A 57,671-nucleotide genomic window follows, 5' to 3' on the forward strand; every position below is an offset into this window, starting at 1 on the left:
TTGACGCTGGCCGCCGGAAAACATGTGCGGGTAGCGATCGTAATGCTCGGTTTTAAGGCCGACTTTCGCCATCATCGCCAGCGCTTTTTCACGACGCTGCTCTTTGCTGAGCGAGGTGTTGATCAGCAGCGGCTCTTCCAGAATCTGCCCCACTTTCTTACGCGGGTTCAGCGAACCATACGGGTTCTGGAACACAATCTGGATTTTCTGCCGACGCAGTTTTTGCGCCTGCGGATCGTGCCTGAGCAGATCCTGCCCCTGATAATACAGTTCTCCGCCGGTCGGCGTTTCAATCATCGTCAGCAGGCGGCCCAGCGTGGATTTCCCGCAGCCGGACTCGCCCACGACCGCCAGCGTTTTACCGCGCTCAAGGGTGAACGATACGCCATCCAGCGCTTTTACCAGGCGCTCGGGCGCAAACAGCCCCTTCTTCACCGGGTAGTGTTTTTTCAAATCGATGGCCTGCAACAGCGGCTGTTGCAAGGTAGCCTCGTGCGTACTCATAGTGTGGGCCTCCCGGCATCATCGAGTGGATAGTGGCATTTGGACTGGCGGCCATCGCCGAGCAGATTCAGATCCGGCTCTTCGCTACGGCACTTATCCGTGGCATACGGGCAGCGCGGGTTCAACAGACAACCGTTCGGGCGGTCATATTTTCCCGGCACCACGCCCGGCAGCGACGCCAGGCGCGCTTTATCCTGCGCGAATTCCGGCAGTGCGCGCAGCAACGCCTGCGTATACGGATGACGCGGCGCGCGGAAGATATCGTGCGCCGCCCCTGTCTCTACCACCTGTCCGGCATACATTACGATGATTTTATGCGCGGCTTCCGCCACCAGCGCCAGATCGTGAGTAATCAGCACCAGCGCCATATTTTCTTTCTGCTGCAATTCCAGCAACAGTTCGATGATTTGCGCCTGGATGGTCACGTCCAGCGCAGTGGTCGGTTCATCGGCAATCAGCAGTTTCGGACGACAGGCAATCGCCATGGCAATCATCACGCGCTGGCTCATCCCACCGGACAACTGGTGCGGATAGACATCCAGACGCGACGCCGGATCGGGAATCCCCACCTGAGTCAGCAGGTCAATCGCCCGCTGCCGACGGGTTTTCCTGTTGCCGCCCTGATGCACCTTAATCGCTTCCATAATCTGGAAACCTACGGTGTAGCACGGGTTCAGGCTGGTCATCGGGTCCTGGAAGATCATCGCCACTTCCGCGCCCACCAGGTTGCGGCGCTCTTTCTCAGAGATGCGCTGCAAGTCCTGGCCGTTGAATTCCAGTTTTTCCGCCATCACGCGGCCCGGGAAGTCAATCAGCCCCATAATCGCCAGCGAGCTAACCGATTTACCGGAGCCGGACTCACCGACAATACCAACGACTTCGCCCTGATTTACGCTGTAGCTTACGCGGTCTACCGCGCGAAACGGCGTACCTTCGTCACCGAAGTGCACCGATAATTTATCTACGTTTAATAACGCCATCTCGAACCTCTTACTGCTTCAGTTTGGGATCGAGCGCGTCACGCAGACCGTCACCCATCAGGTTAAATGCCAGCACCGTCAGCAGGATCGCCAGACCCGGGAAGGTCACGACCCACCAGGCACTTTGTGCGAACTGCAACACGTCGGAGAGCATGGTGCCCCACTCCGGTGTCGGCGGCTGCGCACCCATGCCGAGGAAGCCCAGGGCGGCCATATCGAGAATAGCGTTAGAGAAACCGAGCGACGCCTGAACGATCAGCGGCGCAAGGCAGTTCGGGAAGATATTGACGAACATCTGGCGCATCGCGCCTGCGCCCGCCACGCGGGAAGCGGTAACGTAATCGCGGTTCACCTCCACCAGCACGGCGGCGCGGGTCAGACGCACGTAGTGCGGGAGCGCCACAAAGGTCAGCGCCAGCGCGGCGTTACCGATAGAGGGGCCAAAGATCGCCACCAGCACCAGCGCCAGCAGCAGGCTTGGCAGCGCCAGCATGATATCGACGACGCGCATGATGATGTTATCAACAATGCCGCCGAAGTAACCCGCAACCAGGCCGAGCACAATCCCCATCACCAGCGACAGCACCACCACCAGGCAGCCCACCAGCAGCGACAGACGTGCGCCATACATCAGGCGCGACAGCACATCGCGACCGACATCATCCGTTCCCAGCAGGTGCGCGATACTGCCGCCTTCCTGCCACGCAGGCGGCGCCAGCAGCACATCGCGGAACTGATCTGCCGGGTTATACGGCGCAATGACGTTCGCGAACACCGCAATCAGGATCATGATGACGACATACGCCAGACCGACAACCGCACCCTTATTGCGTTTAAAATAGTGCCAGAACTCCTGCAACGGGGTCATCGGCACCGGTGCAGAGATAACTTTATTTTCAGTAACCTGTGACATGATGGCCCCTTACTTCTTATGACGAATACGCGGGTTCACCACGCCGTACAGCAGGTCGACCAGCAGGTTGACGAGAATAATCATCGTCGCTACCAGTAACACCCCGCCCTGTACAACCGGATAATCGCGTCGTTGCAGCGCATCAATCAGCCAACGGCCAAGGCCAGGCCACGAGAAGATGGTTTCGGTCAGGATCGCCCCTGCCAGCAGCGTCCCTACCTGCAAACCGATCACGGTCACGACCGGCAGCATCGCGTTACGCAGCGCGTGTACGATGATGACGCGCATCCTTGTGAGACCTTTGGCGCGCGCGGTACGGATATAATCTTCACCCAGCACTTCCAGCATGGAGGAGCGGGTCATACGCACGATAACCGCCAGCGGTATCGTACCGAGCACCATCGCAGGCAGGATCATGTGCGCGACAGCATCAATAAAGTTGCCCTCTTCGCCCCAGATAGCCGTGTCAATCAGCATAAAGCCGGTTAACGGATTGGAGTCATCAAGGAACACCATATCGCTGACGCGCCCGGAAACCGGCGTCAGGTTCCATTGCACCGATACCAGCATGATCAGCATCATGCCCCACCAGAAGATAGGCATAGAGTAACCGGTCAGCGCCAGGCCAACAGCGGTATGATCGAAAATGGAACCGCGCTTCACGGCGGCCAGCACGCCGACCGGAATCCCTACTGCGGTGGCGAAAATCATGGCGCAGACGCCAAGTTCCAGCGTCGCTTTAAAGCGAGGCACGAACTCGTCCCACACCGGCAAACGGCTTTTCAGCGAGATGCCCAAATCGCCATGCATCACCCCCCAGATGTAATGGAGGTACTGCTGCCACATCGGTTTATCCAGACCGAGTTCAGCCAGCAGTTGAGCATGACGCTCAGGAGAGATACCACGCTCACCTGCCATGATCATGACCGGATCGCCCGGGATCATATGGACGAAGGCAAAGGTGAGAAGGGTGATACCGATAAACGTGGGGATGACGAGTCCCAAACGTCGGAGGATGAACTGCAACATAACCCGGATTCTCTCTAATGACGCGCCGCCTGGTGACAGTGCGTCTGTATTGCTCACAAATCTTATCCCACGGCATACACCGCCGTGGGGTAAAGCATTACGCCGGGTGGCGCTGCGCTTACCCGGCCTACGATCGTAGGTTCGTGCAAACGCAGCGCCGCCAGGCATGGGGTGCTCAGGCACCCCTGGCTTTTAATTATTCGACAGAGACGTTTTCAAAGTGGTGTTTGCCCAGAGGATCAACCACATAGCCTTTGACTTCTTTACGCACAGGTTCGTACACGGTGGAGTGAGCGATGATCAGCGCAGGCGCCTGGTCATGCATCACCACCTGAGCCTGTTTGTAGAGTTCAACACGCTTGTTGTGGTCGTCAGTAGCGCGCGCCGGTTGAATCAAGTCTTCAAACGGCTTGTAGCACCAGCGAGAGTAGTTGGAACCGTCTTTCGCCGCAGCGCAGCTAAACAGGGTCGCGAAGAAGTTATCCGGGTCCCCGTTATCACCGGTCCAGCCCATCATCACCGCCTGGTGTTCGCCTGACTTCGCACGCTTGAGGTATTCACCCCACTCGTAGGTGACAATCTTGGCCTGTACGCCAATCTTCGCCCAGTCAGCCTGAATCATCTCAGCCATACGGCGAGCGTTCGGGTTGTACGGACGCTGTACCGGCATCGCCCACAGTTCAACGGTGAAGCCTTTATCCTGGCCCGCTTCTTTCAGCAGCGCTTTGGCTTTTTCTGGATCGTAGTTGTAGTCTTTAACGTCGTCGTTATAGCCCCACATGGTCGGCGGAATCAGGTTCTTGGCTTCAACGCCCGCGCCCTGATAAACCGCTTTAATGATCGCCTCTTTGTTCACCGCGTAGGTCAGCGCCTGACGGACTTTCACGTCATCAAACGGTTTCTTCTCGGTGTTGAAAGAGAGGTAGCCGACGTTCAGACCCGCCTGCTCCATCAGGTTGATGTTTTTGTCCTGCTTCATGCGCGCGATGTCCGCCGGGTTCGGGTACGGCATCACCTGGCACTCATTTTTCTGTAGCTTGGCGTAACGCACGGACGCGTCAGGCGTAATGGAGAACACCAGACGGTCGATCTGCGGCTTGGTGCCCCAGAAACCATCAAACGCTTTATACAGAATGCGGGAGTCTTTCTGGTACTGCAACAGCTGGAACGGCCCCGTACCGATTGGGTTCAGATCCACTTTCTCCGGCGTACCGGCTTTCAGCATGTTGTCAGCATATTCTTTAGAGAGGATGGAGGCGAAGTCCATCGCCAGGTCAGCGAGGAACGGCGCTTCTGGACGGGTCAGCACGAACTGAACGGTGCTATCGTCCACTTTCTTCACTTCGCTTATCAGGTCTGGCAGACCCATCCCTTCGAAGTATTCATAGCTGCCGCCAGACACTTTGTGGTACGGGTTTTCAGCATTTTTCTGACGATCGAACGAGAACACCACGTCATCGGCGTTGAAATCGCGCGTCGGTTTAAAGTCTTTGCTGTCCTGCCACTTCACGCCCTGACGCAGGTGGAAGGTGTAGGTTTTGCCGTCTTCGCTGACATCCCACTTTTCAGCGAGGCCTGGAATAACTTCGGTTGTACCGATTTTAAATTCCACCAGACGGTTATAGATAGGTACTGAGCTGGCGTCATAGGTGGTGCCGGAGGTAAACAGCTGCGGGTTGAAGCCTTCTGGAGAACCTTCTGAACAATAAACCAGAGTTTTAGCCTGTACACTTGCTGCGACGGTCATGGCCACCAGGCTCAGACCAAGCTTCAGCATCCCTGACTTCTTCAAGGAAATACTCATTCTTCTGCTCCAAATGTGATGTTGTTGTTTTACCCTTTGCAGTGGGTTTGCACCGCCTGGCCTTTTTTGTTTTTTACCCGGCCGGGTCGGCGTTAAGAGGATGGGGATTCCGTTCACATAAGCGCCTGAGTTGCAGTGCGGATTCTCCATGAAATGCCCCTCATGCCCTACAATCTGTCAACAGAATGTGAAAACGTCAATACAGGCAACCATGATTTACAACAACGGTGAGAATTCACAAACAAAGATTAAAAAAACTTCAAACGACTATTTTCAGCAGGGAAATTTGTGCTACTCCGTTAACACCAGAATTAATCGCTTCATATTTCGCAACATTTGGTGATTAACGTTTGTGCAGATTGTGAAAAATTTCTGACGAAATGCTGCATATCTGAGCGATTAATATCACGAACGCTAAAACGCACAGCGGAAAATGCTGGGCTCAGCCATAAGTAACGCAAAAAAAAATTTAAGCAAAGATAAAAAAAGACAATGGAATATGTCACAAAAACGTGAACAAACAGTGAGAAGTGATGCACATTTTTTGCCAATGGTGAAATCGCCGTAGGCCGGATAAGGCGCTTGCGCCGCCATCCGGCGTTGCCGAAAGTGAGCGACCGATCCTGCCTGATGGCGCAGGCCTACAATGCTGAGCCGTAGGCCGGATAAGGCGCCTGCGCCGCCATCCGGCATTGCCGAAAGTGGGCTACCAATCCTGCCTGATGGCGCTGCGCTTATCAGGCCTACAATGCTGAGCCGTAGGCCGGATAAGGCGCCTGCGCCGCCATCCGGCGTTACCGAAAGTGGGCGACCGATCCTGCCTGATGGCGCTTCGCTTATCAGGCCTACAATGCTGAATTCCAGGCAGCAAAAAGCCAGCCCGTAGGCTGGCTTTTCTGAATTGGTCGGTGATAGAGGATTCGAACCTCCGACCCCTTCGTCCCGAACGAAGTGCGCTACCAGGCTGCGCCAATCACCGAATGCGGGGCGCATCTTACTGCTCAGGTGCGCGCCCGTCAATCCCTTAGTTTGAAAATGCCATTCAATCGGCGAGAAAGTCAGCAGACCGCTTACTGCACCGCTGCATTCTGTTCAGCCGGAATATGGCACCAGTCGTTGTTTTTGTTAATTCCGCCATCTGGCGAGGTGTAGCCGAGACATCCCATCACCGTGTCATACAGCTCCACATGACGGCGCGGCGTTTTCATCGCCGCCGCCTGTTGCAGGCGCGCAAGCATCTGCGCATGCTGCGGGTTCTCCAGATACTTATCCGACATCCACACCAGCATTGGCACCCGGAACTGTTCTGGCGGCGCCATCTTGCGCGGCGTGCCGTGCAAATGCTCGCGCTCATTGATCGACTCGCCGTGATCGGCGGCGTAAAACACAATGGCTTTCTTATCGCGCAGCTGATCGAACACGCGGGTAATAAAGTGATCAACATAGCTCACCGAGTTATCGTAAGAGTTGATCATCTCCGCTTTTGTGCAACCATCGTCAACACCGACACACTCCGGCGTCCACTGCGCAAAGCTGCGGGGATAACGCTGCGTATAGTTATAATGCGACCCTTTGGTATGCATTACGATCAGGTGTTTCCCGTCAGGGGTTTGCGCTAACGAACGCTGCATTTCATCCACCAGCAACATATCATCAACCGTCTTACCCCGGTTGCGCGGCTCCGCGCCGATTTGCTCACGGTAGGCAATGTTATCCGCCATCGTATTGCTGTAGAACCACATTTCGCTCTGCATCGCATACAGATCGGCGCTAAACCCTAACTGCTTCAGCACCGCAAAAATGTTTTGCTCTTTCAGCGTACGCTGCGGATTCTCCGACGCGCCACCCTCGCGCACAAACATACAGCGCAGCGAAAGTTTGGTCGCGGTATCACACGACTCACCCCGGAACGCCGCGAGATTTTTTTCCTGCGCCAGCTTCGGCGTCGTATTCCGCTCGTAGCCGAAGATGCCCATATGATCCCAACGCGTGGTTTCGCCGATGATAAACACAACATACGTGTCATCAATGCCTTCTGGCGCAACATAGGTAAACTTCTTCGCCGGGTTCATCAGCGAGTTATTATCCGACGACTCATCCACCTGCGCCCAGGCGTACAGCCCTAAAGCCGACAGCCAATTCGACGGTAAATAAGAGTTCGCCACCACGCCGCCATAGCTCGGCAAATCGATACCCGTTGTTCGTTCAACATTCTTTTGCTGAACGTCGAGCAGGCGAATCGGCGCCCACACCATCACCCCAGCCAGAACCACCGCCGCCACGCTGCGAACGCGCTGGCCCGGCGTGCGTAACTGCCGCAGCAGGGTGTAACGACAGCGGTTACTCCAGATAAAGACCAGCGGCAGAATGCTCACCGCCACCAGCCACAAAATGAAGTGCCAGCCGACGACCTCTTTCGATAAATCGATATCCGTGGTCATCACGGAGGCAATAATGCCGTAGCCGATCACCACGTTCAGGAGGGTCATGTAATAGCTGGCGCTCGCGGAGAACAGCACCACCAGCGTAGCCAGAACCCGCCAGGCGCGGCGACCAAACAGGGAAAGCAGACGGAGTAAGAAGAACGTGGCGAGAACCGTGGCCCCAAGTTCAACCACTGCCGAGAGGCCTTTCCAGACGGTAAATTCCTGCGCATAGCTACCGAACCGGCGGTAAAACACTGCGCAATTCATAAACAGGCCGATATAGAGCGCAAGCAAGAAGCTCAGCTTCTGCTGCGTCATCGATTTAATGTATTTCATGCAAGCAAACCCTGGAAATCGGGATAAAAACCACCCGCAAAAGGCCATTCCAGACCGGGCAGGTGGATAAATGCGGTAACAGCAGATGTCAGACAGTCTACACGCGCGGGTATGTAGACCACAGGGAAGCGTAAAAGTGTCGGAAGAATAAGCAAGCGGCCCGGATATTTACAAAAATATCCGGGCCGGGAAGTGGTTAAATGATGAATAAAATCAGGCGTGAGCCTCTTTAAAGACGCGGCGCTGAGGCTGGCGAATCGTGGTCGAGAGCGCCAGAGAGAGGATCAGCAGAGCGAAAATAACGCAGAAGGTGACGTAGAACCCACCGAACAGCGAGGCGATAATCGACCCACAAATACTGCCAATCCCAAAGCCCAGGTAAATCACGCCGTAGTTTTTCGCCAGGTTATTCAGGCCAAAGAACTCGCTCACCAGCGACGGGAATACCGTGATCGTACCGCCGAAGTTAAAGGCGACGCAGGCAATCGCGGCAAAGAACGTCACATCATTCAGCGGCGCGAACAGTAACGCCGCCATCCCGACCAGCGAGACAACCTGACCGAGGGTAATCACGCGGATACGGGCGATTTTGTCAGACAGAATGCCCAGCACCAGACGGCCTGACAGGTTAGCGATGGAAATCACCGTGACCGCGTTGGCCGCCGAAGCAACATCCATATGCGCCAGCCCCTGAGCAATGTCTTTCGCCACGCCGATGACATACAGACCGCTCATGCAGGCCGTCAGGAACATCACCGCCAGCATCCAGTACTGCGGTTTACGCATGGACTGCGCCAGGGTGAAGTCGTTTTCCACCACCCCGTTTACCGCTTTAACATCCTGATTCGGCGCGTCTTTCATCAGTGTTGAACCAAAGACAATCATCACCAGCACAATCGCGCCCCAGATCATAAATGTCTTTTCCAGACCGACCGTCGCCAGCAGCTGGCTGTCGATGAATTTGAAGCCGAGGCTACCGAGGCCATAAGAACCAATCGAGAAGGCGGAAATCAGCCCTTTACGTTCCGGGAACCATTTTACGCAGTTAGACAGCGTTAACAGGTATCCCGCCCCGTCCGCCAGGCCAACCAGCACCCCGGCGCTCAGCCACAGCATCATAAGGTTGTTGGAATGCGCCGTTAAAAAGAAGCCGATGCCCAGTAAAACACCTGACGCCATCGTGACGCGTTTTACGCCGAAACGTTCCTGTAATTTACCCGCCACGGAAGAGGAGATCGCCAGTCCCAGGCTCAACAAGCCAAATGAAAAGGCCACCTGGCTGACGGGCTCATCCAGTTTCGCAGAGAGCGCGCCATTAAACAGGCTCCAGGTGTAAACAGAACCTAACGCAAATTGTGTGATGATGGTGCCGATAAGCGTCAGCCAACGGGTACGCTGATAATCAGAAGTTTTCATGGCAGTCTTCCTGCATAAACAAAGGAGAAATTCACTGCTGACAACAATAACGAAGTGCTTTTTATGCAGGGGAAAAACGGCATGAAATGCCATCAGAACGGAATGAAATGCCTGGATTGCGGAATGAATGACGAGACAAAGACTGCGCGGCGTGATTTTTTTAAGGTCAGTTAGTACCTACTATCGCTGTACGCCTTGTTATTAAAGAGACTTAATTGTAAAAAATTTGTTTTTATTACGTGCGTATTCTCGTTAAAATCTGGCGCTAACGCCCAGGGTGTACAGATAGTCGCTATTGCTTGCGCTGTTATCTGCCTGAGAGAGCGCCGCATACGCCGCGATATGCGGGTTCAGTAGCATATCCGCCCCCACCGTCACATCCAGCCAGTTGCCATTCTGATCCGCCGCCGTCATTCGACTCAGCCCCGACTGCGCTTTCCAGATGTTCTCGCCGTATTGCTGGTTATAGCTGATTTGCGCCCAGGGACGGATCTCACCAAACTGCGAATTCACCCGCCAGCCCAACGTACTGACGCTGGCATGCCACAGAGGGTCGGTCAGCGCCTGCGCCGTCACGCTGTCGCCAAATTCATTAAACATCGAGGTGGTTGAGCCGTCGTAATGCAGGCTGGCGACCGGCCCGGTCGTCACGCGCCCGGCAAGCGGAAAATTCCAGCCCATGCTCATGCCGCTGGTCGCATCCAGTGGCGTTTGATCGGCCAGACTCAGCACAGGGCCTGGCGCATTCTGGCTGGACCGAATCCGCTCCGCCAGAATATCGTTGTAACTTGGTTGGTGATCGCTGTCCCATGTATAGCGTTCTGTCGTATGACCCGATACGGCATCAGCGATATATTCTTGTTGCCAGGCATATGCTGTGTTAGTGAAAATTGCACAGACGATAACGCTCGCCAGGCAGCACCACACCTGGCGACCACTGCATTTTTTTATAATCATCAACGCGACTCCAGAGAAGAGCCGAATTCGGCGATATTATTGTCATTGTTTGGCGGTTCCAGGGCTTATTAGCCCTGTATTAAATATTGTCTTTTTAGCTGGCGCGTCAAGGCGGGCCGAATGAAATTTTTGCGGTAGTCAAAACAGCGAGGAAGAGTATGCAGCGTTGCGGATGGGTCAGTCAGGACCCACTATACATCGCCTATCACGACAAGGAGTGGGGCATTCCCGAAACCGACGGCAAAAAGCTGTTCGAGATGATCTGCCTTGAAGGCCAGCAGGCGGGGCTTTCCTGGATCACCGTGCTGAAGAAACGGGAAAACTATCGCGCAAACTTCCACCACTTTGATCCCGTTCGCGTCGCGGCGATGCAGGAAGACGACGTTGAGCGTCTGTTGCAGGATGCGGGTATTATTCGCCATCGGGGGAAAATTCAGGCCATCATCGGCAATGCCAGGGCATATCTCGCAATGGCGCAAAATGGCGAACCGTTTGCTGAATTCGTCTGGTCTTTTGTCGAAAACCAGCCGCAGGTAACGCGCGCCGCCAGCCTGAGCGAGATCCCCACCTCAACCCCCGCGTCGGATGCGCTGGCAAAAGCGCTGAAAAAACGCGGCTTCAAGTTCGTCGGCACCACCATTTGCTACTCCTTTATGCAGGCGTGCGGGCTGGTCAACGACCATATCACGGGCTGTTTCTGCCATCCTGGAGGTCAGCATGATTCGCGAATCCCGGACTGACGATATGGCATCAATTTTGACGCTCTGGATGGAAAGCACGATCTATGCCCACCCGTTTATCGAAGCGCGCTACTGGCGCGAAAGCGAACCGATAGTGCGTGACGTGTACCTGCCCGCCGCGCAGACCTGGGTGTGGGAAGAAGCAGGTTCACTGAAGGGCTTTGCCAGCGTGATGGAAGCGCGCTTTTTGGGCGCGCTGTTTGTCACGCCGGACGCGATCCGCCGCGGGATTGGCAAGGCGCTGGTGCAGCATGTTCAGCAGCGCTTTACCGCGCTCAGCCTGGAGGTTTACCAGAAAAATCAGTCGGCGGTGAATTTCTACCATGCGCTGGGTTTTCGTATCGAAGACAGCGCATGGCAGGAAGATACACAGCATCCGACATGGATTATGAGCTGGCAGGCGGATTAAACGCCGTAAGCGTCAGCGAAGGGCCGGTATACTTTTCAATCCACGCCAGCGCGGTGTTGCCCGCACAGCCGTTCCCCAGTCGCGAACTGGGGAGATCTTTGGTCAACACGTTTACCGCGCCATTTTTACAGATGCCGCCAGCCGACACCTCTAAATCCGGCCATGCCCCTTCATGAATGCAGATAACGCCGGGTCTAATGCCCTCCGTCACCACCGCGCCCGCCAGAATTTGTCCTCGGTGATTCCAGACCCGCACCGTGTCGCCGTCGGCAATGCCCCGCGTCTGCGCATCCTGCGGATGCAGAGTAACCGGTTCGCGCCCCGCCACCGCATACTGTTCACGAAGCTGGCTGTAGTTAAGCTGGCTGTGCAGACGATGCGCCGGATGGGCGGACAGCACCTGTAGCTGACCGGGTTCGGCATTGCCGTGCCATTCGTCCGGCTCCAGCCACATTGGGTGTCCTGGGCAGTCCGCATAGCCGTAGTCCGCAATTCGCCGGGAGTAGATCTCTATCTTGCCGCTGTCCGTTTTCAGTGGATGCGCGTCGGGGTCGCGGCGGAAATCCGCAAAGCGGATAAACTGCGCGTTGGCCGCATTCTCCGGCATTTCAATCAGATCGTTGGCTTCCCAGAACTGTGCAAACGGCGGCAGCGTCACCTGCTGGCTGGCGCCGCGTTGCCCGGCGATGTTGTAGAAGGTTTCCAGCCACTCAAGCTCGCTTTTCCCTTCGGTAAAGCGCGCATGACCGCCCGTTTCCCAGCGCTCGCTCAGTTCGGCAAACACGTCAAAATCATTACGGGCCTCATCACGCGGCGGCACAACCTGCTTCATCGGCACCAGATGCTGGTTGCTGTAGTCGCCGGTCATGGTTAAGTCGTTACGTTCATAAGAGGTCGTGGCAGGTAACACGATATCGGCATGTTTCGCCGCAGCGGTCCAGAAACATTCGGAGATCACCACCAGTTCCGGCTTTTGCCAGGCGCGAATCAGACGGTTGGTATCCTGATGATGCGTAAAGTTCGCGCCGCCAGCCCACCAGACGAAGCGGATATCCGGGAAATGGCGGTTCATACCGTTGTGCTGATAGGGCGCGCCGGGATTCTCCAGCGCCTCGACAATGCGCGCCACCGGAATTTTGTCTACCGCATCGGTGCCGCCTGGCAGACTGCCCTGCATTGAAGCCAGTACGGCGGCGCGGCGCGTCGGGTTTCCCCCGTTGGCGAAATGGTACGAGAGGCCAAAACCGCCGCCGGGCGTGCCAATTTGCCCTAACATGGCGGCAAGCGTTACCAGCATCCAGTGTTTTTGCTCGCCGAACTGCTGACGCTGCATCCCCCAGCCAGACATCAACATAGTGGTGTTTTTATGGAAGAGTTCCGCCAGTTCGTGAATTTTAGCGGCGGATACGCCGCAAATATCTGCCGCCCATTCCGCCGTTTTCGCCACGCCGTCGCTCACGCCCAGCAGATAGTCGGCGAATGTCTCGTAACCGGTCGTGCAGCGCGCCAGAAACGCGTCATCATGCCAGCCGTTTTTTACCAGCGTATGCGCAATCCCCAGCATCAGCGCCACGTCAGTCCCCATATGCGGGGCGATCCACTCCATCTTATCGCCAAAGAACGCTGCGCTTTCCGATCGCATTGGATCGATGCAGATCAGCCGTTTCCCGCTGTTGCGCAGCGCGGCAAAGTAAGCAATGCCCTGCTCATCCGACGCATTCCAGGCAATTTTTAGCGTATTCAACGGGTTGGCGCTCCATAGCACCACCACGTCACTGTGTTCCAGCACAACCGGCCAGCTGGTCTGCTGCTGGTAGACTTCGTTTCCGCCCACCACATACGGCATGATGGCCTGCGCCGCCCCCGTAGAGTAATCCCCCAGATGCCCAGTATACCCGCCCGCCAGCGCCATATAACGCTGCAACAGGGTGGAAGCTTTATGCAGCACGCCATTCGAGCGCCAGCCATAAGAACCGGCAAAAATCGAGGACGGCCCATATGTTTCACGAATACGTTTGTGCTGGGTATGGATCAGATCCAACGCCTCATCCCAACTCACCCGCACAAATTCATCCTGACCGCGCACGCCCTGTGGCTTCTCTGGCGAGGCGAGAAATCCTTTACGCACCATCGGGAAACGCACCCGGGTAGGGCTGTGAACCTGGTCGCGCACGACGGTTTGCAGGGAATTGAGATGCGAAGTGGGCAGCGCCCCGCGAGACGCGAGAATCGTCTCGCCGTCAGTGTCGACCCGGACAGGTCCCCAGTGGGCGGCGGTTAATACCGAATAGTGCGATGGTGCGTTGATCAAAATGCGCTCCTGAATGCGATGCAGGTGTGACGGCTTATTTATTATGCCGCTCAATGTTACTTACAAATTTAAGAGTCTTCCCTGGAATTTTCTTCATGTTCGCACGTCATAATCAACCGCCACCGTCGCTGTGGCGAAAAAATAAAAAAGTCATTAAGGAACTAAGATGAAAAAACGTGTTTTGGTCATTGCTGCTATCGTGAGCGGCGCCCTGGCAGTATCTGGCTGCACAACAAACCCTTACACCGGCGAGCGCGAAGCGGGTAAATCCGGTATTGGCGCGGGCATTGGTTCTCTGGTCGGCGCAGGCGTCGGCGCACTCTCCTCTTCCAAGAAAGATCGCGGCAAAGGCGCGCTGATTGGCGCAGCGGCAGGCGCGGCGCTGGGCGGCGGCGTTGGCTATTACATGGACGTACAGGAAGCGAAACTGCGTGACAAAATGCAGGGAACGGGCGTGAGCGTGACGCGAAGTGGCGATAACATCATCCTGAATATGCCGAATAACGTCACCTTCGACAGCAGCAGCGCAACCCTGAAACCGGCGGGCGCCAACACGCTGACCGGCGTGGCGATGGTGCTGAAAGAGTACAACAAAACCGCCGTTAACGTAGTGGGCTACACCGACAGTACCGGCGGGCAGGATCTGAACATGCGTCTGTCGCAGCAGCGCGCGGACTCCGTGGCCAGCGCGCTGATCACCCAGGGCGTTGCCGCCAACCGCATCCGCACCAGCGGCATGGGCCCGGCGAACCCGATCGCCAGCAACAGCACCGCCGAAGGTAAAGCGCAAAACCGCCGCGTGGAAATCACCTTAAGTCCGTTGCAGTAATCGTTGTGCCGGGTGGCGACAGCGCCACCCGGCACATCGCCGGATGGCGGCTTTGCCTTATCCGGCCTACATTCTTATCCGGCATGAAGCGCTTGCCATCGTTGATTTTCGCGTTAAGGTGTTGTCACCAAATTCAGGGAAATCAGCGATGAGCAAATCAACACGGGCAACCATCAGCGATGTGGCGAAAGCCGCTAAAACCGGAAAAACCAGCATTTCACGCTACCTCAACGGTGAGAAGCATTTGCTGTCCGATGCCCTGCTGGCGCGCATTGAAAAAGCCATTGCCGAACTCGACTATCGCCCAAGCCTGATGGCCAGAGGCCTGAAACGCGGTCGTACCCGCCTGATTGGCCTGATCATCGCCGATATTACCAACCCCTATTCCGTTAACGTGTTGAGCGGCATTGAAGCCGCCTGCCGCGAGAAAGGGTTCACTCCCCTGGTCTGTAACACCAACAATGAGGTGGATCAGGAACTGCACTATCTGGATCTGCTGCGCAGCTACCAGGTGGAAGGCATCGTGGTGAACGCCGTCGGGATGCGCGAGGAGGGGCTGAACCGCCTGCAACAGTCGGCGCTGCCGATGGTTCTGATTGACCGTAAAATCCCTGATTTCGCCTGCGATGTCGTGGGTCTGGATAACACCCAGGCGGCAACAACCGCCACCGAACATCTCATTGAGCAAGGGTTCGAGGCGATCCTGTTTCTCAGCGAACCGCTCGGTATGGTCAATACCCGCCGCGAGCGCCTGAACGCATTTCGTGCGACGCTGGCGCGTTATCCTGGCGTGGTGGCGGAAAACGCCGAGGTGCCGCTGGCGGAAAATACGCAACTGGATAACACCCTGCGCCATTTTCATCAACAGCACCGGGGGATGCGCAAAGCCGTGATCTCCGCTAACGGCGCGCTCACATTGCAGGTCGCCCGTTCGCTCAAACGCATTGGTCTTAACTGGGGCAGCGACATCGGCCTGCTCGGTTTTGACGAACTGGAATGGGCAGAGCTGGCAGGCGTCGGCATCACCACGCTGAAACAGCCGACCTGGCAAATTGGTTTTGCCGCTGTCGAGCAGGTTGTACGCCGCATTGAAGGGGGCAGCGACGCGATTCACGAGCAGGTTTTCTCCGGCGAGCTGATCGTTCGCGGCTCCACCGCCCGCTAATTTTCCTTCGTGATGGTGATCATAATTTCGACACACTGCACTTTTCTTTGGAACCGGTTCCATCTAGCGTAATAGCAAGAGCGATAGATTTGGAGTTCCCATGCAAAGAAAAATTATGGTGGTCACCGCCGCCTATGGCTACGACCAGGTGCGTGCCGCAGGCGGGCAAACCGCGATGCTGCCCATCATTGCCGGAGCGGGGGCGGATGGCGTCGAGATTCGCCGTGAAATGTTCACTGACGCCGAGCTTAACGCGCTCCCGCTGCTGGCGGCCGCCATTGACATTTTCGGCCTGCTGGCCTGCTACTCCGCGCCGGAACCGTTGTTCCTGGAGGATGGCAGCCTCAACCCCCACCTTCCCGACCTGTTACAGGAAGCCTGCACGCTGCAAGCGCTGTGGCTGAAAGTGTCGCTGGGTCATTTTGAACGCCAGGATCAGCTCGACACCCTGCGTGACTGGCTGGAGAGCAGCGGCATGGCGCTGGTGGTGGAAAATGATCAAACCGCCTGCGGGAAATTGCGCCCGATGCAACGCTTCAATGCCGCCTGTCAGGTACAGAACCTGCCCATCAGACTGACGTTTGATATGGGGAACTGGCTGTGGGTAGGCGACTCGCCGGAAGACGCCGCACGCTACCTGGCGCCCGCCGTCGGCTATATCCACGTTAAAGCCGCCACGCCCCATCACGACAGTTTCCGCGCCGTTGCGCCGGATGACGCCGATCCCCGCTGGCTGGCGCTGCTGAACGCGCTGCCTGTTGATGTACCGCGCGGTATTGAGTTCCCACTGGAAGGGCAAGATTTGACGGCGGTGACTCGTCGCTACGTCGATTTGTTACGTGAGGAGTAACGCATGAAAAATTCTCTGGATGTCATCACGATTGGTGAAGCAATGGCGATGTTCGTCGCCACGCAAACGGGCGATCTCGCAGACGTAGACGCGTTTATCAAACGCGTCGCCGGGGCCGAACTTAACGTAGCGACCGGCCTGGCGCGCCTGGGGTTAAACGTCGGCTGGGTAAGCCGCGTCGGTGATGACAGTTTTGGCCGTTTTGTCCTTAAGTCGCTTGAAAAAGAAGGGATTGATGCGCAGGGCGTCACGCTGGACGGACGTTACGCCACCGGCTTTCAGCTTAAATCTAAAGTCGAAAATGGAACCGATCCCATTGTGGAATATTTCCGTAAAGGTTCCGCTGCAAGCCACCTTTCCGTGGACGATTACCACGATGCGTACTTCTCCGGCGCGCGTCATCTGCACTTAAGCGGCGTTGCGGCGGCGCTTTCCGCCAGCTCTTATGAACTGCTGGCGCATACCGCCCGCACCATGAAAGCGCAGGGCAAAACGATTTCATTCGATCCGAATCTGCGCCCGGTGCTGTGGAAAAGCGAAGCCGAAATGGTGGAAAAACTTAACCGCCTCGCCTTCCAGGCCGACTGGGTGCTGCCCGGTCTGAAAGAGGGAATGATATTAACCGGACAGCAAACGCCTGAGGGCATTGCCGATTTTTATCTGCGCCACGGCGTGAAAGCGGTGGTGCTGAAAACCGGCGCGGATGGCGCCTGGTACAAAACCGCTGAGGGCGAGCAAGGCTGCGTCGCACCGGTGAAAGTGGACAACGTGGTCGATACGGTTGGTGCGGGCGATGGCTTTGCCGTGGGCGTGATCAGCGCCCTGCTGGAAGGCCGCACGCTGCATCAGGCAGTGACGCGAGGCAATAAAATTGGCGCGCTGGCGATTCAGGTTCAGGGCGACAGCGAAGGATTACCCACACGTGAAGCGTTAGGCGAATAAACTTCACGCAATGATAACAGCCCCCTGTACCCTACATACAGCGGCGGCATAGTGACAGAGGCAGGCCTATGACAAGCTCAACAAATGCAGCAAAACGCTGGTGGTACATCATGCCTATCGTGTTCATCACGTACAGCCTGGCGTACCTGGATCGCGCAAACTTCAGCTTCGCTTCCGCAGCGGGGATTAACGAAGACCTCGGCATCACGAAAGGGATCTCCTCCCTGCTGGGCGCCCTGTTCTTCCTCGGCTATTTCTTCTTCCAGATCCCAGGCGCGGTGTACGCCGAGCGTCGCAGCGTACGTAAACTAATTTTTATCTGCCTGATTTTATGGGGGGCATGCGCATCGCTGACCGGGATGGTGAGTAATATCCCAATGCTTGCCGCCATCCGCTTTATTCTCGGCGTCGTGGAAGCGGCCGTTATGCCCGCCATGCTGATTTACATCAGCAACTGGTTCACAAAGTCAGAGCGTTCGCGCGCCAATACGTTCCTGATTCTCGGCAACCCGGTGACGGTGCTGTGGATGTCCGTGGTTTCAGGCTACCTGATTCAGGCGCTCGGCTGGCGTGAAATGTTCATTATTGAAGGCTTCCCCGCCATCATCTGGGCGTTCTTCTGGTGGGTGCTGGTGAAAGACAAACCGTCACAGGCCGGTTGGCTGACGGAGTCAGAAAAAGCCGCGCTTCAGGCGCAACTGGAAAAAGAGCAGCAGGGCATCAAAGCGGTACGCAATTACAGCGAGGCATTCCGCTCACGCAACGTCATCCTGCTGTGCATGCAGTATTTCACCTGGAGTATCGGGGTGTACGGGTTTGTTCTGTGGCTGCCGTCCATCATCCGCAGCGGCAGCGCGAATATGGGCATGGTGGAAGTCGGCTGGCTCTCTTCAGTGCCGTACCTGGCGGCGACAATCGCGATGATCGTTGTCTCCTGGGCATCCGATAAACTGCAAAACCGTAAACTGTTCGTCTGGCCGCTGCTGTTGATTGCCGCCTTTGCCTTTATCGGCTCATGGGCCGTTGGCGCGAACAACTTCTGGCTCTCTTATACCCTGCTGGTTATCGCCGGTGCGGCGATGTATGCCCCTTATGGCCCGTTCTTCGCCATTATTCCTGAAATGCTGCCGCGTAACGTCGCGGGCGGCGCAATGGCGCTGATCAACAGTATGGGCGCGCTGGGCTCTTTCTTTGGTTCATGGTTCGTCGGCTATCTCAACGGCGCAACCGGCAGCCCGGCCGCCTCGTACATTTTTATGGGGGTGGCGCTTTTCGCCTCAGTATGGCTAACTTTAATTGTTAAGCCTGCTAACAATCAGCAATTACCGATTGGCGCACGCCACGCTTAAACCTTAACTCACGGAGATCCGCATGAAGCCGTCCATTATTCTCTACAAAGCGTTACCTGACGATTTACTGCATCGCCTGGAAGAGCATTTCACCGTCACGCAGGTGCCAAATCTTCGCCCGGAAACGGTAGAACAACACGCCCAGGCTTTCGCCAGCGCGGAAGGTTTGTTGGGCTCCAGCGAAACCGTCAATAGCGCACTGCTGGAGAAGATGCCAAAACTACGCGCAGCATCGACCGTCTCCGTGGGTTATGACAATTTTGATGTGGCTGCCCTCAACGCGCGCAGCGTATTGCTGATGCACACGCCGACCGTGCTGACGGAAACCGTTGCGGATACGGTAATGGCGCTGGTGCTGAGCACCGCCCGCCGCGTGGTGGAAGTGGCCGAACGCGTCAAAGTGGGGGAATGGACAAAAAGCATCGGGCCAGACTGGTTTGGCACTGATGTACACCACAAAACGCTGGGGATTGTCGGGATGGGGCGCATTGGTCTTGCGCTGGCGCAACGCGCTCACTTCGGCTTTAACATGCCGATTCTCTACAACGCCCGCCGCCATCATCCTGAGGCGGAAGAACGCTTCAACGCCCGGTACTGCGATCTGGACACCCTGTTACAGGCGGCGGATTTTGTCTGCCTGATCCTGCCGCTGACGGAAGAGACGCATCACCTGTTTGGCGCGGCGCAGTTTGCCAAAATGAAGTCCTCCGCCATTTTCATTAACGCAGGGCGCGGCCCGGTCGTGGATGAAAACGCGCTGATTGCCGCCCTGCAAAGCGGTGAAATTCATGCGGCGGGTCTGGATGTGTTTGAACAAGAACCGCTGCCGGTCGATTCGCCGCTGCTGTCGCTGCCGAACGTTGTGGCGCTGCCGCACATCGGCTCCGCCACCCATGAGACGCGCTACAACATGGCCGCCTGCGCGGTGGATAACTTAATTGATGCGTTACAAGGCAAGGTGGAGAAGAACTGCGTGAACCCGCAGGTCGCAGGATAATAAATGGCCGGGCGGCGGCGTTGCCCTGCCCGGCCTACAACGTTGCTTAACCGTATGCCCGATCGACGCCAGCGCCATCGGGCATAAACAGCGTTACTGGATCGCGTTTACCGCAGTGGTCCAGGCCTGATTAAATGCCTGGTGCTGAGACGCCAGCGGCCCAATCAGCGTGTTGTACTGGCTGGCCTGCTGTGACGTCGGGAACTGAATGCCGTTCGCGACAAAGCTCACCTGCGTATCCTGCTGCGCCACAAAGTCGCCGACCTGCACCAGTTGCTGCGTGAAAATTTGCGCAGCCGGAATCAGCGGCTGTAACGCCTCCGAAGGCGCCGTCACCACTTTACTGTAAACCTGATCAAAGACCGGTTTCAGGTCGTCGGACTGTTTCAGCGCGCTGTGCGCGGCATCTGCCTGCAATTTCGCATTCTGCAACTGCTGGCCCAGCACGCCCAGAGAACCATTTGCCTGACGCAGCGGCTCGCGCTGAGTGACATAGTCCTGAGGAACGCGGATCGCATTGACGCTATCCACAACCGGACGCAGACCGGAATCCATCGCCTGATTCACCTGCTGCGAATAGCCATACAGGATCGCATAATCAGACACGAACGGACCAAATTGTTTTTTCTGATCGGCGGTCAACGTCGGCAGACGCTCCCCGCTACGCATCGCAGTATTCTGCAGGAAATCAATAAACGCTTTACGCTGATCACCTTCTTTATCAAAACACCCGCTCAGGCTAACTACCATTAATAACGCCATAACAGGCGCAAACCAGCGAGAGCAGGACTTACCTGTCGCCATTTTAATACTCCTTTCACCCAAAAATGCGCACAACGATGCCGCGTGCCTGACGCTGACAAGGATAGTCCAGGACAGCCTTGCAAGATACCCTTTCTGCGTAATCTTGCCGTGGAATATTATACGAAGAAACGGCCAGCTTTTTTACGTGATAAAATTTTTGTTATCTTTACAATTGCGCGCCGTCGATCCGATATGTCGGCCTTTTTCAGATCCTTAGCCAACGCGCGATCCTGACCGGAATGCGCTGAAACGAATCCACTTCTTTGCCGCTTCCAACCGGCTTCACGTTTCCCGACTATTCTTAATGAGCTTCGATGAAATTCACGATCCCGCTGTGTGATTTATAGGAGTTCTCAATGGAATACAAAGATCCTATGTTTGAACTGCTGAGCAGTCTGGAACAAATTGTTTTTAAAGATGTATCGCAGACGATTATCCTGACAAACAAGCCCAACCCTTTTACAGAGTTTGAACAGTTACGAAGAGGAACCGGGCTAAAAACAGATGATTTTGCCCGGGCGATGGGCGTAACCGTTGCCATGGTGCAGGAATGGGAATCCAGACGGGTAAAACCGTCGAGTACCGAGTTAAATCTGATGCGCCTGATCCAGGCCAACCCAGGTTTAAGTAAGCAGTTGATGAAATAGATTATTGCCTGATTTTTTCGTTTAACGGTCCTGTTAAGGGGCCGTTTCCCGACAGACTTACCCGAAAGAAGTAAAATAAAAGTTGCATCCACAAGCGTTACATGAGTTAATGCGTCCAACGGTTTGACGTACAGACCATTAAAGCAGTTTAGTAAGGCAGTCCCCTTCAAGAGTTATCCGTTGATACCCCTCGTAGTGCGCATTTCCTTAACGCTTAAAAAATCTGTAAAGCACGCCATATCGCCGAAAGGCACACTTATTTTTTAAAAGGTAATACACTATGTCCGGTAAAATGACTGGTATCGTAAAATGGTTCAACGCTGATAAAGGCTTCGGCTTCATCACTCCTGACGATGGCTCCAAAGACGTGTTCGTACACTTCTCTGCTATCCAGAACGACGGTTACAAATCCCTGGATGAAGGTCAGAAAGTTTCCTTCACCATCGAAAGCGGCGCTAAAGGCCCGGCAGCTGGTAACGTAACCAGCCTGTAATCTTAGCCTTATAAGCTCAGAATTGAAGATCCCTGCCTATCGGCGGGGATTTTTTTTACCTTTTTCCCCATAAAAAAACCTGCCAGATGGCAGGTTTTATTTTATTGCGACAAACTTACTGCAACAGGGAAATATCCGCTACCTGCAGGAACAGCTCACGCAGTTTCGCCAGCATAGAGAGGCGGTTGATGCGCAGATCTTTGTCATCAACCATCACCATCACTTTTTCGAAGAACGTATCGACCGGTTCACGCAGCTCAGCCAGTTCGACTAGCGCTTCCTGGTAACGACCTTCAGCAAACACGGGTTCAAGTTTGTCACGCAGAACCACAACTTGCAGAGCCAAAGCAATTTCCTCTGGTTCCTTCAACGTTGCCGCATTGACACGATCGTTCAGCACTTCGTCGGACTTCGCCAGAATGTTGGACACACGTTTGTTCGCCGCCGCCAGCGCGGAGGCTTCTTCCAGCGTGCGGAAGTGCGACACGGCCTTCATACGGGCATCGAAATCCGCCGGACGGGTCGGACGACGCGCCAGAACCGCCTGAATGGTGTCCACGGTGTAACCTTCGTCCTGATACCAGGCGCGGAAACGACCGAGCATAAAGTCGATAACGTCATCAACCACATTCGCGTTGGTCAGCTTGTCGCCGTACAGACGCGCCGCTTCTTCGGTCAGCGTTTGCAGATCCAGATTCAGGTTCTTCTCAACGATGATACGCAGCACGCCCAGCGCGGCACGACGCAGCGCGAACGGGTCTTTATCGCCTTTCGGATGCTGACCGATACCGAAGATACCCGCCAGCGTGTCCATCTTGTCGGCAATCGCCAGCGCGCAGGCAACCGGGTTAGACGGCAGGTCGTCACCGGCAAAGCGCGGCTGATACTGCTCGTTCAGCGCGACAGCCACATCTTCCGCTTCGCCGTCATGGCGCGCGTAGTGCATCCCCATGACGCCCTGCGTGTCGGTGAACTCAAAGACCATGTTGGTCATCAGGTCACATTTCGACAGCAGGCCCGCACGGGTGGCGTGGTTAACATCCGCGCCAATTTGTTCAGCAATCCAGCCCGCCAGCGCCTGAATACGGTCGGTCTTGTCGCGCAGCGTACCCAGCTGTTGCTGGAACAGCACGGTTTGCAGACGCGGCAGGTTATCTTCCAGACGTTTTTTACGGTCGGTATTGAAGAAGAACTCGGCATCTGCCAGACGCGGACGCACCACCTTCTCGTTACCGGAGATAATTTGCTGCGGATCTTTAGATTCGATGTTCGCCACGAAGATAAAGTTCGGCAGCAGTTTGCCGTCTGCGGCGTAAACCGGGAAGTATTTCTGGTCGCCCTTCATGGTGTAAACCAGCGCTTCAGACGGCACCGCGAGGAATTTCTCTTCGAATTTCGCCGTCAGCACCACCGGCCATTCCACCAGCGAAGTGACCTCTTCCAGCAGGCTCTCGCTCAGGTCAGCGTTACCGCCAATCTGACGCGCCGCTTCTTCTGCATCGGCTTTGATTTTCGCTTTACGCGCTTCGTAATCAGCAACAACTTTACCGCGCTCCAGCAGGATTTGCGGATACTGGTCAGCAGTGTCGATGGTGATTTCCGGCTCGCCCATAAAACGATGGCCGCGAATGACGCGATCGGACTGGATACCCAGAATCGTTGCCGGAATGAGCTTGTCGCCCAGCAGCAGCGTTACGGTGTGTACCGGACGCACGAAGTGAACGTCAGACGCGCCCCAGCGCATCAGTTTCGGAATCGGCAGTTTCGCCAGAGAGGTGGCAATCATGTTCGGCAGCAGCGCTTCTGCGCTTTCGCCTTTCACATGCGCGCGATACAGCAGCCATTCGCCTTTGTCAGTGGTCAGACGTTCAGCCTGGTCCACGGTGATGCCGCAACCACGCGCCCAGCCTTCCGCCGCTTTGCTCGGTTTGCCTTCCGCGTCAAACGCCTGGGCAATCGCCGGGCCGCGTTTTTCAACTTCGCGATCGGGTTGAGAAGCAGCAAGATTCGCCACTTTCAGCGCCAGACGGCGCGGTGCGGCGAACCACTCTACGTTGCCGTGTGCGAGGCCAGCGTTATCCAGCTCCGCAGTAACGTTCGCAGCAAAGGACTCCGCCAGGCTGCGCAGGGCTTTTGGTGGCAGCTCTTCAGTGCCGATTTCCACCAGAAAAGTTTTCTCAGACATGGCCGCCTCTTATTTGTCTTTGTTGCACATCGGGAAGCCAAGGGCTTCACGGGAAGCGTAGTAAGCTTCTGCCACTGCTTTGGTCAGGGTGCGAATGCGCAGGATGTAGCGCTGACGCTCGGTAACGGAGATGGCTTTACGCGCATCCAGCAGGTTAAAGCTATGGGCGGCTTTCAGAATACGCTCGTAAGCAGGCAGCGGCAGCGGGTTTTCCAGCGCCAGCAGTTGCTGTGCTTCTTTCTCATACTGTTCGAAACAGGTGAACAGGAAATCCACATCGGCGTATTCGAAGTTGTAGGTGGATTGCTCCACTTCGTTCTGATGGAACACGTCGCCATAGGTGGTTTTACCCAGCGGGCCGTCGCTCCAGACCAGGTCGTAAACGCTGTCTACGCCCTGAATGTACATAGCCAGACGTTCCAGGCCGTAGGTGATCTCACCGGTAACCGGCTTACACTCCAGACCGCCAACCTGCTGGAAGTAGGTGAACTGAGTCACTTCCATGCCGTTCAGCCACACTTCCCAACCCAGACCCCAGGCGCCCAGCGTCGGGTTTTCCCAGTTATCTTCCACGAAACGGATATCGTGGATAGTCGGGTCCATCCCCAGCTCTTTCAGAGAACCGAGATACAGCTCCTGGATGTTATCCGGCGATGGCTTAATCACCACCTGGAACTGATAGTAGTGCTGTAAACGGTTCGGGTTTTCGCCATAGCGACCATCGGTCGGACGACGAGAAGGCTGCACATAGGCAGCCGCCATCGGCTCTGGCCCCAGCGCGCGCAGACAGGTCATTGGGTGAGAAGTCCCCGCGCCGACTTCCATGTCCAATGGTTGAACAATGGTGCAGCCCTGGCGAGCCCAGTAATCCTGTAAGGTCAGGATCAAGCCCTGGAAGGTCCTGGTATCAAACTTTTGCATATTATTTCGTGCTGGATACGTGTGGATTTAAAGGAAGGGATCAGTATACCCGCTGACCGCAAGATATACAGTACGAAACGGGAAAAAGGGGGAACTTAGCGCATGGAAAGATGTAAAAACTGCCCTTCTGCGTCAAAAGAGCAAACAAAACTCTCTTTGCGGAAAGTATTGCCGCGCATCTCATAGCTACCCTGGTATTGCTCAAAACCGGTCACATCAATTTTCTGCGTGCCGGTGTTATAACGCCGCGCCGCCTGCGCTTTGCACAATGCTTCCATATCCAGTGAGCGTTCCGGGTTCACGTTGACCTTCTGCGCCTTCTGAACCGACTGCGCTGTCGTCGCGCATCCCACCAGCAGGAGGGTTAACAGCGCCGGAAAAACAGACTTCATCATCATTTTTATTACCGCCTTATTTGCCGGTCGCTCTTATTATTATTAAGGTTAGGGTTTAGCCCAAAAGACAGGCGCATTTTGCGAATCTCGCTGAGCCATCACAAGCTTTAGCGTAAAAACTCAGAATATTCCAGTGAGATACCGCGCCAATAAACAAGTCAGACCCTATTTAAAACGGAAGCAGAGGAACTGATGCAACCCAAAATATACTGGATTGATAATTTGCGAGGGATCGCCTGTTTAATGGTCGTGATGATCCACGCCACCACCTGGTACGTCACCAATGCGCAAAGCATCAATCCGTTTAGCTGGGATTTTGCCAATGTCCTGAACTCCGCCTCACGCGTCAGCGTACCGCTGTTTTTTATGATCTCGGGCTATCTCTTTTTTGGCGAACGTAGCGCCCAGCCGCGACATTTCCTGCGCATTGCGCTCTGCCTGCTGTTCTATAGCGCCGTCGCGCTGGTATATATCACCCTTTTTACGTCGATTAACGCAGAGCTATCGCTGAAAAACCTGCTGCAAAAACCGGTGTTCTACCACCTGTGGTTTTTCTTCGCGATCGCGGTGATCTACCTGGTATCGCCGTTAATACAGGTTAAAAACATCAGCGGCAAAATGCTTCTGGTGCTGATGATCGTCATTGGCGTTGTCGCCAACCCCAATACCGTGTCGCAAAAAATCGGCGGATTTGAGTGGCTCCCCGTTAACCTGTATATCACCGGCGACACGTTTTACTACATCCTCTATGGCATGCTGGGCCGGGCGATTGGCATGATGGAGACACAAAAACGTTCGCTGACCTGGATAAGCGCCGCGCTTTTCATTACGGCGGTATTGATTATTTCTCGCGGAACGCTACATGAACTCAACTGGCGCGGAAATTTTGCCGATACCTGGTACGTCTATTGCGGCCCAATGGTGTTTATTTGCGCCGCGTCGCTGCTCACGCTGGTCAAAAATACCCTGAATACGCGCACGGTTCCCGGGCTGGCGCTGATTTCCCGCCACTCACTCGGTATTTACGGGTTTCACGCGCTGATTATCCATGCGCTACGGACGAATGGCGTGGAGTTTAAACGCTGGCCGCCGCTGGATATCGTATGGATTTTTACCCTCACCCTGGCCGGAAGTTTGCTGCTGTCGATATTGCTACAGAAGATTGATACGCGCAGGCTGGTCAGTTGACCGGCCCTTATTCGTCATCAGAATACGTGGCGTACATATCCGTACCCAACAGACTCACGCCCAGCCCCAGAAGGCACATCACTTTGACGGCGACCGGTAAATCAATATTCCATAGACCGACAAAAAGCATACCTGCGGCGAGAAGTAACAGATATTTGCACCGGGTGAGCAGACGCTCATTTCCCGTCGGCTCCTGGCGTATTAACAGGGGAAAGCCACTCATCACCATTATCGCAAAAAAATAGCCCTTGTCGCTCAACGAGTGGCAAGCAGGCCACAGCCCTGTCAGATAGACCAGCGCACCGCCCGCCAGCATGATTAAACCGGCCAGACGCTTCCTGCGCGCAACCTTATCGTCCATATCACTCTCCTTATGCTTTGCCGATTCACATTAAGACAAGAAATAAGAATGGAAAAGACGATAACCGGACAATAACGTGAAAATCAGAAAACACACATATTGATTTCGATATATATCGAGGCAATCAATATGAAATAAGAATTCCTTCCGGCCACTGCCGGAAGGAATAGCGGATTAAGACATGAGCGGTAATAACTGCTGGTAAATGCGGCGGAACGTTTCGCGACGTTCAAGGTAACGCGCATGGCGTTCAGCATCAGGGAAATGCGCTTGCTCCAGCGGAAGCTGCGGTAATAAATCAGATAATGGTTGCTCTTTATTCATCGCAATTTGCGCCAGACGCGCGGCGCCCAATGCCGGGCCTACATCGCCGCCGGTACGGTAGTCAAGCTGTAGCCCGCTGATATCCGCCAGCATTTGTCGCCAGTATTCACTGCGCGCCCCGCCGCCGATCAGCGTCACGCTGCCGGGTTTCACGCCACAGGCATGCACAACATCCATGCCATCCGCCAGCGCATAACCGACGCCTTCCAGCACCGCCCGCGCCAGCTCTGCGGGGCCATGCTGATGCGTAAGGCCAAAGAATACGCCCTTCGCCTGCGGATTATTATGCGGCGTGCGTTCGCCGGAAAGATAAGGCAGGAACCAGACGGCATCCGCGTTATCATCCGCCTGGCGTGCCGCGTCAATCAGCGCGGGAACAGACGCCTGACCGGTCAATTTTGCCGCCCAGTCCAGGCAGGATGCCGCGCTCAGCATGACGGACATCAAATGCCAGCGTTCGGGCAGCGCGTGGCAAAAACTGTGTACCGCACTTTCTGGTTTACTGAGAAAACCGTCGCTCACCGCAAAATAGACGCCTGATGTTCCCAGCGACAGCATGGCCTGACCCGCATTGATCATCCCCACGCCCACCGCGCCCGCCGCGTTATCTCCGCCCCCTGCAACAACAGGCACCGCAGGCATCCCCCAGGAGTGCGCCACCTCAGGCAACACCGTACCGGTGATGTCGCTGCCTTCGTACAGAGCAGGCATGTGCTCACGGGTTAGCTGACAAGCGTTGAGCATGATGTCGCTCCAGTCACGCGCCGCGACATCCAGCCACATCGTTCCCGCCGCGTCCGACATATCGCTGGCAAAATCCCCCGTCATACGCAGACGCAGGTAATCTTTAGGTAGCAGCACCTTTGCAACCTGGCGGAAGATATCCGGCTCATGGCGCTGAACCCACAGCAGTTTTGGCGCGGTAAAGCCGGGCATCATCAGATTGCCGGTAATGGCGCGAGACTGCGGAACCTGCTGCTCAAGCAGCGCGCACTCTTCACCACAGCGTCCGTCATTCCATAAAATCGCCGGGCGTAGCACCTTCTGGTGTTTATCAAGCAACGTGGCGCCGTGCATCTGCCCGGCAATCCCCAGCGCCTTTACATCACGCAATGAATGCTCTCGCCCCAGCGCTTTTACGGCGCGATCCGTCGCCAGCCACCACTGTTCGGGATCCTGCTCCGACCATAATGGATGCGGGCGAGAGACGGACAGTTTCTCCGTCTGCGAGGCCAGCACGTCTCCCTGCTCATTCAGCAGGATGGCTTTCACACCGGACGTGCCCAGATCTATCCCGATATACATCGTGACCACTCCTTTATCGATGCGCCGCGTTGGCTAAACGCGGCGCAATGGCGATTACTTGTCGAACAGATAATGATTCACCAGATTTTCCAGCAGTTCCTGATGGCCGCTTTGATGCACCGGCGCCAGATTACGCTGTTCAGCATAGTGCGCGACGTCGCTCAGGGATAACTGGCCTTTCAAAATTTGCTGGCCCAGTTCGCTATTCCAGCCGGAATAACGTTTCGCCACGCGTTTATCCAGTTCGCCATCTTCAATCATGCGCGCTGCCACTTTTAATGACAGCGCCATCGTGTCCATCGCGCCAATATGACCATAGAACAGATCGTATTTGTCGGTGCTCTGGCGACGAACCTTCGCGTCAAAGTTCAGCCCGCCGGTCGTGAAACCGCCCGCTTTCAGGATTTCATACATCACCAGCGCGTTCTCTTCGACGCTTACCGGGAACTGGTCGGTATCCCAGCCCAGCTGCGCATCGCCACGGTTGGCATCCACAGAACCAAAAATGCCCAGCGCAATGGCGGACGCAATCTCATGATGGAAAGAGTGGCCCGCCAGCGTAGCGTGGTTGGCTTCAATGTTCACCTTGATCTCTTTTTCCAGGCCGAACTGCTTGAGGAAGCCGTAAACCGTTGCCACATCGTAGTCATACTGGTGTTTTGTCGGCTCCTGCGGTTTTGGCTCGATCAGCAGCGTGCCCTGGAAACCTGTTTTATGTTTATGCTCCACCACCATCTGCATAAAGCGGCCAATCTGCTCGCGTTCCTGGCGCAGATCGGTATTCAGCAGGGTTTCATACCCTTCACGGCCTCCCCACAGAACGTAGTTTTCGCCGCCCAGTTTGTGCGTGGCGTTCATCGCGTTCACCACCTGCGTCGCCGCCCAACTGAAGACTTCCGGGTCCGGGTTCGTCGCCGCCCCGGCGCCGTAACGCGGGTTGGTAAAGCAGTTCGCGGTGCCCCATAACAGCTTCACGCCGCTCTGTTCTTGCTTCGACTCCAGCACATCGACCATCTGCGCAAAGTTGTTTTTATACTCTTTCAGCGAGGCGCCTTCCGGCGAAACATCCACATCGTGGAAGCAGTAGTAAGGCACGTTCAGCTTATGGAAAAATTCAAACGCCACATCCGCCTTGCGCTTCGCCAGCTCCAGCGCATCGCCGGGCTGTTGCCACGGACGGTTGAACGCGCCTACGCCAAACATATCCGCGCCGTTCCAGCAGAAGGTATGCCAGTAGCAGGCCGCAAAACGCAGATGCTCTTCCATGCGTTTACCCAGTACAATTTCATCTGGATTATAATGGCGGAAAGCTAACGGATTAGTGCTTTTAGGGCCTTCATAACGAACACGATCGAGTTGGTCAAAATAAGCCTGCATAATGAACTCCATAATCAGGTAATACGGCGAGGGATGGGTAATGGCGTAATATTGGTTACTCGATTCACATTGCTCAATTATGTTATTTCACTCTGCTATTTAGATAATTCGTAAGTGTGCGCTGCCTCGCAAAATAAAAGTAACCGTCTGCAAAAAATGGTTATTCATCAACAACGAAATGTAACGGGCGTAATGCGTCATTAAAAGTACGATCTCGATCATAATTCACGAAATAAACCAAAAATCGTAACTGCAAGATAAAAATCTATAATTGCCTTCCGCGTATTAACTGCTAAAAATCTGCTACGTCTCACGCTGTGATTGTTACTTTTACCGCTGTTCCCTCTAACAAAAGGCATCACGATTATGAAGATAAAAAACATCTTACTCACCGTCTGCACTTCACTCCTGCTCGCCAGCATAACGGGACATGCCAAAGAAGTTAAAATTGGTATGGCTATCGATGACTTACGTCTGGAACGCTGGCAAAAAGATCGCGATATTTTCGTGAGCAAGGCCGAATCTCTCGGCGCAAAAGTATTTGTACAATCTGCCAATGGTAATGAAGAAACCCAAATGCCGCAGATTGAAAACATGATCAACCGTGGCGTTGATGTTCTGGTCATTATTCCTTATAACGGGCAAGTATTAAGCAATGTCGTAAAAGAAGCGAAACAAGAAGGAATAAAAGTATTAGCGTACGACCGCATGATAAATGATGCCGACATCGATTTTTATATTTCTTTTGATAACGAAAAAGTCGGCGAATTACAGGCTCAGGCGTTGGTCGATAAAGTGCCTGAAGGGAATTATTTCCTGATGGGCGGCTCGCCGGTAGATAATAATGCAAAATTGTTCCGCGCCGGACAAATGAAAGTATTAAAACCTTATATCGACTCAGGAAAAATTAACGTCGTCGGCGATCAATGGGTGGACGGATGGTTGCCTGAAAATGCGCTGAAAATTATGGAAAATGCGCTGACCGCAAACAATAACAAAATTGACGCGGTTGTCGCTTCCAATGACGCGACCGCAGGCGGTGCGATTCAGGCGCTCAGCGCTCAGGGATTATCAGGAAAGGTCGCTATTTCCGGCCAGGATGCCGACCTTGCGGGCATTAAACGTATTGTCGCAGGCACGCAGACCATGACGGTTTATAAACCCATCACGCTACTGGCGAATACCGCCGCCGAGATCGCCGTCGAGCTGGGTAACGGGCAACAACCTAAGGCCGACGCCACGCTGAATAACGGTCTGAAAGATGTCCCTTCCCGTCTGCTTACTCCAATTGATGTTAATAAAACCAATATTGACGAAACCGTGATTAAAGACGGGTTCCACAAAAAGAGTGATCTGTAAACGTTGCGCCCTCTACAACAGCGGAGGGCGTCAAACCCTCCATGCCGGGTTCTCGCATTGGCTTATGTGGAGTAGTTATGCCCTATCTACTTGAAATGAAAAACATTACCAAGACCTTCGGCGCAGTGAAGGCAGTTGATAACGTCAGCCTCAGGCTTAATGCCGGGGAAATCGTTTCATTGTGCGGCGAAAATGGTTCGGGTAAATCAACGTTAATGAAAGTGCTGTGCGGTATTTACCCTCATGGCTCTTATGAAGGTGAAATTCTGTTTGCGGGAGAAACACTGCAAGCCAGTCATATTCGTGATACCGAACGTAAGGGCATTGCTATTATTCACCAGGAGTTAGCGCTGGTTAAGCACTTAACCGTGCTGGAAAATATCTTCCTGGGCAGCGAAATCACCCGTAACGGCATTCTTGATTACGACATGATGACGCTACGCTGCCAGAAGCTGTTAGATCAGGTCAGCTTGTCTATCTCACCGGATACCCGCGTGGGCGACCTGGGCCTGGGGCAACAACAGCTGGTAGAAATTGCCAAAGCGCTTAATAAACAAGTTCGGCTGCTGATTCTCGATGAGCCGACGGCCTCCCTCACGGAACAAGAAACCACCGTGCTGCTGGAAATTATTCGCGATCTGCAACAGCATGATATTGCGTGTATTTATATCTCACACAAGCTCAATGAAGTTAAAGCTATCTCGGACACAATCTGCGTGATCCGCGACGGCCAACATATTGGCACCCGCGCAGCCGCCGGAATGGAAGAAGACGATATCATCACCATGATGGTCGGTCGCGAGCTGACGGCGCTCTATCCTAATGAGCCGCATGCTACCGGGGAGGAGATTTTGCGCGTTGAGCGCCTTACCGCCTGGCATCCCGTCAACCGTCACATCAAACGCGTCAATGATGTCTCCTTTTCGCTGAAACGGGGCGAGATTCTCGGCATTGCAGGGCTGGTCGGCGCGGGCCGCACGGAGTTAGTGCAATGCCTGTTCGGCGTCTGGCCTGGGCGCTGGGAAGGAAAGGTTATGATCGATAATCAGGCCGTGGATATTCGTCATTGCCAGCAAGCGATCGCTCATGGCATTGCAATGGTGCCTGAAGACAGGAAACGCGACGGCATTGTGCCGGTTATGGCCGTCGGGAAAAATATCACGCTGGCGGCGCTCGATCGGTTCACCGGGAAGATAAGCCATCTTGACGATGCCGCAGAGCAAAAATGCATTCTGGAATCGCTGCAACGCCTGAAAGTGAAAACATCCTCGCCTGATTTAGCGATTGGGCGCCTTAGCGGCGGGAACCAACAAAAGGCCATACTGGCGCGCTGTCTCCTGCTGAACCCGCGTATTCTCATCCTCGATGAACCCACCCGAGGAATCGATATCGGCGCGAAATATGAAATCTACAAACTCATTAACCAGCTTGTTCAGCAAGGTATTGCTGTCATCGTCATCTCGTCGGAACTCCCCGAGGTTCTTGGATTAAGCGATCGCATCCTGGTGATGCACGAAGGAAAACTGAAAGCCAACCTGGTGAATCATAACCTGACTCAAGAACAGGTGATGGAAGCCGCATTGAGGAGCGAATATCATGTCGAAAAACAATCCGTCTGAAGTGAAACTCTCAGCCCCTCTGACGGGCGGTTTTCCTGGGTTAAAATCACTGAACCTACAGGTGTTCGTCATGATCGCGGCGATTATTGTGATCATGCTGTTCTTTACCTGGACCACGGAAGGCGCATACCTGAGCGCGCGCAACGTCTCCAACCTGCTTCGTCAGACGGCGATCACCGGTATTCTGGCCGTGGGGATGGTTTTCGTGATTATCTCTGCGGAAATCGACCTCTCCGTTGGCTCAATGATGGGGCTATTAGGCGGCGTCGCGGCAATCTGCGACGTCTGGCTGGGCTGGCCATTGCCGCTTACGATTGTTGTCACGCTGGCGCTGGGTTTACTGCTCGGCGCCTGGAACGGGTGGTGGGTCGCCTACCGGAAAGTCCCTTCGTTTATCGTCACCCTGGCCGGGATGCTGGCTTTCCGTGGCATTCTCATTGGCATCACGAATGGTACGACCGTCTCGCCCACCAGCTCGGCGATGTCGCAGATTGGTCAGAGCTACTTATCCAACGGTCTGGGCTTCACAATAGGCGCCATCAGCTTAATGGCGTTTATCGGCTGGCAATGGCGCGGGCGTATGCGTCGGCAGGCTCTGGCGCTTAGCACCCCGGCTTCTACTGCGGTAGTCGGTCGCCAGGCGCTAACCGCCGTCATTGTCCTGGGCGCAATCTGGCTGCTGAACGATTATCGCGGCGTTCCAACGCCCGTACTGCTGCTGGTATTCCTGCTGCTTGGCGGTATGTTTATGGCGACGCGAACGGCGTTTGGCCGGAGAATTTATGCGATTGGCGGCAATCTGGAAGCCGCTCGTCTCTCCGGCATTAACGTTGAGCGAACCAAACTGGCAGTCTTCGCCATCAACGGCCTGATGGTGGCGATTGCAGGGCTGATACTCAGTTCGCGCCTCGGCGCCGGATCGCCTTCCGCCGGGAACATTGCCGAGCTGGACGCGATTGCCGCCTGCGTGATCGGCGGAACCAGCCTGGCGGGTGGCGTGGGTAGCGTCGCGGGCGCCGTCATGGGGGCGTTTATTATGGCCTCTCTTGATAACGGAATGAGTATGATGGACGTGCCCACATTCTGGCAGTACATCGTGAAAGGTGCGATCTTGTTACTGGCAGTATGGATGGACTCAGCAACTAAACGTCGTTCCTGAATTCCAGAAAAGGGGTCATGCTCAATGCCGGTCAACACGTACCGGCATTGTCCTTTATGACTGATTCAGCAGGGAAAGAACTATGTTTGAGAAACGCCACCGTATCACACTGTTATTTAATGCAAATAAAGCCTACGACCGTCAGGTAGTGGAAGGCGTGGGTGAATATTTACAGGCATCGCAATCGGAATGGGATATCTTCATTGAAGAAGACTTCCGCGCGCGAATTGATAACATCAAAGAGTGGTTGGGCGATGGCGTCATTGCCGACTACGATGACGATGACATTGCTCAGGCGCTTGCCGATGTGGATGTGCCCATTATCGGCGTCGGCGGTTCTTACCACCTTGCTGCACACTATCCATCCGTCCATTATATCGCCACCGATAACTACGCTCTGGTGGAAAGCGCCTTTCTGCACCTGAAAGAAAAAGGGATCAATCGCTTCGCCTTTTATGGCCTGCCCGCCTCCAGCGGCAAGCTCTGGGCGGCCGAGCGTGAATACGCGTTCTGCCAACTGGTTGCACAAGAAAAATACCGTGGCGTGGTCTATCAGGGGCTGGAAACCGCACCGGAAAACTGGCAGCACGCGCAAAACCGGCTGGCGGACTGGCTGCAAACCCTGCCGCCGCAAACCGGGATTATCGCCGTTACCGACGCCCGGGCAAGACATGTGCTGCAAGTTTGCGAGCATCTGCATATCCCGGTTCCCGAAAAGCTGTGCGTCATCGGTATTGATAACGAAGAACTGACCCGTTATCTGTCGCGGGTCGCGCTGTCATCGGTCGCTCAGGGAGCCAGGCAGATGGGCTATCAGGCGGCAAAACTGCTACACCGCCTGCTGGATAAGGAAGTGCTGCCGCTGCAACGTATTCTGGTTCCGCCTGTGCGCGTCGTTGAGCGTCGCTCGACGGACTACCGCTCATTGACCGACCCGGCCGTCATACAGGCGATGCATTTCATCCGTAACCATGCCTGCAAAGGTATTAAAGTCGATCAGGTGCTGGACGCAGTCGGTATCTCCCGCTCAAACCTGGAGAAACGGTTTAAAGAAGACGTCGGGGAGACCATTCACGCCGTTATTCATGCTGAAAAACTGGAAAAAGCGCGCAGCCTGTTAATTTCAACCACGCTGCCGATTAACGAAATATCACAGATGTGCGGCTACCCATCCCTGCAATATTTCTATTCTGTTTTCAAAAAGGAGTATGACACGACGCCAAAAGAGTACCGCGATCGGTACAGTGAGGTGTTGTTGTAGCGGTGGCAGGTGGTCGTTTGTAGGCCCGGTAAGCGAAGCGCCACCGGGCGTTTGTGCCGGATGGCGGCGCAAGCGCCTTATCCGGCCTACAAAATCGGGTCATTACATATGCGCGGCGATTAAACGCTGGTTATCCTGATACATCGCGAACAGATAGTTGTTGTAGCTCTGCCCTTTCGTCGAATAACCCTTCAGCTTATGGATCATTGCGCTTGCGGTAACTTCCTGATCCGCCTTACGCAACTGGGCGCGAGACTTACGGAAAGACGAGTAAGCAGGATGCGTGTTCAGGTTAATCACGTACGCGTTAACCGACTCTTTAACCGAACCGAACTGCGAGTAACCTTTCACTTTACCCGGCGCATTGGTACAACGCCCTTTTCCGCATTTCATGCCGAACAGGTTATTGTTGTTGCGCGCCAGTTTAGAGGTTCCCCAGCCGCTTTCCGCCGCCGCCATCGTCGCCACCATACTGGTCGGGATGATGTCTACGCGTTCCAGCAAGGTATTCCACGGAATGTTACGCGTGTTGCCAGACCACTTTACCTTGTAGCGCGCCGCGATATCTTTCATACGCGTACGCTCAGAAGGCGACCAGCGGTTCTGGTACTGTTTTGAAATCAGCCAGTTACGATCCGCAGTAATCGCAGCATTTTGACTGGTGATAAAAGGCATAACCGTCCGGAGAAACGCTTTTTTCCTTGGTGTTCCGGAAGGGTATTTTCGCAAATCAGGAAGTGAACTACTCTTTGCACTATTGCGAGAATACTCTTGTTTACTGCTTACCTGTTTATGACCTGTCTTGGTTACGTGGGACTTTTGACTCGTTGTTGTCGTGTGCGCCTTCGCCAGCACCTCACCCGAAAATACTACGGTGAGTAACATAAGAATCATTGCCCCATATCGTCGTATGGGCGTCAATATCATTAGGTCTCCTGGTCGGATTTATACATTCCAACGCCTTATATTTTTCAAAAAAATGAGAGATGAATCTCAAATCATATCAAAAATAACCGTCAAGAGCACCCCAAGGAATAGTCCAATTCCGAAACCCTGTCACGCAATAATGGCGAAGAACGCTATTAATACGAAGAAAATGTGGTGGTTATCGCAAAACATGGCTATTTTCTGCGCACGATCGCTCACCCTCGCGCCTCAGCCTGGCGGAATACGCCAGAGGGATGAGTTATCCGCTATCTTTCAACGGCATACTGGCTAAAATCGCAGCAATAAGGAAAGCGTAATGAAACTTACCGCTTTTGCGCTGGCGCTTATGCCCGGCATCGTATTCGCCTCATCATGGACATCTCAGGGATTCCCGCCCTTTACGGCGGAAGGTACGGGTAAGTTTGTCAGCCATGCCGCGTTGACGAAAGGTACGCGCCCTTTGACGCTGCATATTGACCAACAGTGCTGGCAACCTGCTGATGCCATAAAACTCAATCAGATGCTGTCGCTCAAACCGTGTGAAGGCACGCCGCCGCAGTGGCGACTGTTTAAAGACGGCGACTATTCGCTGGAGATTGATACCCGCTCCGGTACGCCAACGCTGACGCTGTCGATAAAAAGCACCGCCGATCCCGTCGCCAGCACGGTGCGCCAGTGCCCGACGTGGAACGGCTCGCCGCTGACCCTGGAGGTGAGTCACACCTTCCCGGAAGGCGCGGTCGTGCGCGATTACTACAGCCAGCAAACCGCTACCGTTAAGAACGGTCAGATTACGTTACAACCCGGCGCGACCAGCAACGGGCTTTTGTTGCTTGAACGCGCGGAAACCAACGCGCCCGCCGCATTCAACTGGCATAACGCGACGGTCTACTTTGTGCTGACAGACCGTTTCCAGAACGGCGATCCGACGAATGACCAAAGCTATGGCCGCCACAAAGACGGCATGGAGGAGATTGGCACCTTTCATGGCGGTGATTTACGCGGGCTGGCAGACAAGCTGGACTATCTGCAACACCTGGGAGTGAATGCCCTGTGGATCAGCGCGCCGTTCGAGCAAATCCACGGCTGGGTCGGCGGCGGTACGAAAGGGGACTTCCCGCATTATGCCTACCACGGCTATTACACCCAGGACTGGACCACGCTGGACGCCAATATGGGCAGCGAGGACGACCTTCGCGCGTTAGTCGATGGCGCACACCAGCGCGGCATCCGTATTCTGTTTGATGTGGTGATGAACCACACGGGCTACGCCACGCTGGCGGACATGCAGACATTCCGGTTTGGCGCGCTGTATCTGCAAGGCGATGAGCTGAAAAAGACGCTGGGCGAACGCTGGACCGACTGGAAGCCCGCCGCCGGGCAAAGCTGGCACAGCTTTAATGACTACATCAACTTCAGCGACAAAGCGGCATGGGAAGCATGGTGGGGGAAAGAATGGATTCGCACGGATATTGGCGATTATGACAATCCAGGCTTTGACGATTTGACCATGTCACTGGCCTTCCTGCCCGATATTAAAACGGAATCCACAACCCCTTCCGGCCTGCCGGTGTTCTATAAAAACAAACCGGATACCCGTGCAAAAGCCATTGAGGGCTACACGCCGCGGGATTATCTGACCCACTGGCTCAGTCAGTGGGTGCGTGATTACGGCATCGACGGGTTCCGCGTAGATACCGCCAAACACGTCGAACTTCCTGCCTGGCAGCAGTTGAAAAACCAGGCCAGCGCGGCGTTGACCGAGTGGAAACAGGCCAACCCGGAAAAGACGCTGGACGACACGCCTTTCTGGATGACCGGTGAAGCCTGGGGCCACGGTGTCATGCAGAGTGATTATTACCGCCACGGCTTTGATGCGATGATCAACTTTGATTACCAGGAGCAGGCGGCAAAAGCGGTCGATTGTCTGGCGGATATGGACGCCACCTGGCAGCAAATGGCAGAGAAATTACAGGATTTCAACGTGCTGAGTTATCTCTCTTCGCACGACACGCGCCTCTTTCGGGAAGGCGGCGATAAGGCCGCAGAGCTTCTGCTGCTGGCGCCCGGCGCCGTGCAGATCTTTTATGGCGACGAATCCGCACGCCCCTTTGGCCCGACGGGTTCCGATCCGCTGCAAGGCACCCGTTCTGACATGAACTGGCAGGATATCAACGGTAAATCCGCCGCCACCGTCGCCCACTGGCAGCGAATCAGCCAGTTCCGCGCCAGACACCCCGCCATCGGCGCCGGTAAGCAAACCACGCTCTCGCTAAAGCAGGGATACGGTTTTGTGCGCGAGCACGACGGCGATAAGGTCATGGTCGTCTGGGCGGGTCGCCCTTAATCCTGCCTGACGTCCGGCGTGCCCATCCGCCGGACGTCTCATCAAAACAAAACACCAGCCAGATAAAAATCTTCAGCATAAAGCATCAACCACGGCGTTAACGCCTGATTTGCACCCTGCCATAGGTAGCGCTATGGTTAGCCACTTTGATAATGAGTTCGACAGACCACCTGCTATGACATTCTCACTTTTTGGCGACAAATTTACCCGCCATTCAGGCATTACCCGCCTGATGGAAGACCTCAATGACGGCTTACGCACGCCCGGCGCAATCATGCTCGGCGGGGGTAATCCAGCGCAAATCCCGGAAATGCAGAATTACTTCCATTCGCTACTGGGCGAAATGCTGGAAAACGGCAAAGCCACTGATGCGCTTTGTAATTATGACGGTCCGCAGGGAAAAACGGAGCTACTGACAGCGCTCGCGTCGCTGCTGCGTGAGAATCTGGGTTGGGATATCGAACCACAGAATATTGCACTAACAAACGGCAGTCAGAGCGCGTTTTTCTACTTGTTTAATCTCTTCGCCGGACGCCGCGCCGACGGGACGACTAAAAAAGTGCTGTTCCCGCTGGCGCCGGAATACATTGGTTATGCCGATTCCGGGCTGGAAGAGGATCTTTTCGTTTCTGCTCGCCCGAATATCGAGCTATTGCCGGAAGGTCAGTTCAAATACCACGTTGATTTTGAACATCTGCGCATCGGGGAAGAGACTGGCATGATCTGCGTGTCGCGCCCGACTAACCCAACAGGCAATGTGATTACCGACGAAGAGCTGATGAAGCTGGATACCCTTGCCAATCAGCACGGCATCCCGCTGGTGATCGATAACGCCTACGGCGTTCCCTTCCCGGGCATTATTTTCAGCGAAGCACGCCCGCTGTGGAATCCGAATATCATCCTGTGCATGAGCCTCTCCAAACTGGGGCTGCCCGGCACCCGCTGCGGCATCATTATCGCCAATGAAAAAATCATCACCGCCATCACCAATATGAACGGCATTATCAGCCTGTCGCCTGGCGGTATTGGCCCGGCAATGATGTGCGAAATGATTAAGCGTAACGACCTGCTGCGCCTGTCGGAAACGGTAATAAAACCGTTCTACTACCAGCGCGTACTGGAAACAATCGCGACCATTCGCCGGTATTTACCGGAAAATCGCTGCCTGATCCATAAACCGGAAGGCGCTATTTTCCTCTGGCTGTGGTTCAAAGATTTGCCGATTTCGACTGAATTGCTGTACCAGCGTCTGAAAGCGCGCGGCGTATTGATGGTTCCCGGCGACTACTTCTTCCCGGGGCTGGACAAACCCTGGCCGCATACGCACCAGTGCATGCGGATGAACTACGTTCCCGATCCGCAAAAAATTGAGGCAGGGGTGAAAATTCTTGCTGAAGAGGTTGAGCGCGCCTGGCGCGAAGGCTGACAGCCCCCCCGGTCATCGCCTGGCCGGGGTGACACTCAGACGGGTTGCGCGTGCAGTCGTTGTCGCTGCACGTTTTCCACATCAAGGCACTGCAACGCGTCAGTCGGGCAAGCCTCCACGCATGCCGGGCCCGTTTCACGGTGCCAGCAGAGATCGCATTTAATCGCCTGTACGCGTGAGGTTCGCGACACAACGTTCATCGCGCCGAACGGGCACGCCAGCATACAGCTTTTACACCCGATACAGTGCGCTTGTTCCACGAAGATGTGCCCATGATCGCGGCGAATGGCCTGCGTTGGGCACACGTTCGCGCAGGGGGCATCTTCACACTGGCGACATGCCGCCGCCGTGGTAAACGCATCGTCTTTAATGACCCGGATGCGGGAGACAAATTCCCCGGACGACACCGCCGCACAGTCCTGGTTCTCCTGATGCGCCACTACGCAGGCAACCTCACAGGTACGACAGCCGATACATTTCGCCGCATCCGCCATGATAAATCGGTTCATTGCCCTCTCCACCTGCGTAAAACCCCAGAGTGCCAGAGAGGGCGCGATCGCTGCTTTGATCCGACGAGGGAAACGATTAAATTTTGTCAGATGCCCATCATCTTCCGGGCGCCTGCCTTAATCGCGCACGGTAAAACCCAACTCATTCGAGATCGCCTGCGCGGTGTCACGCAGGGGTTTGAGCAGATTTTTCTCGCCAATTTGCTTAAGCCGGGACGTCGAAAGCGAAATAGAGATGGCGTATGGCACCCGATGGTGAATATCAAACACCGGCACGGCAATGCAGGAAACGCCCAGCTCATTCTCTTCGCGATCCATCGCCATACCGCTTTCACGAATTTGCGCCAGCTCGTCATACATCGCCGGCAACCCGGTAATGGTGTTACGGGTCAACGGCTGGATCTGATCCTTGTGGCTTTCCCAATAGGTTTCCACATAGTCAGGATGGCCGAACGCCATGTAAATCTTCCCCATCGCAGAGCAATACAGCGGCATATGCTGACCGATATAGGCGCGGGTGCGCAGCATGCCGGTGGTCGGCTCCAGCTTATAGATCAGGATGGCATGATCGTCTTCACGGCTGGAGAAGTTGACGGTCTCGCCAGTGGCGATATTCAGCGTCTCAAGATGCGGTGCAGCCACATGAATGATATTCAGCGATGACAGGGCTTTCTGCCCGACAGCGATAAATTTAGTGGTCAGACGATAGCTTCCGGCGGCAGGCGCGGGGGTGACATACCCGCAGGACTGCAATCCCTGTAGCAGTCGATGCACGGTACTTTTGTTCAGCCCGGCCAGTTCAGACAAGTGCGCCAGCGGGCATCCGTTCGGGTAGTTACTGAGGATCTCAATCAGCATCAAACCACGGAACAGGCTCTGACTACCGGCTGGCCTCTCTTTTTCTTGCGTCATTTCGCTCTCTTTTATGCCCATCGCTTCCGCTCCCCTTTTCGTCGCGCTCTGATGGTAGCGCAAAGTGTGTTTCAGTTCACGATCTGAACCGAAAAAACACAACTATTTGATTTTGATGATTTTAAAAAATAGACCACCCCGTTGATCTGTCAAAATTTGATCGCTATATTTGAAATCAGATTTCGCATAGTGAAATTTAAAGATAAAAAAGCGGTCAAAAATAAACGGGAGAAGCAGGAATGAAAGTGACTTTTGAGCAGTTAAAAGAGGCGTTCAATCGGGTGCTGCTGGCGCGCGGCGTTGCGGCGGAAACGGCTGACGCCTGTGCAGAAATGTTTGCCCGTACCACAGAATCCGGCGTCTATTCGCATGGCGTGAATCGCTTTCCCCGTTTCATTCAGCAACTGGATAATGGCGACATCATTCCTGATGCCAGACCGCAGCGCATCACCAGCCTTGGCGCCATCGAGCAGTGGGATGCTCAGCGATCCATCGGCAATCTGACGGCGAAAAAAATGATGGATCGCGCCATTGAACTGGCTTCCGACCACGGCATCGGCCTGGTGGCGTTACGCAATGCCAACCACTGGATGCGCGGCGGCAGCTACGGCTGGCAGGCGGCGGAAAAAGGCTACATCGGCATCTGCTGGACCAACTCTATCGCCGTGATGCCGCCGTGGGGGTCAAAAGAGTGCCGCATTGGCACGAACCCGCTGATTGTCGCCATCCCTTCATCGCCAATCACCATGATCGATATGTCGATGTCGATGTTCTCCTACGGCATGTTAGAGGTGAACCGGCTGGCGGGACGTGAACTGCCGGTAGACGGCGGGTTCGACGATGAAGGCAATTTGACCAAAGAACCTGGCGTGATCGAAAAAAATCGCCGCATTTTGCCGATGGGCTACTGGAAAGGGTCAGGTCTGTCGATTGTGCTGGATATGATCGCCACCCTGCTTTCCGACGGCGCTTCCGTTGCCGAAGTTACCCAGGAAAACAGCGACGAATACGGCGTTTCGCAGATCTTCATCGCTATTGAGGTCGATAAGCTGATTGATGGCGCCACGCGCGATGCCAAACTCCAGCGCATTATGGATTTCGTCACCACCGCTGAGCGCGCCGATGAGAACGTGGCAATCCGTCTGCCAGGCCACGAATTTACCCGGCTGCGGGATGAAAATCGCCGCAACGGCATCACCGTCGATGACAGCATATGGGCCAAAATCCAGGCGCTGTAAGGAGGCATAGCATGATATTTGGACATATCGCACAGCCCAATCCGTGTCGTCTGCCAGACGCGATTGAAAAGGCGCTCGATTTCTTACGCACTACCGACTTTCGCATGCTGGACCCTGGGGTGGTGGAAATCGACGGCAAAAATATTTTTGCCCAGATAATTGATTTAACCACCCGCACTGCGGCTGAAAACCGTCCAGAAGTTCATCGCCGTTATCTGGATATTCAGTTTCTCGCCTGGGGTGAAGAAAAAATAGGGGTTGCCATCGACACCGGTAATAACCAAATCAGCGAATCGTTATTAGAACAGCGCGATATTATTTTCTATCACGACAGTGAACATGAATCTTTCTTTGAAATGGTTCCGGGAAGCTACGCTATTTTTTTCCCGCAGGATGTTCATCGCCCTGGCTGCAATAAAACGGTCGCGACACCCATACGGAAAATCGTCGTTAAAGTGGCAATATCCGCTTTATAAAACGTTATCTTTGGAGCACAACATGAAAACGAACAATACCGGTTATATTATCGGTGCGTATCCCTGTGCACCCTCATTTCACCAAAAGAGTGAAGAGGAAGAGAAGGAATTCTGGCGGCAACTCTCCGATACTCCTGATATTCGTGGGCTGGAGCAACCCTGCCTTGAACATCTTCACCCACTCGGCGACGCGTGGTTATTGCGCCATACGCCAGGCAACTGGCAAATCGTCGTGACGGCGATTATGGAAACCATGCGCCGTCGCGGTGAAAACCGCGGCTTTGGGCTGGCCTCCAGCAATGAAGATCAGCGTCAGGCCTGTGTGGCGTACTATCGCCACCTTTACCAGAAGATCACGACAATCAACGCGGCAAGCGCCGGGAAAGTGATCGCGCTTGAGCTGCACGCCGCACCGCTGGCCGATAACCCAAACGTCGCGCAGGCAACGGACGCATTTGCCCGTTCAGTGAAAGAGATCGCTGGCTGGGACTGGCCGTGCGACCTGGTGCTGGAACACTGCGACGCGATGACCAGCGCCGCGCCGCGCAAAGGATTCCTGCCTCTGGACAACGTGCTGGAGGTAATTGCCGACTACGACATCAGCGTTTGCATTAACTGGGCGCGTTCCGCCATTGAAGGACGCAACACCACCCTGCCACTAACCCATACGCAGCAGGTAAAACAGGCCGGTAAACTCGGCGCGCTGATGTTCTCCAGTACAACGCAAAGCGGTGAATACGGCGAATGGCAGGATTTACATGCGCCTTTCGCGCCTTTCTGCCCTGACAGCATGATGACGCAAGAACATGCCCGTGAATTACTGACCTGCGCAGGAACAGACGTTCTGCAATTCATGGGTATTAAGTTACTGGAAATTAACGCTAATGCCGACGTCAGTCACCGCGTAGCGATATTACGCGACGGCATTACGGCATTAAATAACGCCAAATAATAAGACGTTGCCGGATGGCGGCGTAGGTCTGATAAGCAAAACGTCATCAGGCATTAAATAATTTACTTTTCATCGCCAGAATACTTACTTTACGAGAATACGAAGATGAATATGACCTCTCGCCCTACAGAAAAAGATATACCTCGTCAGCGTTGGCTGCGAATTATTCCGCCCATTCTGATTACCTGTATTATTTCTTATATGGACCGCGTGAATATTGCTTTCGCGATGCCTGGCGGAATGGATGCCGAATTAGGTATTTCCGCCACTATGGCCGGTCTGGCTGGCGGGATTTTCTTCATCGGCTATCTGTTCTTACAGGTTCCCGGCGGCAAAATCGCCGTTCACGGCAGCGGCAAGAAATTTATCGGCTGGTCGCTGGTTGCCTGGGCGGTCATTTCCGTCCTCACAGGCTTAATCACCAACCAGTATCAATTGCTTGCCCTGCGTTTCTTACTGGGTGTGGCGGAAGGCGGCATGCTGCCCGTCGTACTGACGATGATCAGCAACTGGTTCCCGGATGCTGAACGCGGTCGTGCGAACGCCATTGTGATTATGTTTGTGCCGATTGCCGGGATTATCACCGCCCCGCTCTCCGGCTGGATAATCACCGTACTCGACTGGCGCTGGCTGTTCATTATTGAAGGTCTGCTCTCTCTCGTCGTGCTGGTGCTGTGGGCGTACACCATTTATGACCGGCCGCAGGAAGCCCGCTGGATCTCCGGGGCGGAAAAAAACTATCTGGTGGAAACCCTCGCCGCAGAACAGAAAGCCATTGCCGGAAGCGAAGTCAAAAACGCCTCTCTCAGCGCGGTCCTTTCCGACAAAACCATGTGGCAACTTATCGCCCTGAACTTCTTCTATCAGACCGGGATTTACGGTTACACCCTCTGGCTGCCAACCATCCTCAAAGAGCTGACCCACAGCAGCATGGGGCAAGTCGGCATGCTCGCCATTTTGCCGTACGTCGGCGCGATCGCCGGGATGTTCCTGTTCTCTTTCCTATCCGACCGCACGGGTAAACGCAAACTGTTTGTCTGCCTGCCGCTGATTGGCTTCGCCCTGTGCATGTTCCTGTCGGTGGCGCTGAAAAACCAAATCTGGCTGGCCTATGCCGCGCTGGTCGGCTGTGGCTTCTTCCTGCAATCGGCGGCGGGCGTTTTCTGGACGATCCCGGCACGTCTGTTCAGCGCCGAGATGGCGGGCGGCGCACGCGGCGTTATCAACGCGCTTGGCAACCTCGGCGGCTTCTGCGGCCCCTACGCGGTTGGCGTACTGATCACGTTGTACAGCAAAGATGCGGGCGTCTATTGCCTGGCGATCTCCCTGGCGCTGGCCGCGTTGCTGGCGCTGTTGCTGCCCGCGAAATGCGATGCGGGTTCGACACCGGCAAAGACAATGAGCCCGCGTAAACACGCCGCGTAACACCATGCCCGGGGCGCAGCGCTTACCGGGCCTACAAAACCCGTAGGCCGGATAAGCGTGGCGCCATCCGGCAAAAATGAGACATGAAAGATGAGAGAGAAAGAGGCCTTCTGGCTGGGCATCGATTGTGGCGGTACTTATCTGAAAGCCGGTTTGTATGACGCCAAAGGTCATGAGCATGGGATCAACCGGCAGTCGTTACAGACGGCAACGCCACTGCCGGGTTACGCCGAACGCGACATGCACCAGCTCTGGCAACAGTGTGCAGCCACCATTGCCGGGCTTTTGCAGCGTACAGGCATCTCCGGCGAGCAAATTAAAGGCGTCGGTATCTCCGCTCAGGGTAAAGGACTGTTTCTGCTCGACAGGCAGGAGCAGCCGCTGGGCAGCGCCATTCTCTCTTCCGACCGCCGGGCGCTAAAGATTGTCCAGCGCTGGCAGCAGGACGGCATTCCTGAACAGCTTTACCCCGTTACCCGCCAGACGCTGTGGACCGGGCATCCCGCCTCTCTGCTGCGCTGGATTAAAGAGAACGACCCTCAACGTTACGCACAAATTGGCTGCGTGATGATGGGGCATGACTATCTGCGCTGGCGCTTAACCGGCATAAAAGGGTGCGAAGAGAGCAACATTTCTGAGTCCAACCTCTACAACATGAGCAGCGGGCAGTATGACCCGCGCCTGACCCAATGGTTGGGCATCAGTGAAATCGACGATGCGCTGCCCCCCATTATGGGGTCAGCCGAAATATGCGGGGAGATCACTGCTCAGGCAGCCGCCATCACCGGTCTGAAGGCGGGCACGCCCGTCGTCGGTGGTCTGTTTGACGTGGTTTCCACCGCGCTCTGCGCCGGTATTGAAGATGAATTCACCCTCAACGCGGTGATGGGCACCTGGGCGGTGACCAGCGGGATCACCGAGGGGTTGCGCGACCACGAAGCGCACCCTTATGTCTATGGCCGCTACGTCAACGACGGGCAGTACATCGTTCACGAAGCCAGCCCTACCTCATCCGGCAATCTTGAATGGTTTACCGCCCAATGGGGCGAACTCTCTTTTGACGAGATCAACCAGGCCGTCGCCAGTCTGCCGAAAGCGAGCGGCGAACTCTTTTTCCTGCCGTTTCTGTACGGCAGCAATGCCGGGCTGGAGATGACCTGCGGCTTTTACGGCATGCAAGCGCTGCATACCCGCGCGCATCTGCTACAGGCCATTTACGAAGGGGTGGTGTTCAGCCACATGACCCATCTCAACCGTATGCGCGAACGCTTTACTGAGGCGCACACCCTGCGCGTGACCGGCGGCCCGGCGCACTCCGACGTCTGGATGCAGATGCTGGCGGATATCAGCGGCCTGCGCATCGAACTGCCGCAGGTTGAAGAGACCGGCTGCTTTGGCGCCGCGCTCGCCGCCCGCGTCGGCACCGGCGTATACCGCAGTTTCAGCGAGGCTCAGCACGCCTTACGGCACCCGGTACGCACGCTGATGCCCGACATGGCCGCGCACCGTCTTTATCAGCGCAAATACCACCAATACCAGGATTTGATTCAGGCATTACAGGGCTACCACGCCCGCATTAAGGAGCACGCATTATGAGCCGACCATTACTGCAACTGGCGCTCGACCACACCAACCTTCAGGCGGCGCTTCGCGATGTCGCCCTGTTACAGGACCACGTCGATATCGTTGAGGCTGGCACCATCCTCTGTTTAACCGAGGGGCTGGGCGCGGTGAAAGCGCTGCGCACCCTGTGCCCGGATAAAATCATCGTTGCCGACTGGAAGGTGGCCGATGCGGGCGAAACGCTCGCGCAGCAGGCTTTTGCCGCAGGCGCCAACTGGATGACGATTATCTGTGCGGCGCCGCTCGCCACGGTGGAGAAAGGCCATGCCGTCGCGCAATCCTGCGGCGGTGAAATTCAAATGGAGCTGTTCGGCAACTGGACGCTGGACGATGCCCGTGCGTGGTATCGCACCGGTGTGCGTCAGGCGATTTACCACCGTGGGCGCGACGCGCAGGCCAGCGGACAGCAGTGGGGAGACGCGGATCTGGCACGGATGAAGGCGCTTTCTGATATTGGCCTGGAGCTGTCGATTACCGGCGGCATTACGCCTGCCGATCTGCCGTTGTTTAAAGATATTCGCGTCAAAGCATTTATCGCCGGACGCGCGCTGGCAGGGGCGGCGCATCCGGCACAGGTTGCTGCCGGGTTCCACGCGCAAATTAACGCCATCTGGGGAGAGCAGCATGCGTAATCATCCGTTAGGTATCTATGAAAAAGCGCTGGCAAAAGACCTCAGTTGGCCGGAGCGCCTGGTGCTGGCGAAAAGCTGCGGCTTTGACTTTGTCGAAATGTCGGTGGATGAGACCGACGAACGCCTGTCGCGCCTGGACTGGAGCCCCACGCAGCGGGCGTCGCTGGTGACCGCCATGCTGGAAACCGGCGTGGCCATCCCGTCAATGTGCCTGTCCGCGCATCGTCGCTTTCCCTTCGGCAGTCGCGATGAGGCCGTACGCCAGCGGGCGCGCGACATCATGACCAAAGCGATTCACCTGGCGCGCGATCTGGGTATCCGCACCATTCAACTGGCGGGTTATGACGTCTATTACGAAGAACATGACGAAGGTACGCAACAACGCTTTGCCGAAGGGCTGGCGTGGGCGGTGGAGCAAGCCGCAGCGGCGCAGGTGATGCTGGCGGTGGAGATCATGGACACCGCCTTTATGAACTCCATCAGCAAATGGAAAAAATGGGACGCGCTGCTCGCCTCGCCGTGGTTTAGCGTTTACCCGGATGTCGGCAATCTCAGCGCCTGGGGCAACGACGTCGCCGCTGAGCTGAAGCTCGGTATTGACCGCATCGCCGCCATCCACCTGAAAGACACGCAGCCGGTGACCGAGAACAGCCCCGGTCAGTTCCGCGACGTGCCGTTCGGCGAAGGGTGCGTGGATTTTGTCGGCATCTTCAAAACGCTGCATGAGCTGAACTACCGTGGCGCGTTTTTGATTGAGATGTGGACGGAAAAGGCCAAAGAGCCGGTGCTGGAAATTATCCAGGCGCGGCGCTGGATAGAAGCGCGTATGCAGGAAGGAGGATTCACATGTTAGAGCAGTTAAAAGCCGAGGTGCTGGCAGCCAATCTGGCGCTTCCGGCACACCATCTGGTGACATTCACCTGGGGTAACGTCAGCGCCGTCGATGAAACGCGAAAACTGATGGTCATTAAACCTTCCGGCGTTGAATATGACGTCATGACCGCCGACGATATGGTGATGGTGGAGATCGCCAGCGGCAAGGTCGTTGAAGGCAGCAAAAAGCCCTCATCCGATACGCCGACGCATCTGGCGCTCTATCGTCGTTATCCGCAGATCGGCGGAATTGTGCATACCCATTCCCGCCATGCAACGATCTGGTCACAGGCGGGTCTTGACCTGCCCGCCTGGGGCACCACGCATGCCGACTATTTCTATGGCGCAATCCCCTGTACCCGGCTGATGACCGTGGAGGAAATTAAAGGGGAATACGAATACCAGACGGGCGAGGTAATCATCAAAACCTTTGAAGAGCGCGGTCTGAACCCAATGCAGATCCCGGCGGTATTAGTCCATTCACACGGGCCATTCGCCTGGGGGAAAGACGCCGCTGACGCCGTGCATAACGCCGTGGTGCTTGAGGAGTGCGCCTATATGGGGCTGTTTTCCCGCCAGCTCACGCCGCAGCTACCGGATATGCAGCCAGAATTGCTCGACAAACATTATCTGCGTAAACACGGCGCGAACGCCTATTACGGGCAGTAAGACAATAAAAAAATCCCTGGGCGTAAAACGTCCAGGGTAAGAATCCGAAGGCGACATCACGCTACGGAATAAACGGTTACTGACCTCAGCGATATCGGTATTGATAATCTACATTGTCCACCACACTATAAAGCGGTTGAATATCATCCAGTGCCAGTATGTATCCACTTCCTTTCACGCAGACAATTGAATTCTTCGGTAGCCCCAGCAGACTTAATTTATTATTTAGATTTTTGACGACTTTAGATAAACGCTGCGTGGAAGCACATAATTCATTTTTTTCCCAAACGTTGATGAGTAATTCATCCTTTGAGACATATTGTGAACGTGCATTGACCAAAAGGTAAACAAACAGATGGAGCATTGTCCGATTAAAAAACACTCCACAGAAAGAGATGACGCTATCCATTTTATTAACCGGCAGCCGGAAAATTCGAGCTTCGTTAATATCAAGGAATATTTCCCTGCCAATCATAAATCCATGTAACTGATATTCCATACTTTAGATACTCACGTTGAGCTAAACCAGAGATACCTGCTCATGTTCACCTCCTCCTTGATTATTGGGTAAGCCTCAAGTGTAAAAAAAAGCAATTTATTTTCAATAGTTAACCGACACAACTCTTTTCCCACACCTTTCTGATGGGGTATAGGTTTAATAGCTGAAAAAAATATTTGTATAAATTAATGTAATTACTAAAGACAAACGATTAGCAGTATAAGCTAAATAGACAGGGCTGGTGCATGTGACAATTAAATATTATATATTTATCTCAAATTACAGTTAATAATGCTGCGCCGGGTTCCCTACGACCGAACAGCGGCTTCACTCTCCCCGGCGCCATGCCCGATGGCGCTACGCTTATCGAGCCTACATGTGCGATTTCCCGTAGGCCGGATAAGGCGAAGCCGCCATCCGGCAACGTGGTTATACGGCGCTTAAAACAGCCCCAGCGGTTTATCGGAATAGCTCACCAGCAGACATTTGGTTTGCTGATAATGCTCCAGCATCATTTTGTGGGTCTCGCGGCCAATCCCCGACTGCTTATAGCCGCCGAACGCAGCATGCGCCGGGTAAGCATGATAGCAGTTGGTCCATACGCGTCCCGCCTGAATACCGCGCCCCATTTTGTACGCCAGGTTGCCGTTACGACTCCAGACTCCGGCGCCAAGCCCGTACTGGGTGTCGTTAGCCAGTTCCAGCGCTTCCTCCATCGTCCTGAAGGTCGTCACCGCCAGCACCGGGCCAAAAATCTCCTCCTGGAAGACGCGCATATTGTTCTTACCAAACAGGATGGTCGGTTCGAGGTAATAGCCCTCTTTCAGCTCTCCTTCCAGCTGCTTGCGCCGTCCGCCGGTTAACACATCCGCGCCTTCTTTCTTACCGATATCAATGTAGTTGAGGATGGTTTCCAGTTGACCCTGGGAGACCTGCGCGCCCATCTGCGTAACGCTGTCGAGCGGGTTACCGCTGCGAATGCTTTCGACGCGACGAATGGCCCGCTCCATAAAGCGCTCATAAATAGACTCCTGTACCAGCGCACGGCTCGGGCAGGTACAAACTTCGCCCTGGTTAAAGGCAAACAGCGCAAAGCCCTCCAGCGCCTTGTCGAAAAACGCATCCTCTTCATCCATCACATCGGCAAAGAAGATATTGGGGGACTTACCGCCCAGCTCCAGCGTTACCGGGATAATGTTTTGTGTCGCGTACTGCATGATCTGTTGCCCGACTTCCGTCGAACCGGTAAAAGCCACCTTCGCGATCCGCTTCGACGTCGCCAGATATTCGCCGATCTCTCCGCCCGCGCCGTTCACGACGTTGACCACGCCCGGCGGGAGCAGGTCGCCAACGATTTCCATCAGCAACAGAACCGAAAGCGGCGTCAGACGCGCAGGTTTGAGCACCACGCAGTTCCCCGCTGCCAGCGCCGGAGCCATTTTCCAGCTCGCCATCAGCAGCGGGAAGTTCCACGGGATGATCTGCCCCACCACGCCCAGAGGTTCATGGAAGTGATAGGCCACCGTTTCGCTGTCAACTTCGCTGATACCGCCCTCTTGTGCGCGGATACAGGACGCAAAATAGCGGAAATGGTCGATCGCCAGCGGCACGTCGGCAGCGCTGGTTTCACGGATGGGTTTGCCGTTATCCCAGGTTTCCGCCGTTGCCAGCAGTTCCAGGTTTTGCTCCATGCGATCGGCAATCTTAAACAGAATCGCGGCGCGATCCTGCACGGACGTATGCGCCCACTGTTCTTTCACTTTATGCGCGGCATCCAGCGCCAGATCGATATCTTTTTTGCCGGAAGAGGCGACTTCACACAGCAGTTGCCCGGTCACCGGCGTCAGATTCTGGTAATACTCGCCGTCTGCCGGTGCAACCCAGTCTCCGCCGATAAAGTTGTCATAGCGGGCTTTTAATTTCAGAGGAAAACCATACTCACCGGGCTGAATACGCGTTGAAGGGGGATTATTGGTCATGACCGTCTCCTTACTGTAGGGGTACTACAAAGGTTAGACGGGACTGGCGAAATCTTCGCCAGCCTTTTACTGCTTTACGACTGCGGTCACGATATAGACAAGCGGATGTTTAAGCCGTTTCACCTTACCGCACAGTGTAGGCCCGATAAGCACAGCGCCATCGGGCATGACGCCGGAATGACACGATGCGTATATCCGGCAATCACTCAATTACATCGCCGCGTGGTAAATCGCCATGATCTCGTCGTGGGTCGCCTGAATAGGGTTGGTCAGGCCACAGGCGTCTTTCAGCGCATTGGTCGCCAGCACGGAAATATCTTCTTCTTTCACATTCAGGTCGCGCAGGCCCGCCGGAATGTTGACCTGCTGCGCCAGCTGACGGATAGCGTCAATGCACGCTTTCGCGCCGTCGGCTTCACTCATCCCGGTTACATTAACGCCCATCGCAGCCGCACAGTCACGCAGACGGACTGCCGCGACCTGGCTGTTAAATACCTGAACGTGCGGCAACAGCACCGCATTACATACGCCGTGCGGCAGATTGTAGAAGCCGCCGAGCTGGTGCGCCATCGCGTGGACATAGCCCAGAGAAGCATTGTTAAACGCCATACCAGCCAGGAATTGCGCATAGGCCATCGCTTCGCGCGCCTGCGCGTTGCTGCCCTCTTCCACGGCAATCGCCAGGTTTTCCGCAATCATAGAGATGGCTTTCAGCGCGCACGCATCAGTAATCGGCGTTGCGGCAATAGAAACATAGGCTTCAATGGCGTGGGTTAACGCATCCATGCCGGTCGCGGCAGTCAGCGATTTCGGCATCCCCATCATCAACGAAGAGTCATTCACAGAGAGCAGCGGCGTAACGTGTTTATCCACAATCGCCATCTTGATATGGCGCGCTTCGTCGGTAATGATGCAGAAGCGGGTCATTTCTGATGCCGTTCCCGCCGTCGTGTTGATGGCAATCATCGGTAGCTGAGGTTTCGCGGAGCGATCCACGCCTTCATAGTCGCGGATGTCGCCGCCGTTCGCCGCCACCAGCGCGATGCCTTTCGCACAGTCGTGCGGAGAGCCGCCGCCCAGCGAAATTACGCTATCGCACCCGTGTTCTTTCAGGAGTTTCAGCCCGGCAGCCACGTTTTCGGTGGTCGGGTTCGGCTGCGTGCCATCATAAATAACGCTGAAAATATCGCGTTCCTGCAACGCTTTCTGAATATCTCCAGCCATGCCTAATGTTGTCAACATGCTATCCGTGACAATTAATGTACGGCGAAAACCATATTCCGCCATAGTATTCATTGCTTCTTTTAATGCACCAGCGCCGATTACATTCACGGAAGGAATAAAAAATGTTGAAGCAGCCATTGTACCATCCTTAATTACTGAAATAAGGCTGGCAGCATACGGATGAACCTGTCGTGAAAATATGATCGCTGTTGTTATTTTCCCATTATAAAATATAAAAAAGCACATTAGGTTCATCGCCTGCTGTGCTTTATATAATTCAAGAAAATAATTGTATTAATTCATTTTCTATTTTAATAATTCGTATCATTCTTTTGCCGGAAATAATAACGCATCGCGTAATAAATGATCGTTTCCGCGACGGCGCGTGAATCCTGTCCGGTCAAAATACTCCAGAATCTGAATGGCGAGTTTTCGTCCAACATTCAGCCGATCGCGAAAATCAGCGGCGCAGGTCGAGCCTCTCTCCTGATCCAGTTCGCGGATCAGGTTCGCAAAAGCGACAATCCGATCGTTACGGTAATAACGATCTTTCACGATCGCGGTAATCATGCCCTGCTGTGCCGCCTGTCGCAGCACCTGCCGCATAACCTGCTCGTCCACGCCCTTTTCTTTCGCCAGATCGCGCACCCACCAGGGGTCGTCGCCAAACAGCGGCTCAATGTTTTGCCAGACGGCCTGCTGCTCGTCGCTGAAACCGGCTTTGTGATCCGGTAAATGCAACCAGCCATGGTGGCTGTGAATCACGCCGCTTTCACGCATACGGTCGATGAGCAGCAGCACCAGCGCTTCGTCTTCCATCGGGAGCGCCATGCGCCGCAAACGCTCGCGCCCCGGGCCGGGTTCATCGCGATGGTGTTCGTGGTACATCGCGAGCGTATCCAGAATCTTACGCTGCCAGCGCGCGGCGACAGGGGCATTCAACAGGCTGTAACCCGCCTGAATAAAACCATGCTGTTCAATAAGCTGGCGCATACCGTCGCCGTTGAGCTGCCGTGCCCACACGAAATCAGGAATATTCACCGCGCCGCGTTCGAGATGCGTCGCCAGCGCGGCGCTGTCATCCCTGGCGTTTTCCAGCGCCGACAGCCATTGCAGATATTCCGGTTTACGTTTACCGCGACGCGGCGAGTTGAGCGTCACCACGCGTGCGCCAGCAAGCGTGGTTCGGGCAGAAATATCGCGTAATACCAGCCGATCGTTATCGGCAAGCCATAGCGGCGTATCGAACACCAGTTCCGCCAGCGTGCCCTCCAGCAGGGAAATACGTCCGGTGACATGGCTGGCGGCGTGGTGAATATGCAGCGGTTGCCATTGCACGAGCGGCGCAGCATGTTCTAACGAAACGATGACGCGTGAAAAGGCATCCGGCGGTACGTCAGAGAGAAGCCAGTCGCCACGGTTAAGCTGCTCTTTTTCCGCATCACCCGCGATATTCAGCGCAATACGCTGTCCGGCATGAGCGTGTTCAGTCGCCTGATTCTGCGCATGCAGGCTGCGCACGCGCATTGGCTTATTCACACCGGTCAGCCACAGCGTATCGCCAACGTTCACTTCGCCGCTGAGCGCCGTACCGGTCACCACCAGCCCTGCGCCTTTCACCGTAAACGCGCGATCGATCGCCAGGCGAAAGCTCTGATGGCCGGGATGCGCGCGGCCCGTCAACTGCCGTAAATGCTCGCGCAATGCCTCAATACCGCGCCCTTCATTTGCGGCGGTGACAAACAGCGTCGCGTCGGCAAACCCGTAATGGCCCAGCGTCGCCAGAATCTCTTCCCGCACCTCTTCGATTCGCGCTTCGTCCACGCGGTCGGCTTTGGTCAGCGCAACCGTAAGCTGCGGATTGCCCGTCAGTTGTAAAATTTGCAGATGCTCGCGGGTCTGCGCCATCACGCCGTCATCGCAGGCGACAACCAGCAGCGCATGATCGATACCGCCCACGCCCGCCAGCATGTTGGAGAGAAACTTTTCATGACCGGGAACGTCGATAAATCCCAGTACGCGGCCATCCGGCTGCGGCCAGTAGGCATACCCCAGATCGATAGTCATACCGCGTTTTTTTTCTTCCGGCAGGCGATCGGCATTCACGCCGGTAATCGCCTGTAATAGCGTTGTTTTTCCGTGGTCAACGTGTCCGGCGGTTGCAATAATCATTTCAACATCATCTCCATAAACCGGGTCTCGTCTTCAAGGCAGCGGATATCCAGCCACAGGCGACCATCGTAAATTCGGCCAATGATCGGGACGGGCAGCGCGCGCCAGCGAGCCGCCAGCGCCTCAAGACGGCTTCCGCGCCCGTCATGCGGCGTAAAGGTCAGTGCCGCGCTGGGCAGCCGATCAACCGGCAGCGAACCGCTGCCGATCTGCGACAGGCAAGGCATCACGTTTACCGCGAACTCCGCGCTAAAGCGTGCGGCAAGCGCCGCCTGTAGCCGCTGCGCCTGCGCCTGAATCGCTGCTTCACTGCGGGTTAACAGCCGCAGCGTCGGCAGTTTCTCCGCCAGCGCTTCCGGGTGCAGGTAAAGTTGCAGGGTTGCCTCCAACGCCGCCAGCGTCATTTTGTCGGCACGCAGGGCCCGCTTCAGCGGGTGGCTTTGCAGTTGCGCAATCATCTCTTTCTTGCCGACAATGATCCCGGCCTGCGGCCCGCCCAGCAGCTTGTCGCCAGAGAAGCTGACCAGGCTGACGCCTGCGGCAATCAGCTGCTGCGGCATCGGTTCTTTCGGCAAGCCGTACTGACTGAGATCCACCAGCGAACCGCTGCCCAGATCCGCCACCACCGGGATATCCAGCTCCAGCCCAATAGCGGCCAGCTCTGCCTCATCCACCGCTTTGGTGAAGCCTTCAATACTGTAATTACTGGTATGCACTTTCATCAACAGGCCGGTGTTTTCATTCACCGCCTGACGATAATCTTTCGCGTGAGTCCGGTTGGTGGTGCCCACCTCATGCAGCGTACAGCCCGCCTGACGCATCACATCAGGAATACGAAACGCGCCGCCAATCTCCACCAGTTCGCCACGCGATACCACCACCTCTTTACCGTTCGCCGTCGCCGCCAGCATCAGCAACACGGCCGCCGCGTTGTTGTTCACAATACAGGCGTCTTCCGCCCCGGTAATGCGACATAACAGATCCGCCAGCGCCCGATCGCGGTGCCCGCGCCCGGCGCCATCCAGATCATATTCCAGTGTGACCGGAGCGCGCATTGCCTGCGTCACCGCGTCAATCGCCTCTTCCGCCTGCTGCGCACGCCCCAGATTGGTGTGCAGCACCGTTCCCGTCAGGTTAATCACCGGACGCAGCGCGCTTTGCGCCTCTTTCGCCAGCCGGATATTCACCTCTTGCGCCCAGTTCTCGCACCACGCGGGCAGCGCCTGCGTATCGCGAATCGCTTCCCTTGCTTCATCCAACATCTGGCGAAGCAGATCCACCACCCTGGTATGCCCGTGGGTATCACGTAAAGAGAGAAAAGTGCTGTCACGCAGTAAGCGATCGATAGCAGGAAGCTGGCTGTAGAGTGAACGCGTTTCGGTTGTCATGAAAAAGGCCTGGCTGTTGGTGGCCCCCTCCGGTGCGGAGAGGGATATCGACATGAGGGGGATTGTACCGTGAGTTTGCTCAGGCGGACATAATGCGCATCAAGCCTTTGGCGGTTCCGTGCGGGCAAAGCTTTCGCGTTGAAAGAGCGTTTCCACCAGTTTGACTAAGTGCGGTCTGTCCACACACCAGCCCGGCGCCACGCGGCGGAAATTGAGATAGCCCACAGCGCAGGCAATGGCGATGGTTGCCAGATTCACGGTATCGGTCTTAATCGTCCCGTCCACCAGATAGCCTTCCAGCGCGTCCAGGCTACGGTTGATTTTCTCGCGCTGGCGCAACAGTTCCGTTTCAGACTGCTGCGCCGCCGGGCGCGCCTGTTCACGCACGGAAACCAGACCGGCATCCATAATGCCGTCCGCCAGCGCTTCAATCTGCCGTACTTTCAGCGAGGCCAGCGGTTCACGCGGAATCATCACCGGAGCAATATCCAGTAACTCAATATATTCGGCGATTATCGGGGAATCGAACCAGCACTCTCCCTTATCCGTCACCAGCGCGGGGACTTTGCCAAGCGGGTTGTACTGCGCCACGCCGTTTTCCGCGTTGTAGGGAAGTTCATTCACAAATTCGAAAGTGATGCCCTTTTCCAGCAATAAAACCGAAATCTTTCGCACAAAAGGGCTGGTATAGCTGCCGATGAGTTTCATGCCGTGTCCTTTTTGCCAACAAAAAATAAAGTGGTATCAATAAATCTTGCCTTAGTTTTGCCGGATGGCGGCGCAAGCGCCTTATCCGGTCTACACATTGCAGACATTGTTCCTGTCGGTCTGATAAGCATAGCGCCATCAGGCATTTTTACTAAAAAGCAGGTGACGACCCGCTTAATGATCCAAATAAAGATAGTGCATCCAGCTGGTCATGCGCAGTAGCACCTTACGCATCACGGAGACATGGGCGAAGTGATCGGAGTAAACCGCAACCTGGGCGTAAATGCCGTCAGGCAGGGCATCCACATCGCTATTCGGCTCCAGCTCAATCAACGCA

General features: G+C 55.2%; 51 protein-coding genes and 1 tRNA gene (2 of these 52 running past the window's edge). 25 read left to right on the forward strand and 27 right to left on the reverse strand.

The genetic code is table 11. The features are described from left to right. The 9 genes from dppF to OGX80_RS06560 all read right to left on the reverse strand — a co-directional run. Positions 1 to 504, reverse strand: partial view of a dipeptide ABC transporter ATP-binding subunit DppF gene (dppF, locus tag OGX80_RS06520; protein WP_049009744.1) — the 5' portion only. The gene continues 501 nt to the left of window position 1, outside the view; 504 of the gene's 1,005 nt are visible here — the first part of the coding sequence; its start codon is at positions 502 to 504; its stop codon lies off the left edge, out of view. Beyond that, positions 501 to 1,484: a dipeptide ABC transporter ATP-binding protein gene (gene dppD, locus OGX80_RS06525; protein WP_012135675.1), complete on the reverse strand. Its 984-nt coding sequence runs from the start codon at positions 1,482 to 1,484 to the stop codon at positions 501 to 503. The genes dppF and dppD overlap by 4 nt, the downstream gene beginning before the upstream one ends. A gap of 10 nt (positions 1,485 to 1,494) precedes the next feature. Continuing rightward, a complete protein-coding gene (gene dppC / locus OGX80_RS06530) occupies positions 1,495 to 2,397 on the reverse strand; it encodes a dipeptide ABC transporter permease DppC (protein ID WP_012135676.1) in 903 nt (300 codons plus the stop codon). Positions 2,398 to 2,406: 9 nt separating this feature from the next. Beyond that, on the reverse strand, positions 2,407 to 3,426 hold the full coding sequence (gene dppB / locus OGX80_RS06535) for a dipeptide ABC transporter permease DppB (RefSeq protein WP_012135677.1): 1,020 nt from the start codon (positions 3,424 to 3,426) through the stop codon (positions 2,407 to 2,409). A gap of 196 nt (positions 3,427 to 3,622) precedes the next feature. Next, complete coding sequence (gene dppA, locus OGX80_RS06540; RefSeq protein WP_012135678.1) at positions 3,623 to 5,230, reverse strand: dipeptide ABC transporter periplasmic-binding protein DppA; 1,608 nt, start codon at positions 5,228 to 5,230, stop codon at positions 3,623 to 3,625. Positions 5,231 to 6,132: 902 nt separating this feature from the next. Beyond that, a tRNA-Pro gene (locus OGX80_RS06545) sits at positions 6,133 to 6,209 on the reverse strand. 91 nt (positions 6,210 to 6,300) lie between these two features. After that, positions 6,301 to 7,992 (reverse strand): kdo(2)-lipid A phosphoethanolamine 7''-transferase, encoded by a 1,692-nt coding sequence (eptB, locus tag OGX80_RS06550; RefSeq protein WP_115180997.1) that lies wholly within the window; start codon positions 7,990 to 7,992, stop codon positions 6,301 to 6,303. Positions 7,993 to 8,205: 213 nt separating this feature from the next. Next, positions 8,206 to 9,408 (reverse strand): L-lactate MFS transporter, encoded by a 1,203-nt coding sequence (locus OGX80_RS06555; protein ID WP_233644198.1) that lies wholly within the window; start codon positions 9,406 to 9,408, stop codon positions 8,206 to 8,208. A 252-nt stretch (positions 9,409 to 9,660) separates the two neighbouring features. After that, complete coding sequence (locus tag OGX80_RS06560; protein WP_115180995.1) at positions 9,661 to 10,365, reverse strand: autotransporter outer membrane beta-barrel domain-containing protein; 705 nt, start codon at positions 10,363 to 10,365, stop codon at positions 9,661 to 9,663. 158 nt (positions 10,366 to 10,523) lie between these two features. On the opposite strand from OGX80_RS06560, the gene tag reads away from it, so the two are divergent. Then, a complete protein-coding gene (gene tag / locus OGX80_RS06565; RefSeq protein WP_058668258.1) occupies positions 10,524 to 11,105 on the forward strand; it encodes a DNA-3-methyladenine glycosylase I in 582 nt (193 codons plus the stop codon). Beyond that, positions 11,083 to 11,514, forward strand: a complete 432-nt coding sequence (locus OGX80_RS06570) for an N-acetyltransferase (RefSeq protein WP_115180994.1) — start codon at positions 11,083 to 11,085, stop codon at positions 11,512 to 11,514. Before tag ends, OGX80_RS06570 begins: the two co-directional genes overlap by 23 nt. Here the strand turns inward: OGX80_RS06570 and OGX80_RS06575 are convergent. Continuing rightward, positions 11,492 to 13,825 carry a molybdopterin guanine dinucleotide-containing S/N-oxide reductase gene (locus OGX80_RS06575; RefSeq protein ID WP_115180993.1) on the reverse strand — a complete coding sequence of 778 codons (2,334 nt, stop codon included), beginning with the start codon at positions 13,823 to 13,825 and terminating at the stop codon, positions 11,492 to 11,494. The genes OGX80_RS06570 and OGX80_RS06575 overlap by 23 nt on opposite strands. A 166-nt stretch (positions 13,826 to 13,991) precedes the next feature. Between OGX80_RS06575 and OGX80_RS06580 the strand changes: the two genes are divergently transcribed. The 6 genes from OGX80_RS06580 to ghrB all read left to right on the forward strand — a co-directional run bounded on the left by OGX80_RS06580 (position 13,992) and on the right by ghrB (position 19,957). Beyond that, on the forward strand, positions 13,992 to 14,654 hold the full coding sequence (locus tag OGX80_RS06580; RefSeq protein ID WP_049008917.1) for an OmpA family lipoprotein: 663 nt from the start codon (positions 13,992 to 13,994) through the stop codon (positions 14,652 to 14,654). A 148-nt stretch (positions 14,655 to 14,802) separates the two neighbouring features. After that, positions 14,803 to 15,819, forward strand: a complete 1,017-nt coding sequence (locus OGX80_RS06585; RefSeq protein WP_024131050.1) for a LacI family DNA-binding transcriptional regulator — start codon at positions 14,803 to 14,805, stop codon at positions 15,817 to 15,819. Positions 15,820 to 15,919: 100 nt separating this feature from the next. Beyond that, entirely contained in the window at positions 15,920 to 16,669 is a 750-nt protein-coding gene (locus OGX80_RS06590) for a sugar phosphate isomerase/epimerase family protein (protein ID WP_115180992.1), read from the forward strand. Between the two features lie 3 nt (positions 16,670 to 16,672). Further along, complete coding sequence (locus OGX80_RS06595; RefSeq protein WP_012135690.1) at positions 16,673 to 17,611, forward strand: sugar kinase; 939 nt, start codon at positions 16,673 to 16,675, stop codon at positions 17,609 to 17,611. A gap of 68 nt (positions 17,612 to 17,679) precedes the next feature. Next, positions 17,680 to 18,960 (forward strand): MFS transporter, encoded by a 1,281-nt coding sequence (locus OGX80_RS06600; RefSeq protein ID WP_049008241.1) that lies wholly within the window; start codon positions 17,680 to 17,682, stop codon positions 18,958 to 18,960. A 22-nt stretch (positions 18,961 to 18,982) separates the two neighbouring features. Continuing rightward, on the forward strand, positions 18,983 to 19,957 hold the full coding sequence (gene ghrB / locus OGX80_RS06605; RefSeq protein ID WP_115180991.1) for a glyoxylate/hydroxypyruvate reductase GhrB: 975 nt from the start codon (positions 18,983 to 18,985) through the stop codon (positions 19,955 to 19,957). A 93-nt stretch (positions 19,958 to 20,050) separates the two neighbouring features. On the opposite strand, the gene OGX80_RS06610 is transcribed toward ghrB, so the two are convergent. After that, complete coding sequence (locus tag OGX80_RS06610; RefSeq protein ID WP_024131051.1) at positions 20,051 to 20,761, reverse strand: DUF3053 domain-containing protein; 711 nt, start codon at positions 20,759 to 20,761, stop codon at positions 20,051 to 20,053. A 356-nt stretch (positions 20,762 to 21,117) separates the two neighbouring features. Here OGX80_RS06610 and OGX80_RS06615 point away from each other — a divergent pair, with 356 nt between their 5' ends. Further along, positions 21,118 to 21,408, forward strand: coding sequence for an HTH-type transcriptional regulator (locus OGX80_RS06615; RefSeq protein WP_058668263.1), 291 nt, complete (start codon positions 21,118 to 21,120; stop codon positions 21,406 to 21,408). 280 nt (positions 21,409 to 21,688) lie between these two features. Further along, a complete protein-coding gene (gene cspE, locus OGX80_RS06620) occupies positions 21,689 to 21,901 on the forward strand; it encodes a transcription antiterminator/RNA stability regulator CspE (RefSeq protein ID WP_000014594.1) in 213 nt (70 codons plus the stop codon). 115 nt (positions 21,902 to 22,016) lie between these two features. Here cspE and glyS read toward each other — a convergent pair whose 3' ends face one another. The 3 genes from glyS to OGX80_RS06635 all read right to left on the reverse strand — a co-directional run bounded on the left by glyS (position 22,017) and on the right by OGX80_RS06635 (position 25,405). Continuing rightward, positions 22,017 to 24,086, reverse strand: a complete 2,070-nt coding sequence (gene glyS / locus OGX80_RS06625; RefSeq protein ID WP_058668264.1) for a glycine--tRNA ligase subunit beta — start codon at positions 24,084 to 24,086, stop codon at positions 22,017 to 22,019. Between the two features lie 9 nt (positions 24,087 to 24,095). Beyond that, positions 24,096 to 25,007 carry a glycine--tRNA ligase subunit alpha gene (glyQ, locus tag OGX80_RS06630; RefSeq protein WP_001168544.1) on the reverse strand — a complete coding sequence of 304 codons (912 nt, stop codon included), beginning with the start codon at positions 25,005 to 25,007 and terminating at the stop codon, positions 24,096 to 24,098. 95 nt (positions 25,008 to 25,102) lie between these two features. Further along, positions 25,103 to 25,405: a YsaB family lipoprotein gene (locus OGX80_RS06635; RefSeq protein WP_115180990.1), complete on the reverse strand. Its 303-nt coding sequence runs from the start codon at positions 25,403 to 25,405 to the stop codon at positions 25,103 to 25,105. A gap of 189 nt (positions 25,406 to 25,594) precedes the next feature. Here OGX80_RS06635 and OGX80_RS06640 point away from each other — a divergent pair, with 189 nt between their 5' ends. Further along, positions 25,595 to 26,590 carry an acyltransferase gene (locus OGX80_RS06640; RefSeq protein WP_047460352.1) on the forward strand — a complete coding sequence of 332 codons (996 nt, stop codon included), beginning with the start codon at positions 25,595 to 25,597 and terminating at the stop codon, positions 26,588 to 26,590. Between the two features lie 7 nt (positions 26,591 to 26,597). Here OGX80_RS06640 and OGX80_RS06645 read toward each other — a convergent pair whose 3' ends face one another. The 3 genes from OGX80_RS06645 to xylA form a co-directional block, all read right to left on the reverse strand. Continuing rightward, positions 26,598 to 26,951 (reverse strand): YiaA/YiaB family inner membrane protein, encoded by a 354-nt coding sequence (locus OGX80_RS06645; protein ID WP_115180989.1) that lies wholly within the window; start codon positions 26,949 to 26,951, stop codon positions 26,598 to 26,600. Positions 26,952 to 27,125: 174 nt separating this feature from the next. Next, a complete protein-coding gene (gene xylB, locus OGX80_RS06650; RefSeq protein ID WP_112001416.1) occupies positions 27,126 to 28,580 on the reverse strand; it encodes a xylulokinase in 1,455 nt (484 codons plus the stop codon). Positions 28,581 to 28,634: 54 nt separating this feature from the next. Continuing rightward, positions 28,635 to 29,957 carry a xylose isomerase gene (gene xylA / locus OGX80_RS06655; RefSeq protein ID WP_047460345.1) on the reverse strand — a complete coding sequence of 441 codons (1,323 nt, stop codon included), beginning with the start codon at positions 29,955 to 29,957 and terminating at the stop codon, positions 28,635 to 28,637. Positions 29,958 to 30,323: 366 nt separating this feature from the next. Between xylA and xylF the strand changes: the two genes are divergently transcribed. The 4 genes from xylF to xylR all read left to right on the forward strand — a co-directional run bounded on the left by xylF (position 30,324) and on the right by xylR (position 35,355). Beyond that, the gene (gene xylF / locus OGX80_RS06660) at positions 30,324 to 31,316 is read left to right on the forward strand and encodes a D-xylose ABC transporter substrate-binding protein (RefSeq protein WP_286471152.1); all 993 of its coding nucleotides are present in this window, start codon (positions 30,324 to 30,326) and stop codon (positions 31,314 to 31,316) included. 77 nt (positions 31,317 to 31,393) lie between these two features. Then, on the forward strand, positions 31,394 to 32,935 hold the full coding sequence (locus tag OGX80_RS06665) for a xylose ABC transporter ATP-binding protein (protein WP_012135704.1): 1,542 nt from the start codon (positions 31,394 to 31,396) through the stop codon (positions 32,933 to 32,935). Continuing rightward, positions 32,913 to 34,094, forward strand: a complete 1,182-nt coding sequence (xylH, locus tag OGX80_RS06670) for a xylose ABC transporter permease XylH (RefSeq protein WP_012135705.1) — start codon at positions 32,913 to 32,915, stop codon at positions 34,092 to 34,094. The genes OGX80_RS06665 and xylH overlap by 23 nt, the downstream gene beginning before the upstream one ends. Positions 34,095 to 34,176: 82 nt before the next feature. Next, positions 34,177 to 35,355 carry a D-xylose utilization transcriptional activator XylR gene (gene xylR / locus OGX80_RS06675; RefSeq protein ID WP_115180988.1) on the forward strand — a complete coding sequence of 393 codons (1,179 nt, stop codon included), beginning with the start codon at positions 34,177 to 34,179 and terminating at the stop codon, positions 35,353 to 35,355. Positions 35,356 to 35,457: 102 nt separating this feature from the next. Here xylR and OGX80_RS06680 read toward each other — a convergent pair whose 3' ends face one another. Beyond that, positions 35,458 to 36,282, reverse strand: coding sequence for a protein bax (locus OGX80_RS06680; protein WP_024131053.1), 825 nt, complete (start codon positions 36,280 to 36,282; stop codon positions 35,458 to 35,460). A gap of 316 nt (positions 36,283 to 36,598) precedes the next feature. On the opposite strand from OGX80_RS06680, the gene malS reads away from it, so the two are divergent. Together malS and avtA are read left to right on the forward strand one after the other, a co-directional pair. Continuing rightward, positions 36,599 to 38,629 (forward strand): alpha-amylase, encoded by a 2,031-nt coding sequence (gene malS, locus OGX80_RS06685; RefSeq protein WP_115180987.1) that lies wholly within the window; start codon positions 36,599 to 36,601, stop codon positions 38,627 to 38,629. 175 nt (positions 38,630 to 38,804) lie between these two features. Further along, positions 38,805 to 40,055: a valine--pyruvate transaminase gene (gene avtA / locus OGX80_RS06690; RefSeq protein ID WP_058668269.1), complete on the forward strand. Its 1,251-nt coding sequence runs from the start codon at positions 38,805 to 38,807 to the stop codon at positions 40,053 to 40,055. A 35-nt stretch (positions 40,056 to 40,090) separates the two neighbouring features. On the opposite strand, the gene OGX80_RS06695 is transcribed toward avtA, so the two are convergent. Continuing rightward, complete coding sequence (locus OGX80_RS06695) at positions 40,091 to 40,564, reverse strand: 4Fe-4S dicluster domain-containing protein (protein WP_115180986.1); 474 nt, start codon at positions 40,562 to 40,564, stop codon at positions 40,091 to 40,093. 117 nt (positions 40,565 to 40,681) lie between these two features. Continuing rightward, entirely contained in the window at positions 40,682 to 41,497 is an 816-nt protein-coding gene (gene yiaJ / locus OGX80_RS06700; protein WP_058668270.1) for an IclR family transcriptional regulator YiaJ, read from the reverse strand. Positions 41,498 to 41,715: 218 nt separating this feature from the next. On the opposite strand from yiaJ, the gene yiaK reads away from it, so the two are divergent. The 8 genes from yiaK to araD all read left to right on the forward strand — a co-directional run bounded on the left by yiaK (position 41,716) and on the right by araD (position 49,364). After that, positions 41,716 to 42,714, forward strand: coding sequence for a 3-dehydro-L-gulonate 2-dehydrogenase (yiaK, locus tag OGX80_RS06705; RefSeq protein WP_115180985.1), 999 nt, complete (start codon positions 41,716 to 41,718; stop codon positions 42,712 to 42,714). 11 nt (positions 42,715 to 42,725) lie between these two features. Next, positions 42,726 to 43,190 carry a YhcH/YjgK/YiaL family protein gene (locus tag OGX80_RS06710; RefSeq protein WP_115180984.1) on the forward strand — a complete coding sequence of 155 codons (465 nt, stop codon included), beginning with the start codon at positions 42,726 to 42,728 and terminating at the stop codon, positions 43,188 to 43,190. Positions 43,191 to 43,212: 22 nt separating this feature from the next. After that, the gene (locus OGX80_RS06715) at positions 43,213 to 44,142 is read left to right on the forward strand and encodes a DUF4862 family protein (protein WP_115180983.1); all 930 of its coding nucleotides are present in this window, start codon (positions 43,213 to 43,215) and stop codon (positions 44,140 to 44,142) included. Positions 44,143 to 44,247: 105 nt separating this feature from the next. After that, a complete protein-coding gene (locus OGX80_RS06720) occupies positions 44,248 to 45,567 on the forward strand; it encodes an MFS transporter (protein ID WP_047460323.1) in 1,320 nt (439 codons plus the stop codon). A gap of 90 nt (positions 45,568 to 45,657) precedes the next feature. Beyond that, positions 45,658 to 47,163 carry an FGGY-family carbohydrate kinase gene (locus tag OGX80_RS06725; protein ID WP_115180982.1) on the forward strand — a complete coding sequence of 502 codons (1,506 nt, stop codon included), beginning with the start codon at positions 45,658 to 45,660 and terminating at the stop codon, positions 47,161 to 47,163. Further along, positions 47,160 to 47,822, forward strand: a complete 663-nt coding sequence (gene ulaD / locus OGX80_RS06730; protein WP_115180981.1) for a 3-keto-L-gulonate-6-phosphate decarboxylase UlaD — start codon at positions 47,160 to 47,162, stop codon at positions 47,820 to 47,822. Before OGX80_RS06725 ends, ulaD begins: the two co-directional genes overlap by 4 nt. Then, a complete protein-coding gene (locus OGX80_RS06735) occupies positions 47,815 to 48,675 on the forward strand; it encodes an L-ribulose-5-phosphate 3-epimerase (protein ID WP_012135721.1) in 861 nt (286 codons plus the stop codon). The genes ulaD and OGX80_RS06735 overlap by 8 nt, the downstream gene beginning before the upstream one ends. Next, positions 48,669 to 49,364 carry an L-ribulose-5-phosphate 4-epimerase gene (araD, locus tag OGX80_RS06740; protein WP_115180980.1) on the forward strand — a complete coding sequence of 232 codons (696 nt, stop codon included), beginning with the start codon at positions 48,669 to 48,671 and terminating at the stop codon, positions 49,362 to 49,364. The genes OGX80_RS06735 and araD overlap by 7 nt, the downstream gene beginning before the upstream one ends. 85 nt (positions 49,365 to 49,449) lie before the next feature. Here the strand turns inward: araD and OGX80_RS06745 are convergent, their stop codons facing one another. The 7 genes from OGX80_RS06745 to OGX80_RS06775 form a co-directional block, all read right to left on the reverse strand. Then, positions 49,450 to 49,863, reverse strand: a complete 414-nt coding sequence (locus tag OGX80_RS06745) for a winged helix-turn-helix domain-containing protein (protein WP_012135723.1) — start codon at positions 49,861 to 49,863, stop codon at positions 49,450 to 49,452. A 440-nt stretch (positions 49,864 to 50,303) separates the two neighbouring features. Beyond that, positions 50,304 to 51,842, reverse strand: a complete 1,539-nt coding sequence (gene aldB, locus OGX80_RS06750; protein ID WP_115180979.1) for an aldehyde dehydrogenase AldB — start codon at positions 51,840 to 51,842, stop codon at positions 50,304 to 50,306. Positions 51,843 to 52,052: 210 nt separating this feature from the next. Continuing rightward, positions 52,053 to 53,204 carry an L-threonine dehydrogenase gene (gene yiaY, locus OGX80_RS06755; RefSeq protein ID WP_115180978.1) on the reverse strand — a complete coding sequence of 384 codons (1,152 nt, stop codon included), beginning with the start codon at positions 53,202 to 53,204 and terminating at the stop codon, positions 52,053 to 52,055. A gap of 186 nt (positions 53,205 to 53,390) precedes the next feature. Further along, a complete protein-coding gene (selB, locus tag OGX80_RS06760) occupies positions 53,391 to 55,238 on the reverse strand; it encodes a selenocysteine-specific translation elongation factor (protein ID WP_058668276.1) in 1,848 nt (615 codons plus the stop codon). Further along, positions 55,235 to 56,626 carry an L-seryl-tRNA(Sec) selenium transferase gene (gene selA / locus OGX80_RS06765; protein ID WP_115180977.1) on the reverse strand — a complete coding sequence of 464 codons (1,392 nt, stop codon included), beginning with the start codon at positions 56,624 to 56,626 and terminating at the stop codon, positions 55,235 to 55,237. Before selA ends, selB begins: the two co-directional genes overlap by 4 nt. A gap of 99 nt (positions 56,627 to 56,725) precedes the next feature. Further along, positions 56,726 to 57,334 (reverse strand): glutathione S-transferase, encoded by a 609-nt coding sequence (locus tag OGX80_RS06770; protein WP_047460300.1) that lies wholly within the window; start codon positions 57,332 to 57,334, stop codon positions 56,726 to 56,728. 174 nt (positions 57,335 to 57,508) lie between these two features. Beyond that, positions 57,509 to 57,671, reverse strand: the 3' portion of a protein-coding gene (locus tag OGX80_RS06775) for an HlyD family secretion protein (RefSeq protein ID WP_115180976.1). The gene runs 974 nt beyond the window's last position; the window shows 163 of its 1,137 coding nt (coding positions 975-1,137); its start codon lies off the right edge, out of view; it ends in the stop codon at positions 57,509 to 57,511.

This window comes from Citrobacter sp. CK194, from assembly GCF_030333395.1.
GTDB lineage: Bacteria > Pseudomonadota > Gammaproteobacteria > Enterobacterales > Enterobacteriaceae > Citrobacter_B > Citrobacter_B koseri.

Excerpts from the sequence above, each read along its gene's own strand:
- OGX80_RS06725 (WP_115180982.1), top strand. The coding sequence starts at position 45,658 with ATGAGAGAGAAAGAGGCCTTCTGGCTGGGCATCGATTGTGGCGGTACT.
- ghrB (WP_115180991.1), top strand. The coding sequence starts at position 18,983 with ATGAAGCCGTCCATTATTCTCTACAAAGCGTTACCTGACGATTTACTG.
- aldB (WP_115180979.1), bottom strand. The coding sequence starts at position 51,842 with ATGACCAATAATCCCCCTTCAACGCGTATTCAGCCCGGTGAGTATGGT.
- ulaD (WP_115180981.1), top strand. The coding sequence starts at position 47,160 with ATGAGCCGACCATTACTGCAACTGGCGCTCGACCACACCAACCTTCAG.
- OGX80_RS06580 (WP_049008917.1), top strand. The coding sequence starts at position 13,992 with ATGAAAAAACGTGTTTTGGTCATTGCTGCTATCGTGAGCGGCGCCCTG.
- OGX80_RS06610 (WP_024131051.1), bottom strand. The coding sequence starts at position 20,761 with ATGGCGACAGGTAAGTCCTGCTCTCGCTGGTTTGCGCCTGTTATGGCG.
- xylF (WP_286471152.1), top strand. The coding sequence starts at position 30,324 with ATGAAGATAAAAAACATCTTACTCACCGTCTGCACTTCACTCCTGCTC.
- OGX80_RS06570 (WP_115180994.1), top strand. The coding sequence starts at position 11,083 with ATGATTCGCGAATCCCGGACTGACGATATGGCATCAATTTTGACGCTC.
- malS (WP_115180987.1), top strand. The coding sequence starts at position 36,599 with ATGAAACTTACCGCTTTTGCGCTGGCGCTTATGCCCGGCATCGTATTC.
- OGX80_RS06555 (WP_233644198.1), bottom strand. The coding sequence starts at position 9,408 with ATGAAAACTTCTGATTATCAGCGTACCCGTTGGCTGACGCTTATCGGC.
- eptB (WP_115180997.1), bottom strand. The coding sequence starts at position 7,992 with ATGAAATACATTAAATCGATGACGCAGCAGAAGCTGAGCTTCTTGCTT.
- OGX80_RS06695 (WP_115180986.1), bottom strand. The coding sequence starts at position 40,564 with ATGAACCGATTTATCATGGCGGATGCGGCGAAATGTATCGGCTGTCGT.
- xylB (WP_112001416.1), bottom strand. The coding sequence starts at position 28,580 with ATGTATATCGGGATAGATCTGGGCACGTCCGGTGTGAAAGCCATCCTG.
- OGX80_RS06585 (WP_024131050.1), top strand. The coding sequence starts at position 14,803 with ATGAGCAAATCAACACGGGCAACCATCAGCGATGTGGCGAAAGCCGCT.
- avtA (WP_058668269.1), top strand. The coding sequence starts at position 38,805 with ATGACATTCTCACTTTTTGGCGACAAATTTACCCGCCATTCAGGCATT.
- OGX80_RS06680 (WP_024131053.1), bottom strand. The coding sequence starts at position 36,282 with ATGATATTGACGCCCATACGACGATATGGGGCAATGATTCTTATGTTA.
- OGX80_RS06715 (WP_115180983.1), top strand. The coding sequence starts at position 43,213 with ATGAAAACGAACAATACCGGTTATATTATCGGTGCGTATCCCTGTGCA.
- dppB (WP_012135677.1), bottom strand. The coding sequence starts at position 3,426 with ATGTTGCAGTTCATCCTCCGACGTTTGGGACTCGTCATCCCCACGTTT.
- yiaK (WP_115180985.1), top strand. The coding sequence starts at position 41,716 with ATGAAAGTGACTTTTGAGCAGTTAAAAGAGGCGTTCAATCGGGTGCTG.
- xylR (WP_115180988.1), top strand. The coding sequence starts at position 34,177 with ATGTTTGAGAAACGCCACCGTATCACACTGTTATTTAATGCAAATAAA.
- araD (WP_115180980.1), top strand. The coding sequence starts at position 48,669 with ATGTTAGAGCAGTTAAAAGCCGAGGTGCTGGCAGCCAATCTGGCGCTT.
- glyQ (WP_001168544.1), bottom strand. The coding sequence starts at position 25,007 with ATGCAAAAGTTTGATACCAGGACCTTCCAGGGCTTGATCCTGACCTTA.
- OGX80_RS06590 (WP_115180992.1), top strand. The coding sequence starts at position 15,920 with ATGCAAAGAAAAATTATGGTGGTCACCGCCGCCTATGGCTACGACCAG.
- yiaJ (WP_058668270.1), bottom strand. The coding sequence starts at position 41,497 with ATGGGCATAAAAGAGAGCGAAATGACGCAAGAAAAAGAGAGGCCAGCC.
- OGX80_RS06635 (WP_115180990.1), bottom strand. The coding sequence starts at position 25,405 with ATGATGATGAAGTCTGTTTTTCCGGCGCTGTTAACCCTCCTGCTGGTG.
- xylA (WP_047460345.1), bottom strand. The coding sequence starts at position 29,957 with ATGCAGGCTTATTTTGACCAACTCGATCGTGTTCGTTATGAAGGCCCT.
- OGX80_RS06640 (WP_047460352.1), top strand. The coding sequence starts at position 25,595 with ATGCAACCCAAAATATACTGGATTGATAATTTGCGAGGGATCGCCTGT.
- OGX80_RS06710 (WP_115180984.1), top strand. The coding sequence starts at position 42,726 with ATGATATTTGGACATATCGCACAGCCCAATCCGTGTCGTCTGCCAGAC.
- OGX80_RS06615 (WP_058668263.1), top strand. The coding sequence starts at position 21,118 with ATGGAATACAAAGATCCTATGTTTGAACTGCTGAGCAGTCTGGAACAA.
- OGX80_RS06665 (WP_012135704.1), top strand. The coding sequence starts at position 31,394 with ATGCCCTATCTACTTGAAATGAAAAACATTACCAAGACCTTCGGCGCA.
- selA (WP_115180977.1), bottom strand. The coding sequence starts at position 56,626 with ATGACAACCGAAACGCGTTCACTCTACAGCCAGCTTCCTGCTATCGAT.
- OGX80_RS06645 (WP_115180989.1), bottom strand. The coding sequence starts at position 26,951 with ATGGACGATAAGGTTGCGCGCAGGAAGCGTCTGGCCGGTTTAATCATG.
- OGX80_RS06595 (WP_012135690.1), top strand. The coding sequence starts at position 16,673 with ATGAAAAATTCTCTGGATGTCATCACGATTGGTGAAGCAATGGCGATG.
- glyS (WP_058668264.1), bottom strand. The coding sequence starts at position 24,086 with ATGTCTGAGAAAACTTTTCTGGTGGAAATCGGCACTGAAGAGCTGCCA.
- selB (WP_058668276.1), bottom strand. The coding sequence starts at position 55,238 with ATGATTATTGCAACCGCCGGACACGTTGACCACGGAAAAACAACGCTA.
- OGX80_RS06720 (WP_047460323.1), top strand. The coding sequence starts at position 44,248 with ATGAATATGACCTCTCGCCCTACAGAAAAAGATATACCTCGTCAGCGT.
- OGX80_RS06560 (WP_115180995.1), bottom strand. The coding sequence starts at position 10,365 with ATGATTATAAAAAAATGCAGTGGTCGCCAGGTGTGGTGCTGCCTGGCG.
- OGX80_RS06600 (WP_049008241.1), top strand. The coding sequence starts at position 17,680 with ATGACAAGCTCAACAAATGCAGCAAAACGCTGGTGGTACATCATGCCT.
- dppC (WP_012135676.1), bottom strand. The coding sequence starts at position 2,397 with ATGTCACAGGTTACTGAAAATAAAGTTATCTCTGCACCGGTGCCGATG.
- OGX80_RS06770 (WP_047460300.1), bottom strand. The coding sequence starts at position 57,334 with ATGAAACTCATCGGCAGCTATACCAGCCCTTTTGTGCGAAAGATTTCG.
- dppD (WP_012135675.1), bottom strand. The coding sequence starts at position 1,484 with ATGGCGTTATTAAACGTAGATAAATTATCGGTGCACTTCGGTGACGAA.
- xylH (WP_012135705.1), top strand. The coding sequence starts at position 32,913 with ATGTCGAAAAACAATCCGTCTGAAGTGAAACTCTCAGCCCCTCTGACG.
- dppA (WP_012135678.1), bottom strand. The coding sequence starts at position 5,230 with ATGAGTATTTCCTTGAAGAAGTCAGGGATGCTGAAGCTTGGTCTGAGC.
- yiaY (WP_115180978.1), bottom strand. The coding sequence starts at position 53,204 with ATGGCTGCTTCAACATTTTTTATTCCTTCCGTGAATGTAATCGGCGCT.
- OGX80_RS06745 (WP_012135723.1), bottom strand. The coding sequence starts at position 49,863 with ATGGAATATCAGTTACATGGATTTATGATTGGCAGGGAAATATTCCTT.
- cspE (WP_000014594.1), top strand. The coding sequence starts at position 21,689 with ATGTCCGGTAAAATGACTGGTATCGTAAAATGGTTCAACGCTGATAAA.
- tag (WP_058668258.1), top strand. The coding sequence starts at position 10,524 with ATGCAGCGTTGCGGATGGGTCAGTCAGGACCCACTATACATCGCCTAT.
- OGX80_RS06735 (WP_012135721.1), top strand. The coding sequence starts at position 47,815 with ATGCGTAATCATCCGTTAGGTATCTATGAAAAAGCGCTGGCAAAAGAC.